This window comes from Streptomyces sp. NBC_01546 (assembly GCF_045208355.1).
Lineage (GTDB): Bacteria > Actinomycetota > Actinomycetes > Streptomycetales > Streptomycetaceae > Streptomyces.
The window spans coordinates 7,592,639-7,650,309 of record NZ_CP109379.1; the positions used below are offsets into that span (position 1 = coordinate 7,592,639).

47 protein-coding genes and 1 pseudogene (2 of these 48 running past the window's edge) are annotated in these 57,671 nt (G+C 72.3%); 24 read left to right on the plus strand and 24 right to left on the minus strand.

What is annotated here, in order from left to right; genetic code table 11:
* Nucleotides 1–150, plus strand: the end of a protein-coding gene (locus OHA89_RS34625) for a PadR family transcriptional regulator (protein ID WP_215150294.1). Its footprint begins 405 nt before the window's first position; only the last 150 of its 555 coding nucleotides appear in the window; its start codon lies beyond the left edge, outside the window; the stop codon is at nt 148–150.
* A gap of 74 nt (nt 151–224) precedes the next feature.
* Nucleotides 225–1,949 carry an acyl-CoA dehydrogenase family protein gene (locus tag OHA89_RS34630; protein ID WP_406367871.1) on the plus strand — a complete coding sequence of 575 codons (1,725 nt, stop codon included), beginning with the start codon at nt 225–227 and terminating at the stop codon, nt 1,947–1,949.
* A gap of 66 nt (nt 1,950–2,015) precedes the next feature.
* Here the strand turns inward: OHA89_RS34630 and OHA89_RS34635 are convergent, their stop codons facing one another.
* The 3 genes and pseudogenes from OHA89_RS34635 to OHA89_RS34645 all read right to left on the minus strand — a co-directional run bounded on the left by OHA89_RS34635 (nt 2,016) and on the right by OHA89_RS34645 (nt 5,065).
* Nucleotides 2,016–2,333, minus strand: coding sequence for an RICIN domain-containing protein (locus tag OHA89_RS34635; RefSeq protein WP_406368707.1), 318 nt, complete (start codon nt 2,331–2,333; stop codon nt 2,016–2,018).
* A 782-nt stretch (nt 2,334–3,115) separates the two neighbouring features.
* A pseudogene (locus OHA89_RS34640) lies at nt 3,116–3,778 on the minus strand (serine/threonine-protein kinase); the annotation flags it as partial.
* A gap of 186 nt (nt 3,779–3,964) precedes the next feature.
* The gene (locus OHA89_RS34645) at nt 3,965–5,065 is read right to left on the minus strand and encodes a M20 family metallopeptidase (RefSeq protein ID WP_266611808.1); all 1,101 of its coding nucleotides are present in this window, start codon (nt 5,063–5,065) and stop codon (nt 3,965–3,967) included.
* A gap of 115 nt (nt 5,066–5,180) precedes the next feature.
* Here OHA89_RS34645 and OHA89_RS34650 point away from each other — a divergent pair, with 115 nt between their 5' ends.
* Genes OHA89_RS34650 through OHA89_RS34660 form a run of 3 tightly spaced genes read left to right on the plus strand, consistent with a single transcriptional unit; the run spans nt 5,181 to nt 6,831 of the window.
* Nucleotides 5,181–5,609 (plus strand): hypothetical protein, encoded by a 429-nt coding sequence (locus OHA89_RS34650; RefSeq protein ID WP_266611809.1) that lies wholly within the window; start codon nt 5,181–5,183, stop codon nt 5,607–5,609.
* Nucleotides 5,603–5,863 carry a helix-turn-helix transcriptional regulator gene (locus OHA89_RS34655; RefSeq protein WP_215142745.1) on the plus strand — a complete coding sequence of 87 codons (261 nt, stop codon included), beginning with the start codon at nt 5,603–5,605 and terminating at the stop codon, nt 5,861–5,863. Before OHA89_RS34650 ends, OHA89_RS34655 begins: the two co-directional genes overlap by 7 nt.
* A complete protein-coding gene (locus tag OHA89_RS34660; protein ID WP_406367872.1) occupies nt 5,860–6,831 on the plus strand; it encodes an NAD(P)-dependent alcohol dehydrogenase in 972 nt (323 codons plus the stop codon). Before OHA89_RS34655 ends, OHA89_RS34660 begins: the two co-directional genes overlap by 4 nt.
* Here OHA89_RS34660 and OHA89_RS34665 read toward each other — a convergent pair.
* From OHA89_RS34665 to OHA89_RS34680, 4 genes are all read right to left on the minus strand, one after another.
* A complete protein-coding gene (locus OHA89_RS34665) occupies nt 6,821–8,152 on the minus strand; it encodes an LCP family protein (RefSeq protein ID WP_266611812.1) in 1,332 nt (443 codons plus the stop codon). The two genes, OHA89_RS34660 and OHA89_RS34665, sit on opposite strands and share 11 nt — an antisense overlap.
* A gap of 146 nt (nt 8,153–8,298) precedes the next feature.
* Entirely contained in the window at nt 8,299–9,702 is a 1,404-nt protein-coding gene (locus OHA89_RS34670) for a hypothetical protein (protein WP_266611814.1), read from the minus strand.
* Between the two features lie 168 nt (nt 9,703–9,870).
* Nucleotides 9,871–11,082 carry a Shedu anti-phage system protein SduA domain-containing protein gene (locus OHA89_RS34675; RefSeq protein ID WP_406367873.1) on the minus strand — a complete coding sequence of 404 codons (1,212 nt, stop codon included), beginning with the start codon at nt 11,080–11,082 and terminating at the stop codon, nt 9,871–9,873.
* Between the two features lie 78 nt (nt 11,083–11,160).
* Nucleotides 11,161–11,583: a YjbQ family protein gene (locus OHA89_RS34680; RefSeq protein ID WP_266611816.1), complete on the minus strand. Its 423-nt coding sequence runs from the start codon at nt 11,581–11,583 to the stop codon at nt 11,161–11,163.
* 193 nt (nt 11,584–11,776) lie between these two features.
* On the opposite strand from OHA89_RS34680, the gene OHA89_RS34685 reads away from it, so the two are divergent.
* A complete protein-coding gene (locus OHA89_RS34685; RefSeq protein WP_266612582.1) occupies nt 11,777–13,093 on the plus strand; it encodes an MFS transporter in 1,317 nt (438 codons plus the stop codon).
* On the plus strand, nt 13,090–14,340 hold the full coding sequence (locus tag OHA89_RS34690; RefSeq protein ID WP_266611818.1) for an anhydro-N-acetylmuramic acid kinase: 1,251 nt from the start codon (nt 13,090–13,092) through the stop codon (nt 14,338–14,340). Before OHA89_RS34685 ends, OHA89_RS34690 begins: the two co-directional genes overlap by 4 nt.
* Here OHA89_RS34690 and OHA89_RS34695 read toward each other — a convergent pair.
* On the minus strand, nt 14,294–16,780 hold the full coding sequence (locus OHA89_RS34695) for an MDR family MFS transporter (RefSeq protein ID WP_323186043.1): 2,487 nt from the start codon (nt 16,778–16,780) through the stop codon (nt 14,294–14,296). The genes OHA89_RS34690 and OHA89_RS34695 overlap by 47 nt on opposite strands.
* A gap of 98 nt (nt 16,781–16,878) precedes the next feature.
* Here OHA89_RS34695 and OHA89_RS34700 point away from each other — a divergent pair, with 98 nt between their 5' ends.
* On the plus strand, nt 16,879–17,244 hold the full coding sequence (locus OHA89_RS34700; RefSeq protein WP_215142759.1) for a hypothetical protein: 366 nt from the start codon (nt 16,879–16,881) through the stop codon (nt 17,242–17,244).
* Nucleotides 17,245–17,278: 34 nt separating this feature from the next.
* Entirely contained in the window at nt 17,279–18,469 is a 1,191-nt protein-coding gene (locus OHA89_RS34705; protein ID WP_266611821.1) for a winged helix DNA-binding domain-containing protein, read from the plus strand.
* Here the strand turns inward: OHA89_RS34705 and OHA89_RS34710 are convergent.
* Together OHA89_RS34710 and OHA89_RS34715 are read right to left on the minus strand one after the other, a co-directional pair.
* On the minus strand, nt 18,454–20,859 hold the full coding sequence (locus OHA89_RS34710) for an excinuclease ABC subunit UvrA (RefSeq protein ID WP_266611823.1): 2,406 nt from the start codon (nt 20,857–20,859) through the stop codon (nt 18,454–18,456). The two genes, OHA89_RS34705 and OHA89_RS34710, sit on opposite strands and share 16 nt — an antisense overlap.
* 136 nt (nt 20,860–20,995) lie before the next feature.
* Nucleotides 20,996–21,412 carry a VOC family protein gene (locus OHA89_RS34715; protein WP_215142765.1) on the minus strand — a complete coding sequence of 139 codons (417 nt, stop codon included), beginning with the start codon at nt 21,410–21,412 and terminating at the stop codon, nt 20,996–20,998.
* A 184-nt stretch (nt 21,413–21,596) separates the two neighbouring features.
* On the opposite strand from OHA89_RS34715, the gene OHA89_RS34720 reads away from it, so the two are divergent.
* The 4 genes from OHA89_RS34720 (at nt 21,597) to OHA89_RS34735 (ending at nt 28,177) form a co-directional block, all read left to right on the plus strand.
* A complete protein-coding gene (locus OHA89_RS34720; RefSeq protein ID WP_406367874.1) occupies nt 21,597–24,146 on the plus strand; it encodes a discoidin domain-containing protein in 2,550 nt (849 codons plus the stop codon).
* A gap of 84 nt (nt 24,147–24,230) precedes the next feature.
* Nucleotides 24,231–24,851 (plus strand): 2'-5' RNA ligase family protein, encoded by a 621-nt coding sequence (locus OHA89_RS34725; protein WP_257558558.1) that lies wholly within the window; start codon nt 24,231–24,233, stop codon nt 24,849–24,851.
* 108 nt (nt 24,852–24,959) lie between these two features.
* Nucleotides 24,960–26,189 (plus strand): PP2C family protein-serine/threonine phosphatase, encoded by a 1,230-nt coding sequence (locus OHA89_RS34730; protein ID WP_266612584.1) that lies wholly within the window; start codon nt 24,960–24,962, stop codon nt 26,187–26,189.
* A 110-nt stretch (nt 26,190–26,299) separates the two neighbouring features.
* Nucleotides 26,300–28,177, plus strand: coding sequence for a glycoside hydrolase family 15 protein (locus OHA89_RS34735; RefSeq protein WP_406367875.1), 1,878 nt, complete (start codon nt 26,300–26,302; stop codon nt 28,175–28,177).
* A 12-nt stretch (nt 28,178–28,189) separates the two neighbouring features.
* Here OHA89_RS34735 and OHA89_RS34740 read toward each other — a convergent pair whose 3' ends face one another.
* The 3 genes from OHA89_RS34740 to OHA89_RS34750 form a co-directional block, all read right to left on the minus strand.
* Complete coding sequence (locus OHA89_RS34740; RefSeq protein WP_266611831.1) at nt 28,190–30,232, minus strand: protein kinase domain-containing protein; 2,043 nt, start codon at nt 30,230–30,232, stop codon at nt 28,190–28,192.
* Between the two features lie 109 nt (nt 30,233–30,341).
* Nucleotides 30,342–30,662 (minus strand): hypothetical protein, encoded by a 321-nt coding sequence (locus OHA89_RS34745; RefSeq protein ID WP_266611832.1) that lies wholly within the window; start codon nt 30,660–30,662, stop codon nt 30,342–30,344.
* A 251-nt stretch (nt 30,663–30,913) separates the two neighbouring features.
* Nucleotides 30,914–31,408: a hypothetical protein gene (locus tag OHA89_RS34750; RefSeq protein ID WP_406367876.1), complete on the minus strand. Its 495-nt coding sequence runs from the start codon at nt 31,406–31,408 to the stop codon at nt 30,914–30,916.
* 422 nt (nt 31,409–31,830) lie between these two features.
* Here OHA89_RS34750 and OHA89_RS34755 point away from each other — a divergent pair, with 422 nt between their 5' ends.
* From OHA89_RS34755 to OHA89_RS34790, 8 genes are all read left to right on the plus strand, one after another.
* The gene (locus OHA89_RS34755; RefSeq protein ID WP_406367877.1) at nt 31,831–32,679 is read left to right on the plus strand and encodes a CAP domain-containing protein; all 849 of its coding nucleotides are present in this window, start codon (nt 31,831–31,833) and stop codon (nt 32,677–32,679) included.
* Between the two features lie 141 nt (nt 32,680–32,820).
* Nucleotides 32,821–33,384, plus strand: coding sequence for a hypothetical protein (locus OHA89_RS34760; protein WP_266611837.1), 564 nt, complete (start codon nt 32,821–32,823; stop codon nt 33,382–33,384).
* Between the two features lie 334 nt (nt 33,385–33,718).
* A complete protein-coding gene (locus OHA89_RS34765) occupies nt 33,719–34,483 on the plus strand; it encodes a thioredoxin family protein (protein ID WP_266611838.1) in 765 nt (254 codons plus the stop codon).
* A complete protein-coding gene (locus tag OHA89_RS34770) occupies nt 34,480–35,100 on the plus strand; it encodes a TlpA disulfide reductase family protein (protein WP_251064446.1) in 621 nt (206 codons plus the stop codon). Before OHA89_RS34765 ends, OHA89_RS34770 begins: the two co-directional genes overlap by 4 nt.
* Nucleotides 35,097–35,879 (plus strand): cytochrome c biogenesis CcdA family protein, encoded by a 783-nt coding sequence (locus OHA89_RS34775; protein WP_266611842.1) that lies wholly within the window; start codon nt 35,097–35,099, stop codon nt 35,877–35,879. The genes OHA89_RS34770 and OHA89_RS34775 overlap by 4 nt, the downstream gene beginning before the upstream one ends.
* A 65-nt stretch (nt 35,880–35,944) precedes the next feature.
* Nucleotides 35,945–36,511: a hypothetical protein gene (locus tag OHA89_RS34780; RefSeq protein WP_266611844.1), complete on the plus strand. Its 567-nt coding sequence runs from the start codon at nt 35,945–35,947 to the stop codon at nt 36,509–36,511.
* A 23-nt stretch (nt 36,512–36,534) separates the two neighbouring features.
* On the plus strand, nt 36,535–37,275 hold the full coding sequence (locus OHA89_RS34785; RefSeq protein WP_215142784.1) for a response regulator transcription factor: 741 nt from the start codon (nt 36,535–36,537) through the stop codon (nt 37,273–37,275).
* Nucleotides 37,272–38,675 (plus strand): ATP-binding protein, encoded by a 1,404-nt coding sequence (locus OHA89_RS34790; protein ID WP_406367878.1) that lies wholly within the window; start codon nt 37,272–37,274, stop codon nt 38,673–38,675. Before OHA89_RS34785 ends, OHA89_RS34790 begins: the two co-directional genes overlap by 4 nt.
* 47 nt (nt 38,676–38,722) lie before the next feature.
* On the opposite strand, the gene OHA89_RS34795 is transcribed toward OHA89_RS34790, so the two are convergent.
* Complete coding sequence (locus OHA89_RS34795) at nt 38,723–39,115, minus strand: hypothetical protein (RefSeq protein ID WP_257558569.1); 393 nt, start codon at nt 39,113–39,115, stop codon at nt 38,723–38,725.
* A gap of 71 nt (nt 39,116–39,186) precedes the next feature.
* On the opposite strand from OHA89_RS34795, the gene OHA89_RS34800 reads away from it, so the two are divergent.
* A complete protein-coding gene (locus tag OHA89_RS34800) occupies nt 39,187–39,921 on the plus strand; it encodes an SOS response-associated peptidase (RefSeq protein WP_215142789.1) in 735 nt (244 codons plus the stop codon).
* A 35-nt stretch (nt 39,922–39,956) separates the two neighbouring features.
* On the opposite strand, the gene OHA89_RS34805 is transcribed toward OHA89_RS34800, so the two are convergent.
* Nucleotides 39,957–41,495 (minus strand): carboxylesterase/lipase family protein, encoded by a 1,539-nt coding sequence (locus OHA89_RS34805; RefSeq protein WP_406368710.1) that lies wholly within the window; start codon nt 41,493–41,495, stop codon nt 39,957–39,959.
* Between the two features lie 206 nt (nt 41,496–41,701).
* Here OHA89_RS34805 and OHA89_RS34810 point away from each other — a divergent pair, with 206 nt between their 5' ends.
* Entirely contained in the window at nt 41,702–42,586 is an 885-nt protein-coding gene (locus OHA89_RS34810; protein WP_266611847.1) for a S41 family peptidase, read from the plus strand.
* A 4-nt stretch (nt 42,587–42,590) separates the two neighbouring features.
* Here the strand turns inward: OHA89_RS34810 and OHA89_RS34815 are convergent, their stop codons facing one another.
* The 5 genes from OHA89_RS34815 to OHA89_RS34835 all read right to left on the minus strand — a co-directional run bounded on the left by OHA89_RS34815 (nt 42,591) and on the right by OHA89_RS34835 (nt 50,354).
* Entirely contained in the window at nt 42,591–43,727 is a 1,137-nt protein-coding gene (locus tag OHA89_RS34815; protein ID WP_406367879.1) for a substrate-binding domain-containing protein, read from the minus strand.
* Nucleotides 43,728–43,781: 54 nt separating this feature from the next.
* Nucleotides 43,782–44,843, minus strand: a complete 1,062-nt coding sequence (locus OHA89_RS34820; protein WP_266611850.1) for an ABC transporter permease — start codon at nt 44,841–44,843, stop codon at nt 43,782–43,784.
* Nucleotides 44,840–46,390: a sugar ABC transporter ATP-binding protein gene (locus OHA89_RS34825; protein ID WP_266611851.1), complete on the minus strand. Its 1,551-nt coding sequence runs from the start codon at nt 46,388–46,390 to the stop codon at nt 44,840–44,842. Before OHA89_RS34825 ends, OHA89_RS34820 begins: the two co-directional genes overlap by 4 nt.
* A 115-nt stretch (nt 46,391–46,505) precedes the next feature.
* Nucleotides 46,506–49,283, minus strand: coding sequence for a SpoIIE family protein phosphatase (locus OHA89_RS34830; protein WP_406367880.1), 2,778 nt, complete (start codon nt 49,281–49,283; stop codon nt 46,506–46,508).
* A 102-nt stretch (nt 49,284–49,385) separates the two neighbouring features.
* Entirely contained in the window at nt 49,386–50,354 is a 969-nt protein-coding gene (locus OHA89_RS34835; RefSeq protein WP_406367881.1) for a cyclase family protein, read from the minus strand.
* A gap of 297 nt (nt 50,355–50,651) precedes the next feature.
* Here OHA89_RS34835 and OHA89_RS34840 point away from each other — a divergent pair, with 297 nt between their 5' ends.
* Nucleotides 50,652–51,992: a phytase gene (locus OHA89_RS34840; RefSeq protein WP_406367882.1), complete on the plus strand. Its 1,341-nt coding sequence runs from the start codon at nt 50,652–50,654 to the stop codon at nt 51,990–51,992.
* Between the two features lie 58 nt (nt 51,993–52,050).
* Here the strand turns inward: OHA89_RS34840 and OHA89_RS34845 are convergent, their stop codons facing one another.
* From OHA89_RS34845 to OHA89_RS34860, 4 genes are all read right to left on the minus strand, one after another.
* Complete coding sequence (locus OHA89_RS34845; RefSeq protein WP_406367883.1) at nt 52,051–53,514, minus strand: MFS transporter; 1,464 nt, start codon at nt 53,512–53,514, stop codon at nt 52,051–52,053.
* 59 nt (nt 53,515–53,573) lie between these two features.
* On the minus strand, nt 53,574–54,266 hold the full coding sequence (locus tag OHA89_RS34850) for a DUF2993 domain-containing protein (RefSeq protein ID WP_406367884.1): 693 nt from the start codon (nt 54,264–54,266) through the stop codon (nt 53,574–53,576).
* A complete protein-coding gene (locus tag OHA89_RS34855; RefSeq protein ID WP_406367885.1) occupies nt 54,263–56,506 on the minus strand; it encodes an MMPL family transporter in 2,244 nt (747 codons plus the stop codon). The genes OHA89_RS34850 and OHA89_RS34855 overlap by 4 nt, the downstream gene beginning before the upstream one ends.
* Nucleotides 56,507–56,586: 80 nt before the next feature.
* A protein-coding gene (locus OHA89_RS34860; protein ID WP_266611861.1) for a HAMP domain-containing sensor histidine kinase crosses the window boundary here: on the minus strand, nt 56,587–57,671 show its 3' portion. 313 nt of this gene lie beyond the right edge of the window; only the last 1,085 of its 1,398 coding nucleotides appear in the window; its start codon lies beyond the right edge, outside the window; it ends in the stop codon at nt 56,587–56,589.

Consider the following 57,671-nt stretch of genomic DNA (forward strand, 5'->3'; position numbering starts at 1 on the left):
GACTTCACCGGCCCGGACGCCCCCGCGCCGACCGACCCCGGGCGGGAGCTCCAGCACGTCGTGCTCCGCGGCGGCATCGCCTACGAGCGGATGACGATCGCCTGGCTCGAGGACGTGCTCGCCACGCTCCACCGGCTCGCCGAGCGCTGAACCCTGCATCTCGCCCCCTGAACCTCACCCCCTTGATCCCTCGACTGATCCCCCGACCCGAAAGGCGGACCTCCATGACCGACCCGCTGCTGTTCAACCCGCGCACCTACGACCCCGCGCACTTCGACCCCGAGACCCGCAGGCTGCTGCGCGCCACCGTCGACTGGTTCGAGGGCCGCGGCAAGCGCAGGCTCATCGAGGACTACCGCTCCCGCGCCTGGCTCGGCGACTTCCTGGCGTTCGCCGCCAAGGAGGACCTGTTCGCGACCTTCCTGACCCCGGCCTCCGCCGCCGGCCAGGACGAACCGGACAAGCGCTGGGACACGGCACGGATCGCCGCCCTCAACGAGATCTTCGGCTTCTACGGCCTGGACTACTGGTACGCGTGGCAGGTCACCATCCTGGGTCTCGGCCCGGTCTGGCAGAGCGACAACGCCGTCGCCCGCGGCCGCGCGGCGCAGCTCCTCGGCGAGGGCGAGGTGTTCGCCTTCGGCCTGTCCGAGAAGACCCACGGCGCCGACATCTACTCCACCGACATGCTGCTGGAGCCGGACGGCGAAGGCGGTTTCCGGGCCGGCGGATCCAAGTACTACATCGGCAACGGCAACGCCGCCGGTCTCGTCTCCGTCTTCGGCCGCCGCACCGACGTCGAGGGCCCCGACGGCTACGTCTTCTTCGCCGCCGACAGCCGCCACCCGGCGTACCAGCTCGTGAAGAACGTCGTCGACTCCTCCAAGTACGTCAGCGAGTTCCGTCTCGTCGACTACCCGGTCGGCGCCGACGACGTCCTGCACACCGGCCGCGCCGCCTTCGACGCCGCCCTCAACACCGTCAACGTCGGCAAGTTCAACCTCTGCACCGCCTCGATCGGCATCTGCGAGCACGCGATGTACGAGGCCGTCACCCACGCGCAGAACCGCATCCTCTACGGGCGCCCCGTCACCGCCTTCCCGCACGTGCGCCGCGAGCTGGCCGACGCCTACGTCCGCCTCGTCGGGATGAAGCTGTTCAGCGACCGCGCCGTCGACTACTTCCGCTCCGCCGGCCCCGACGACCGCCGCTACCTGCTGTTCAACCCGATGACCAAGATGAAGGTGACCACCGAGGGCGAGAAGGTCATCGACCTGATGTGGGACGTCATCGCGGCCAAGGGCTTCGAGAAGGACACCTACTTCGCCCAGGCGGCCGTCGAGATCCGCGGTCTGCCCAAGCTGGAGGGCACGGTCCACGTCAACCTGGCGCTGATCCTCAAGTTCATGCGCAACCACCTGCTGGAACCGGCCGAGTACGCACCCGTGCCGACCCGCCTCGACGCCGCCGACGACGCGTTCCTCTTCCGCCAGGGGCCGGCCCGCGGTCTGGGCTCCGTACGCTTCCACGACTGGCGCCCCGCCTACGACGCGTACGCCGCCGTGCCCAATGTCGCCCGCTTCCGTGAGCAGGCCGACGCCCTGTGCGCGTTCGTCACGACCGCCGCACCCGACGAGGAGCAGAGCCGCGACCTCGATCTCCTCCTGGCCGTGGGCCAGCTGTTCGCCCTGGTCGTGCACGGCCAGCTGATCCTGGAGCAGGCCCGCCTGACCGGTCTGGACGAGGACGTGCTCGACGAACTGTTCGGCGTCCTCGTGCGGGACTTCTCCGCGCACGCGGTCGAGCTGCACGGCAAGGACTCCGCCACCGCGGACCAGCAGGACTGGGCCCTCGGCGCCGTCCGGCGCCCGGTCGTCGACGCCGACCGCTCGGCGCGGGTCTGGGCGCGCGTGGAGGCGCTGGCCGGGGCGTACGAGATGGCGCCGTAACGAGGCGTGGCGCCCGTACGGACGGCTCCCGGCGACGGGAGCCGTCCGCGGTGACGGGCAGACGGGTCAGGGCTGCTTCGTCCAGCGCTGGGACGCCTGCCCACCGCAGGTGTTCGTCACCAGGCCGCTGGCCATGCCCAGGTCGAGGCAGCCGCCGCTGTAGTCGTTCCGCAGGCTGCCGTCCGACCCCGTACGCCACAGGAGGCTCGTGCCCGAGGAGCAGTCGCCGACGAAGACGGCCTGGCCGAGCATATTGGCGTACAGGCACCCGCCGGTCTGCTTGTTGACGAGCTTGAAACTGCCGTCGGACCTGCTCTGTACGGTCCACCGGGCGGTCGAGTCCGAGCAGTCACCGTGGTCCGAAGAGCCGTAGACCTGGGTGATGCACTCGCCGTTGTTGCCGTTGCGGTAGCGGTAGGTGCCGGAAGCGGGGGGCGCCGGCGCCGTGGGGGCCGTGGACGTCCCGCCTCCGGAGGGGCGCGGGCTGCCGGCGCCGCCCGCGTTGGCGGAGCTTCCGGGGCCTCCCGAGCCGGTCTGGGTACCGCCGCCGCTCCCGCCGCCGGGGCCGGGCCCGGCAGCAGCCCCCGCGCCCGCGGCCGGGGGCCGGCCGTCCCGCCCTGTCCCTGGTCCTTGCCGTCCCCCGCGGCCTGCTCCTGGCCCGGGGACGGTGCGGGTGACGCCGCGCCCGACGGGCTGCCGCCCGTCGTCGACGCCGTAGGGTCGGCGGGCGCCGAGACCGGCGCGCTCGGCGTTCCCTGTGCGCCGGTCCGCGGCGAGGACGCGTACGGGAGGTTCTGGATGGCGAGCGTCGTACCGCCCGCGACCACGACGACGGGGACGACGGCGAGCAGGACGCGGGTACGGCGGCGGCGTTCGGGCCGCTCACGCCGCTCGGGCCGTTCGGCCGGCTCGGGACGTTCCGGACGGGACTCGGCCGCGGGTTCCGGGCCGGGGTCCTCCTCCGGTTCCGGCTTCGTGCCCGTGAGCGGGAGTGTCGGCTCGTCGATCTCCTGCACGTCCGCGGCGAAGGCGGCCCGCTCGGTCAGGCGCTCGGTGACGGCCGCCGGCCACAGCGGTGTGCCGAACGGGCCGTGCCGGGCAGCGCGTTCGAGGAGTTCGGCGGCGGTGGGCCGGCCCTCGGGGTCCTTGTCGAGGCAGGCCGCGACGAGTTCGGCGAGTTCCGGTTCCAGCTCCCGCAACGGCCCCAGGTCGGGCTCTTCGTGGACGATGCGGTACAGCACGCCGTGCCCCGACTCGTCGCCGAAGGGCGGCTGGCCGCACGCCGCGTACGCGAGCACCGAGCCCAGCGCGAACACGTCGGTGGCGCCGCTCAACCGCCGTTTCCCCGAAGCCTGTTCGGGCGCCATGTAGGCGGGGGTGCCCACGACCATGCCGGTCCTGGTCAGCTGGCTCTGTTCGGCCGCCCGGGCGACACCGAAGTCGATGAGGGTGAGACCGTCGAGGGTCAGCATGACGTTGGACGGCTTGAGGTCCCGGTGCACCATGTCCAGCCCGTGCACCGCCGCCAGACCCGCCGCCGCCTCCCGCAGCAGCAACCACAGTGCGTGTGCGGGCAGCGGGCCGCCGTGCAGGCCGATGGCCTCCTTCAGGGTGAGGCCGGGGATGTACGCGGTGGCGAACCACGGGGGCCTTGCGGTCCGGTCGCTGGCGAGCAGCGGCGCGGTGGCCTCCGCGGGCAGCCGGGCGAGGTTGTCCAACTCGTGCCCGAAACGGCGCACGAAGTCCTCGTCCTCGCCGACGACGGAGGCGAGCAGTTGCTTGACGGCGACGTACCGGCCCTCCTGGACCCCGAGGTACACCCGCCCCATGCCGCCGGCCCCCAGCCGGCCCGCCAGCGCAATCGACCCGATCCGGGGCGGATCGCCCGCCTCCAGCGGCTCGGCTCCGCTCCCCCTCAGCTCTAACACGTCAGCCCCGCTAGAAATTGGAATCAGTTTCTAGAAATAAATCTACCTGATGAGCCACCTCGGCAACACGCCGAGGTGCAGGCGGACTTACCGGTGCCGGATCGCCTCCACCAGTCCCGCGACGAGGTTCGCCCGCTCGGTCATCGCCTCGACCACCAGGTACTCGTGGTCCGCGTGGGCGCCGCCCCCGACCGCTCCGAGGCCGTCGAGCGTGGGCACCCCCAGCGCGGCCGTGAAGTTGCCGTCGCTGCCGCCGCCGACCGCCTTGCCCTCGAGGCCGGGAAGCAGCTGCTGCGCCACGGCGAAGAGTTCGGCCGCCGCCGATTCGGGCATCGGGGGCCGGCTGACGGCTCCCTCCACCGCGATCCGCGCCTCGTCGAGATGCGGAGCCAGTGCGGCGAACGCGGATTCGATGCGTTCCGTCTCGTGGGCCGACTCGACCCGTACGTCGACGACGACGGTCGCCTCGGCGGGGACGACGTTGTCCAGGGTTCCCGCGGACGCGACGGTCGGGGTGACGGTCGTGCCGATTTCCGGTCGCCCGAGCGCCGCGATGTCCAATACCTGGTGCGCTGCTTCGATCAGGGCGTTGACCCCGGCCGTGGGCTCCAGGCCCGCGTGCGACGCCCGGCCCGCGATGGAAACCTGGAACGTGCCGCAGCCCTTGCGGCCGGTCTTCAGGGCTCCGCCGTCAGCGGCGCCCTCGAGCACGAGTACCGCGCCGCAGGCAAGGGCTCGTTCCTCGAGGAGAGCTCGGGAGGAGCGGGAGCCGACCTCCTCGTCGGCGGTCATCAGAATCTCGACGCCCGACCGGTCTTCGAGCGTCGCCAGGCCGTGAACGGCCTGGACCAGACCGCCGAGCATGTCGAAGACCCCGGGGCCGGTCGCGTGCCCGTCCTCGACCAGGAACGGGCGGCGTTCAAGGGTGCCGAGCGGGAAGACCGTGTCGTGGTGACCGAGGATCAGCACCTTGGGATCGCCGCCCCCCGACCAGTGCACGTGCGGCCCGGCTTCGCTCTCGACGAGGACGGCCTGCCCGCCGAGGCGGCTCTCGATGACCGCGGCGACCACCTTGGCCGATGCCGTCAAGGCGTCGAGATCGCGCGATGGGGACTCGGTCTCGACGAGTGTCCTGAGGTCCTCGATCATCGCGTCAACGCTCACGTGTGCGGTCTTGTGCATCGTCATGTCGCACAGGTTAGTGGTCGTCCGACTCCGAGGTAAAGAATCCTTGACACGATGTCGAGACTGCTTGACACTCCGAGTGTCTGGTTTTCTTGACATGGGGGAGTGGGAGCGGGAAGTGACAGTCGAGGAGAAACGTGCCTGGAGCATGCTGGTGGTCGCGGTCGCGTCGTACGCCGCGTATCTGTGGGTGGTACTGAGCCGCCCCGCGGCGGTGCCGCTGACCCGGGCGCCTTACGTGGAAGCCCTGTTGTGGAGCGTCGGCCTGGCGATCGCCGCCTCGATCTCCGCCCACATCGTGATCGCCGCGTTCTCGCCGCGGGAGGCGAACGTCAAGGACCAGCGTGACCGCGAGATCCACCGCTTCGGTGAGTACGTGGGACAGTCGCTGGTCGTGATCGGCGCGGTGGCCGGCCTGGTCCTGGCGATGGCCGAGGCCGCTCCGTTCTGGATCGCCAATTGCATCTACCTGGCCTTCGTCCTGTCGTCGGTGCTCGGCTCGGCGGTCAAGGTCATCTCCTACCGGTTCGGTTTCCACCCGTGGTGAAGGCGACGAGGGTCACCAACACCATCAGGGCCCAGCGCTTCGCCCACGGCGAGATGACCCAGGCCGAGCTCGCCCGCCGCATCGGAGTGAGCCGGCAGACCGTCATCGCCATCGAACAGGGCCGCTACTCGCCGTCGCTGGAGATGGCCTTCCAGATCGCCCGGGTGTTCGGCGTTCCCCTCGACAGCGTCTTCCAGTACTCGGCCCAACCGGGCAGCTCGGACCACACCGGCACAGAGGGAGACACCTCATGAGAGCCATCGTCCACGACGTCTACGGAACACCCGACGTCCTGCGCCTCGACGAGATCGACCAGCCCGTGCCCGGCCGGGGCGAGGTGCTGCTGCGCGTACGGGCGGCCGGCGTCGACCAGGGTGTCTGGCACCTGATGGCGGGCATGCCCTACGCGATCCGCGCGGCGGGCTTCGGCCTGCGGGCACCCAAGCAGCGCGTGAGGGGTCTGGACGTCGCGGGCCGTGTGGAGGCCGTCGGCCCGGACGTCACCCGCTTCCGGCCCGGCGACGAGGTGTACGGCACCTGCACCGGCTCCTTCGCGCAGTACGCGTGCGCCAAGGAGGAAGAGCTGGCTCCCCGTCCGGCCCGGCTCACGCCCGAACAGGCGGCGGTCGTCACGATCTCCGGGTGCACCGCCCTCCAGGCCCTGCGCGCCGGCCGGCTGAAGCCCGGGGGGCGGGTCCTGGTGATCGGGGCCTCGGGCGGGGTGGGCACCTACGCCGTACAACTGGCCAAGGCCCTGGGGGCCGCTCACGTCACCGGGGTGTGCAGCGCCTCCAAGGCGGACCTGGTCCGGTCCCTCGGCGCCGACGAGGTCGTCGACTACGCCCGCGAGGACCCCACCGACGGCGTCCACCGCTACGACCTCGTCCTCGACATCGCGGGCAACCGACCCCTGCACCGGCTCCGCCGGGCCCTGACCCCGCGCGGGACCCTGGTCATGGTCGGCGGCGAGACCGACGGCCGCTGGCTCGGCGGCTACCACCGCCAGTTGTGGGCCCTGCTGCTGTCGCCCTTCGTCCGCCAGCAGTTGCGGGGACTCGCCTCCACCCCGAACCCCGAGGACCTGCGCGCCCTCGGGGAGCTCATCGAGTCCGGCTCGCTGACCCCGGCCCTCGACCGTACGTACCCGCTGGCCGAAGTCCCCGACGCGGTACGCCGCCTGAGGTCCGGTCACGCACGGGGCAAGATCGCGATCAGCCTGTGACGGGCATGCGTGCGGGCGCTCCGGCGCAGCTGAGGCGGTCGGCGGTGACGGGGGCGCCGTCGACGGTGTTGCGGTCGTAGGTGACCGTCTTGACCAGGACGGGCCGGGTGGCGACGCTGACGCCGAAGACGTTGTCCAGCTTCGGGTCGGGCCGCAAGCGGGCGCCGGGCAGGGCGGCCGCGAGGGTTGCGGCGTCCTCCTCCCGCCCGGGGGGATGGCTGATGACCGGCGGACCGGCGGGACGTACCGGCGGTGCGGACTGCGTGGCGGTGACGGCGAAGCCGGTCGCGCGCAGGGCCGCGGCCACGGTGTCGTCGTCCACACGGACCGCGATGTTCGCCGGGTTGCTCGAGACCGGTGTTTCCGGGACGGGCTGGATGCGCGTGTCCCCGGTGATGGAGCGGTCCGCGCCGAGAGCGTCCCACAGCGCCGCGGATCGGGGCTCGTCCCACACCAGGGTGGAGCCCACGCCGGGTACCCGGTGGTCGAAGAGGCGGATAGGGACGGTCGCGAACTCGGTGCGGTCCGTGCGCAGACGGCCGAGTGCCCAGCCGATCCGGATCAGGTCGGACAGGCCGGTGCCCTCGCCGGTGCGTACGGACTTCAGCAAGGCCCGGGCGGTGCGCGCCGTGTTGACGGGTCCGTCCAGGGCGCCCTCGGCGGTGAGGCGGGCCAGGAGGTCGGTGACCACGCGCTGCTGGCGGCGGACGCGGCCGAGGTCTCCGGGCCGCTGGTTGACGTGCCGGGCCCGGACGTAGCGCAGCGTGCCGTTGCCGTCGGTGTGGTGGACACCCGAGGGGATGTCGAGGCCGGAGTTCTCGTCCTGGAGCGGCCTGTCCGTACACACGGTCGCGCCGCCGAGGTTGTCGACGGCCTGCTCGAAGCCGGTGAAGCCGGTCTCCAGGAAGTGGTCGACGTGCAGGCCGGTCGCCTTCTCGACGGTGCGCACCGTGAGCGGGCCGCCGCCGATCTTGTACGCGCCGTTGATCTTTCCCCACCGGGCGGGGCCGGTGTCGCCGGCGGGGCGTGCGTACTCGACGTAGGAGTCACGCGGGATGGACACGACACTCGCGCGGCGCTGGTCCTGCGACAGGTGCACGAGCATCATCACGTCGGTGCAGTTGCACCCCTCGCCGCCCACGTGGAGCCGGCGTTTCTCGGCGGCGGAGAGGCCGGCGCGGCTGTCGACGCCCACGACGAGGATGTTCGTACCCCGGCCCGGACCCTCCCGGTCGGCCGAGACGGCCTGCGGGCCCAGGAGGGTGCCGGAGCCGAGGGTTGCCAGCAGGGTGAGAGCAACAGTGAGACGACGCACGCACATCCCCAAAATCGTCCGAATCGCTAACGAAACGGACAGTAGTGGGTCGATGTGCGAGCGACGGGGCTACGCGCCGGGAGCCGCCGCCTCATTGGCGTAGTGGAAGCGGCGCCCGGCTGTTGGCCGACTGCTGGCCGGCTACTGGCTTGCTACTGCCCTGCGCGGCCGCTCGCGAGCGGCCACTCGCGGTTGAGGGTGCCCAGCGGGATGCGGTGCTGGAAGACCGGCGTGCCGAACAGGGACAGCTCGAAGTGGAGTTGTCCGCTCAGATCGAAGCCGCCGTACAGCGCCCAGGATCCGTTCACCGCGCTCTTGCCGTCGGTGGACGCGGTCGCCTTGACCTCGGCCTCGCCGCGCACGTAGGGGGCGAAGTCGGCGCTGACGCCGACGGCCCCGTACAGGCCGACGGAAGCCTCGGCGCCGAGAGCGCCCTTGACCCGCCCGGCGGCGGTGACGCCGGCCTTCACAGGGGAGCTCTGCACGGCCGAGGTGCTGACCGGAGTCCAGCCCTGCCCCGACGCGTAACTGCCGCCGACCCGGAAGTCGCCCTTGACGTCCTGCTGGACGTCGACGGTGACGCGGCCGTCCGCCTCCACCTGGACGTAACAGGTCAGGTCGAGGTTGACGACGACGGGCACGGGGCCCACCTGGATGACGGGGGTGCTGTGCAGCTTGGCGAACGGGATCCGCTTGGGCGCGTCGCCGGTGCTCGCGGCGGCGCGGCCCTTGAGCGCCCACTGCGAGGACCAGTCGCCGCTCATGCCGAGGAAGGCGGACTTCGGGCCGAAGGCGCCGCCCGAGCTGCCGTCGTACGAGAACTCCACCCGGGGGGCGAGCTGGACGAAGCCGGACACCGAGGCGCCGGCCGAGGCGGGGGCGTCCTTGGCGGTGTCCACCGCGGCGTTCACGTCCAGCCGCAGGGTGCCGAGGGGCAGCGTCGCGCCCTGGGGCCCGAACCGCGCGCCCTGGCTCTTCGCCCAGGAGAAGGTGACGCCCTTCATCAACGGCTCGACGGTGACCGAGGACGGGTCGACCGGGACCTTCCCGTCGGCCTTGTCGTCGTCGAGGACGGAGGCCAGCGTCGTGGCGGCGGTCTTCACCTCGGTGCCGCGGTCGGTCTTTCCGACGACCTCGGTGACCTTCGCGAGCAGGCCGTCGGGGGCGCCGGGCGCCGGTGCGCTGGCGATGACGTCGCCCACCGCCACGGGCTTGTCGGGTGCGGGGGAGTGGCTGGGCGAACCGGTCGGCTTCTGGGCTGCTGCCGTGGATATGACGGCCCGTCCGCTCGCCTTGTCGTACGAGGCGACCTGGAGCGAGGACTTCTCGGGCCGGCCCTTGCCGCCGCCGGTGCGGGCCACGGCCGTCGGCGCGGACGATCCCTGCGGCGCGGCGGTCACGTCGAGCTGCTGTGTGCCGTCGGCGGCCGGTGCGGTGGTGGCGGCGCTTCCCGGTGCGGCCGCGCCGGTGTTGTGTGCGGGCGAGGAGCAGCCGGTGGCGGCGAGCGCCAGGGTGGTCAGGCCGGGGAGCAGGAGGCGTCTGGCGAGCGTGCGCACGGAGATGTGACCTTCGTGTGGGGGAGGGGGGCGTTACCCGTAAGTAACGTGAAGGTTGATCATGCCATGGGCGCACTGTGGCAGTCATCTTGAGATCCGGCCAACTCGCCTGAGACACAAGATGGTTGAGGCTTCATTCACGTGGGGTGGCGGCGCGGCGGGGCCGGGCTACATCACGTCACCCGCCGCGAGGGCTCTTTCCGCACTGTCGATGAGCTCCTTGTAAGTGAGTACCTCGATCCGGTTCAGGTGCGACGTGTGAATGCGCAGGGCCTCGTTGATTTCCTTTTCGTCGACTTCCGGCTGACTCAGCGGATGCCCGATGAGAATGATCGCGCTTGCGCGACGGGTGTCGATGCCGAACTCCATCGATATGCGTTCTCGATTCTCATCCAAGCCGACAAGGTAGTTGATGGCTTGGCCCACGGCATCGTTCACCTCTCTCCTGGGCACCCAGGAGCCCCGGTGTTCCTTCACCAGCTTCACCGCCGCGGCTTGTTTCAGCTCGACTATCTGAAGCGAGCCGTCGCCACGGATCAACGGGATGTCGACTTCGTCCCCGGGTACCAGCCTCCGTTGCTGGGCCTCACCGATGAAGCGTCCGCCGAACACCCAGTACATCCCGTTCAACGCCCGCTGCAAAGCATGTTCGGACGCAGTGGCGTCTTCGGCCACCCGGCGCAGCTCGCGGAGATGGGCCGCTCGGCGCTGTAGTTCTGCTGCACGCAAGACCGTTCGTCCGTCTTCGTCCGCTGCAAGGACGGCGAGGGCCTCAGGAGACGACATGATGCGGTGGGCAGCTTCCGCCGGATCCGTGACTTCAACTCGGTTCTTCAGTACGCGCTCCGTCCACAGTGCACGCTCGGCGATCCCGCGCGGTATGTGGTAACGCGCCGGATCATCCACGGGGGCTTGCATGAACCGGGCGTCCTGGCCCAGCTTGCGCACGTGCTCCAGAACCTCCGCGAGAACAGCTCCAGGATGTTCACTCAGGTACTGCTCGGCTTCGCCGCACCAGAACTCGTTGGTCATGGCCACGGTCCTCGCGATGGAATCGAGCCCCAGCTTGTCTCGCGGGCCCTGATCCCGGTAGTGCAACCGGTACTTCTCCTCGTAATCGGGCCTGAGGAGTCGCCCTTCCGTGTAATGGAGGGCGTCTTGCAGGGATCTTACGATCTCCCATTCGTCTGCTGTTGCCGCCGAGGTCCGCGCCCGGGCGAGAAGTTCCGTCAGCCGCTTTCCTCCCCTTCGCTTTCCGCCGGCGGCGGACCGTACGTGACGCAGGGCAGCCATGACCGCGCTCTGCACGGTCTCCGCCGTTGCGGCAGAGAGGATCTTGCCGAGGTGGAGCTCGAGAGCCATGTCGGATCGTGTGGACATGAGCAGGATTCTGACTCAGGGGTCTGACAGGCCGGTCCAGCCGGGCCTCACCCCCGCAGTCGTCGCTCCACCGCGCCATCACCCCAGAAACGACAACCGGACCTGCCGCCGCGGGTTGTCCCGGTTGGTGTCGACCAGCACCACCGACTGCCAGGTCCCCAGCGCGAGCTCGCCGCCGAGCACCGGCAGCGTCATGTGCGGTGGCACGAACGCGGGCAGTACGTGGTCGCGGCCGTGCCCGGGGGAGCCGTGCCGGTGCCGCCAGCGGTCGTCCGCGGGCAGCAGCGTGCGGAGCGCCTCCAGCAGGTCCTCGTCGCTGCCGGCGCCCGTCTCGATGACGGCCAGCCCCGCCGTCGCGTGCGGGGTGAACACGTTGAGCAGGCCGTCCCGACCCCGGGCGGCCGCCCCCAGGAACTCCGTACAGGCGGCGGTCAGGTCGTGCACGGTCTCCGACGCGCCGGTGACGACCTCGATGGTGCGGCTGGTGAAGGTGTCTGCCATCCGTCCATCGTCTCGCGGCAACGGGTGCGCGCCGGGGCCGCCGCACCGGGCGAGGTGCGTCGCGGGCGGCTCCGGTGTGCGGCCGATCCGCTGAAATCCGGCCGCGCCGCGCATCGTCAGGCGTCCGTGCGGGCAGCCAGCCACTGTGGCTCGCCCCGTCCCCCGCCCGCAGAGCCGGCCCGCGACGTCCCCCGTGGCCGCCGTGGCTCCCGTGCCGGTCCGTCCGCCGTCCGCCCGGCACGCGCTCGTCGCCGGGTCCGTCGGCAACTTCGTGGAGTGGTACGAGTTCGGCGTCTACGGCTCCTTCGCCACCGTCATCGCCGCCCGCTTCTTCACCCCCGACGGTGGCGACCGTGCCGAGGCGCTCATCGCGACCTATGCCGCCTTCGCCATCGCCTTCTTCTTCCGCCCGCTGGGCGCCCTGATCTTCGGACGGCTCGCGGACCGGGCGGGCCGCCGGCCCGCGCTCGTCCTCGCCGTCGCCCTGATGACCGGCGCGACCACCCTGATCGGAGTACTGCCCGCGTACTCCACCGCCGGCGCCGTCGCACCGTGGCTGCTGACCCTGCTGCGCAGCGTCCAAGGACTGTCCGCCGGGGGCGAGTTCGGCGGAGCCGTGAGCCTCCTGACCGAGACCGCACCGCCTGGCCGGCGCGGCCGCCACGGTGCCTGGCAGTCGTTCACCGTCGCCCTCGGGCTCCTCACGGGCGCGGGCGTCGCCGTCGGCCTGGCGACCCTGCTCTCCGAGAGCGACCTGTACGCGTGGGGCTGGCGCATCCCCTTCCTGCTCGCCCTGCCGCTGGGCGCCGTCGCGCTGTGGTTGCGGCTGCGGCTGCCGGAGACCGCGGGGCCCCCGGGCCGGGCGGACGTCCCGGGCCGGGCGGACCTCACAGGCCGGGCAGACGCCCCAGGCCGCGCCGACACGGCGCGCGCCGTCGTCCTCGGCGTCGGCCGCATCATGGGCTGGTCCGCGGCCGGCTACACCTTCCTCGTCGTGCTGCCCTCCTACCTCCAGGCCACTCTCGGCACCACCTTCCAGCAGGCCCTGGCCGCCACCTTCGTCGCCAACCTCGGATTCGCCGTCGCGATCCTCCCCGCCGGAACACTCAGCGACCGGGTGGGCCGGCGTACCGTCATGCTCACCGGCAGCATCCTCGTCGTCCTGACCGCCGTACCGCTCCTGCACCTCCTGCGCGACCCGGGCACATCCGTCGCGGCGAAGGCAGCACTGCTGGCGGCGGCCGGCGCGATGATCGGACTCCTGGCCGGGCCGGGCCCCGCCCTGCTCGCGGAGATGTTCCCGACGCGCGTGCGCAGCACCGGGCTGGGCCTGGCCTACGCGCTCTCCAACGCCGTCTTCTCCGGATGCGCGGGCCTGATCGTCACCACGCTCGTACGGCACACCGGGAACCCGGACATTCCCGCGCTCTACGCGGCGGGCGCCTGCGCGCTGGCCGTCCCCGCCCTGCTCACCCTGCGCCCCGACGACCACCTGAGGCCCCTGCGATGACCCACCACGCCGCGCCGCCCGCACCGCAAGCCGCGCAGACCACCGTCATCGGCCTGATGTCCGGCACTTCCTGCGACGCAGTCGACGCCGCGGCCGCCCGCATCACGCGTGACGGCTCCGAACTGCGCCTCACCCCGCTCGGCATGGTCAGCGAGCCGTACGACGACGAGCTGCGCCACGCGCTCGCGGCAGCGCTCCCGCCCGGGCGCACCACCCTCGCCGACGTGTGCCGCCTCGACACCCGGATCGGGCAGTCGTTCGCCCGTCTCGCCGCCCGGGCCGATCGCGAACTCTGCGCGGGCCGGGCCGAACTGATCGCCTCCCACGGCCAGACCGTCTTCCACTGGTCGGACGGCGGTCTCGTCCACGGGACCCTGCAACTCGGCGAACCCGCGTGGATCGCGGAGGCGACCGGACTCCCCGTCGTCTCCGGCTTCCGGACCCGGGACATCGCCGCCGGCGGCCAGGGCGCACCTCTGGTCGGCCTGATCGACCGCATGCTGCTGCGCGGACACCCCGGCGTACCGGCCGCGCTGAACGTCGGCGGCATCGCCAACGCCACCGTGCTCACCCCGGACGGCACCCCGGCGGCCTTCGACTCCGGGCCCGGCAACGCCCTTCTCGACGCCGCCGCCCGCCACCTCACCGCCGGGCGCCTCGACCGCGACACCGACGGCCGCCTGGCGGCCCGCGGCACCGTCCACCGGCCGCTGCTCGACCGCCTGCTCGCCGAGCCGTACTACGTGCTGCCCGCGCCCAAGACCACCGGCCGGGAGCTGTTCCACTCCGGCTACCTGCGTACGGCCCTGGACGCGGTCGGGGCGCTCTCCACCCCCGACGTCCTCGCCACCCTCACCCGGCTCACCGCCCGCACCGTCGCCGACGCGCTGCGCCCGTTCGGGGTCACCGAGGTGCTGGCCTCCGGCGGCGGCACGCGCAACCCCGTCCTGATGGCCGCACTTCGCCAGGAACTCGGTGCCGCGGTACGGCTGCGCACCTCGGACGCGGTGGGGCTGCCCAGCGCCGCCAAGGAGGCGTACGCCTTCGCCGTACTGGGCTACCTCACCCTGCACGGCCTGCCGGGCACCGTGCCGCAGTGCACGGGCGCGGCGGGCCCCCGGGTCCTCGGCAGCCTCACGCCGGGCCGTACGCCGCTCCGTCTGCCCCCGCCGCTGACGCAGGCGCCCCGCACCCTGACGGTCACCCCGCCACCGGCCGCCTCGCCTGCTCAGGCGCCCTGGCGGTGACCATCACGCCGGCGATCAGGCCCGCGAGCAGGAGGGTGCCGACCTCCCACCAGAGGCCGTCGGCGTAGCCGCGCAGCAGCTCCTGGGCCTGATCATCCGGTGACGCATGGGCGAGGCGGGCGGTCATGAAGCTCGTGAGCAGCGCCGTGCCGATCGCCTCGCCCACCTGCTGGGCCGTGATGACGGTGGCCGAGGCTGCGCCGGAGTGCTGCGGGGCGATGGCGGCGGTCGCGGTGGCGAAGACCGGAGTGAAGGCCAGACCGGTGCCGAAGCCGGCGAGGAGCATGCCGGGCAGCACCTGGATCGGGTAGGCGCCGCCGGCCTCGAGTCCCGTCAGGAGCAGCAGCCCGACAGCCGTGATCACCAGGCCCGACACGATCAGGACCCGGGGCGCGGTGCGGTGCAGCAGGCGGGCGGAGACCTGGGTGGAGCCGATGACGGCAGCCGCGACCATGGGCAGGATCAGCACCCCGGCCATGGCCGGGGCGTAGCCGAGTACGTAGTGCAAATAGAAGGACAGGACGGGCAACAGGGAGAGGACGCCGATGCCGGCCAGGAGCACCACGAGGATGCAGCCGACGCGGTTGCGGTCCTGGAGGACGTACGGCGAAAGCAGGGGGCTGGACGTCCTGGTCTGCCACCACAGGAAGGCCACGAGCAGCAGGGTGCCCGCCGCGAGCAGGACCAGGGTCAGGGGGGTGGTCCAGCCGCGCTGCTGGGCATCGCCGAGGCCATAGACGAGGGCGGCGAGTCCCAGCGAGCCGAGCAGCACGCCGGGCCCGTCGAAGCGGGCGCCGGTGCGCCCCGGGCGGTCGGGCAGCAGGGCGTTGGCGAGGATCAGCGCGATCACGGCGAAGGGGATGCACGCGTACTGGGTCCAGCGCCAGCTCAGTGTCTCGGAGAGCCAGCCGCCGGTGAGCAGCCCGAGCGCCCCGCCGCCGGCGGTGATCGCGGCGTAGATCCCGAAGGCCCGGGCGCGTTCCTTCGGGTCGGTGAAGCCGGTGGCCACCAGGGACAGTGCGGACGGTGTGAGCAGGGCGGCAGAGGCGCCCTGCAGGGCGCGGGCCGCGATCAGCAGAGCGGGGTCGCCGGCCGAGCCGCCGAGCGCGGAGGCCACCGCGAAGCCGGCCAGGCCGATGACCAGGGTCCGTTTGGCCCCCACGAGGTCGGCGATGTGCCCGCCGAGCAGCAGCATCCCGGCGAAGGCAACCAGGTAGGCGCTGATCGCCGGGCTCAGGTCGTCGGCGTGGAGGTCGAGCTCGGCCTGGACGATCGGGATCGCCATGTTGAAGGTCGTCGCGTCGAGCAGCACCAGCAGCTGCGTCAGGGCGATCACCACCAGGCTCCCCCAGCGCCTGGGGTGCGGGGACGCCGGGTCCTGGAAGGTGGCCGGGGACGGGGGCGGCCCGAAGCCCTGCGCGGGCACGAAGTGCGCCGGGGCGGTCGGCGCGTACGCGGGCGGCGGGGGCAGCGGCTGGGCGGAGGGGGTGCGGGGGTCCGGGTGTGCGGCGGGGGCCCCGGCGAGGGCTTCAGCGGGTGCGGCGGGGGCGTAGTCCAGCAACTGGGCGGCATGGCGGCCGAGTTGCGCCAGCACCGCACCCGGCAGCCACTCCGAGGCCTGATCCGGTGCCGTGCGCGCGGCCACCTGCTGCGGGGTGGGCCGCTTGGCCGGGTCCTTGTCCAGACATGCGCGGACGAGATCGACCAGCGTCTCCGGTACACCGGTCAGGTCCGCCTCCTCCTCGGCGACCCGGAAGAGGTGGGCGTTCAGACCGGTGTCCGTGGCGCCGAACAGATGGCGTCCGGTGGCGGCGTAGACGAGGACGGCGCCCAGGCAGAAGACGTCGCTGGCGGGGGTGAGTTCAAGGCCGCGGACCTGTTCCGGCGACATGAAGCCGGGGGAGCCGATCAGCATGCCGGTGCGGGTGTGCAGGCTGTCCCCGGCGAGGCTGTCCATCGCCCGCGCGATGCCGAAGTCGATGACGCGGGGGCCGTCGACGGTGACGAGGACGTTGGACGGCTTCAGGTCGCGATGGATCAGGCCCGCGTCGTGTACGGCCTGCAGGGCGAGGGCGAGCCGGTTGGCGAGGGTGTGGACCGAGTGCTCGGGCAACGGCCCGAAGTCCTGGGCGACCACGGTGTGCAGGTCCGGCCCCGGGATGTACTGGGTGGCCACCCAGGGCACGGCCGCCTCGGGGTCGGCGTCGAGCACGTCCGCCGTCCAACTCCCGCCCACCCGCCGGGCGGCGGCCACTTCGCGGGCGAAGCGCCTGCGGAACTCCGGGTGCCCGGCGTGCTCGGCCTGCACGACCTTTACGGCCACGGTGCGTCCGCCCTCGGAACGACCCAGATAGACCAGGCCCATGCCGCCCGCGCCCAGCCGGGCGATCAGGCGGTACGGGCCGATGCGGGTCGGGTCTTCTGCGATCAACTGGTCCACGGGAAAAAGGTAGGCCAACTATCCGACAGGGGTGGGGTCATCACGCGAATCGTGTGCGCTCCACCTCCGCAAACGCGTGCCGGAGCTACTCTCCGGACATGGAACGCGCAGAGGTCATCAAGCGAGTCATCGGAATCCTCACCGAAGCCCAGGAGATCCGCCGAGCGGTGGTGGCAGGAGAGGACGACGACACCCCGGAAACGGAAGCAGGGGTGGTCACCCAGCTGCTGAACGAGATGCTGCCCTCGATCAGCGTGCCGGCCGAATCCTCCCCCCAGCAGGTGGCGCGCCTGGTCGCGGAGGCCCTCGGACCGGCCCTGCACACGATGGTCGCCGGGTTCAGCCTGGCCTTCACCAGCCTGGCCATGGCGCACGACAGCGGTCGTACGGACGTCTCCTCGCTCGAGGTCCTCCAGGAACTCGCCCTCGAGGTGGAGGCGGGGACCTACGACGAGGACTCCTAGGGCAAGGTCTGGCCGGTGAAGGGAGAATGCCGGCATGAAGATGACCGGACAGGCCCTCAACCGTGCGACTCTCGCCCGACAGTTGCTGCTCGGCCGCGAGTCCCTCGACGTCGCGGACGCGGTGCGCCGGGTGGTCGCCCTGCAGGCGCAGGAGCCCGCCTCACCGTACGTCGCGCTGTGGAACAGGCTGAGCGGCTTCGACCCGGCGGGCCTCGACGCGGCCCTGAGCGGTCACCGAACGGTCAAAGCGACCCTGATGCGGCTCACCCTGCACGCGGTCCACGCCGAGGACTACCGGCACTTCCGGGAGGCCATGGAACCGACCCTGCGCGGCTCCCGGCTCGGCGACTCCCGTTTCACGGCATCCGGGCTCAGCGCCGATGAGGCCGGAGTGCTGGTCGGCGATCTGCTGGGGTACGCGGACCAGCCCCGCACCGTCGCCGAGATCGGGGGCTGGCTCGGGGAACGACTCGGCGCACCGATGGAGTCGGCGGCCCAGCGGATGCTGCGGCAGTACGCGCCGCTGTGGCACGCGCCCACGGGAGGGTCCTGGTCGTTCGAGACCCGGCCCTCGTACGTCGCGGCGGGAGCGCGACCGGTCCTGGCCGATGCCGACGCCGCGGCCGGCGGCCTGCAGATCCTGATCCGCCGCTACCTGGAGGGCTTCGGGCCGGCGTCGGTGGCGGACATGGCGCAGTTCGCGCTGGTCCAGCGGGCCCGGGTCCGCGCGGCGGTGCACGCGCTCGGCGACGGACTCGAGCAGCTGGAAGGCCCGGACGGCACGGCGCTGTACGACCTCCCCGGCGCACCACGGCCGACGGAGGACACCCCCGCCCCACCCCGGCTGATGGCCATGTGGGACAGCATCCTGCTGGCCTACGCCGACCGCAGCCGCGTCATTCCGCCCGCCTACCGCAAGCACGTGATCCGCGTGAACGGCGACGTACTGCCCACCCTGCTGGTCGACGGCCACGTCGCCGGTGTGTGGCGCCCCGTCGGCGGCGGGATCGAGGCCGCTGCCTTTCACCCCCTGCCGGAGGACACCTGGGAGGTACTGGCCGCGGAGGCCGGAGCGCTCGTCTCGTTCCTCGCTTCCCGCGACCCCAGGGCCTACCGGCGCTACGACCACTGGTGGACCAAGGGCCTCCCGGCCGCGGAGACCCGGCTGCTCGGCGGCGACCGAGCCGCCGGGGTCCGCGGGGGTGCCGGTCAGGCGCCGACGTAGGCCGCGAGGTGCTCGCCGGTGAGGGTGGGGCGGGTGGCGACGAGGTCGGCGGGGGTGCCCTCGAAGACGATCAGGCCGCCGTCGTGGCCGGCGCCGGGGCCGAGGTCGATGATCCAGTCGGCGTGCGCCATGACCGCCTGGTGGTGCTCGATGACGACGACCGACTTGCCGGAGTCGACGAGCCGGTCGAGCAGGCCGAGCAGGTGTTCCACGTCGGCGAGGTGCAGGCCGGTGGTCGGTTCGTCGAGGACGTAGACCCCGCCCTTCTCCGACATGTGGGTGGCCAGCTTGAGCCGCTGCCGCTCGCCGCCGGACAGCGTGGTGAGCGGCTGGCCGAGGCTGAGGTAGCCGAGGCCCACATCGGCGAGGCGGTCGAGGATCTTGTGCGCGGCCGGCGTGTGCGCTTCGCCGCTGCCGAAGAACTCCTCGGCCTCCGTCACGGACATCGCGAGCACCTCGCTGATGTCGCGGCCGCCGAGGTGGTACTCCAGGACCGAGGCGTCGAACCGCTTCCCCTCGCAGTCCTCGCAGGTGGTGGCGACGCCCTGCATGATCGCCAGGTCGGTGTAGATGACGCCGGCGCCGTTGCAGGTCGGGCAGGCGCCCTCGGAGTTGGCGCTGAACAGCGCCGGCTTCACCCCGTTGGCCTTGGCGAACGCCTTGCGGATCGGGTCGAGCAGCCCGGTGTAGGTGGCCGGATTGCTGCGCCTGGAGCCGCGGATCGGGCTCTGGTCGATCGACACCACGCCCTCGCCGGGCGCCCCCGACCGGTGTGGCAGTGAGCCGTGCACGAGCGAGCTCTTGCCGGAGCCGGCGACCCCGGTGATGACGGTCAGCACCCCGAGCGGGATGTCGACGTCCACGTCGCGCAGGTTGTTCGCCGTCGCGCCGCGGATCTCCAGCGCGCCGGTGGACTTGCGCACCGTCTCCTTGAGGGAGGACCGGTCGTCGTAGTGGCGGCCGGTGGTGGTCCCGCTGGCCCGCAGTCCCTCGACGGTGCCCTCGAAGCAGACGGTGCCGCCCGTCGTTCCGGCGCCGGGGCCGAGGTCGACGACGTGGTCGGCGATCGCGATCGTCTCCGGCTTGTGCTCCACGACGAGCACGGTGTTGCCCTTGTCCCGCAGCCGCAGCAGCAGGTCGTTCATGCGCTGGATGTCATGGGGGTGCAGGCCGATGGTGGGCTCGTCGAAGACGTAGGTGATGTCGGTGAGGGCCGAGCCGAGGTGGCGGATCATCTTGACGCGCTGCGCCTCTCCGCCCGACAGCGTGCCCGCGGGCCGCTCCAGCGCGAGATAGCCGAGGCCGATCTCCACGAACGAGTCGAGGGTCTGCTGGAGCGCGGTGAGCAGCGGCGCCACCGTCGGCTCCTTGAGGCCGCGGACCCATTCGGCGAGGTCGCGGATCTCCATCGCGCAGGCGTCGGCGATGCTGATCTTCTTGATCTTCGACGTGCGGGCGCCCTCGCTGAGCCGGGTGCCGTCGCACTCGGGGCAGGTGGTGAAGGTGACGGCCCGCTCCACGAACGCCCTGATGTGCGGCTGCATCGCCTCCTTGTCCTTGGACAGGAACGACTTCTGGATCTTGGGGATCAGCCCTTCGTAGGTGAGGTTGATGCCGTTGACCTTGACCTTGGTCGGCTCGCCGTAGAGGAAGTCCTGCATCTCCTGCTTGGTGAACCGGCGGATCGGCTTGTTCGGGTCGAGGAAGCCCGACTGGGCGTAGAGCCCCACCGTCCACTGGCTGTCCGACTTCCAGCCGGGGATGGTGAACGCGCCTTCGGCGAGCGACTTGGAGTCGTCGTAGAGCTGGGTGAGGTCGATGTCGGAGACCTTGCCCCGGCCCTCGCAGTGCGTGCACATGCCGCCGGTGCGCTCGTAGGTCGCTCTCACCGCCTTCTTGTTGCCCTTCTCGACGGTGATCGCACCGGTCGCCCGGACCGAGGCGGTGTTGAAGGAGTACGCGCTGGGCGGGCCGATGTGCGGCTTGCCGAGCCGGCTGAAGAGGATGCGCAGCATCGCGTTGGCGTCGGTGGCGGTGCCGACCGTGGAGCGCGGGTCGGCACCCATCCGCTGCTGGTCGACGCTGATCACGGTCGTCAGTCCGTCGAGTACGTCGACCTCGGGCCGTGCCAGGTTCGGCATGAAGCCCTGCACGAAGGAGCTGTAGGTCTCGTTGATCAGCCGCTGCGACTCCGCGGCGATCGTGTCGAACACCAGCGAGCTCTTGCCCGAGCCCGACACGCCGGTGAACACCGTCAGCCGGCGCTTCGGGATCTCGATGCTGACGTCCTTGAGATTGTTCTCGCGCGCGCCGTGCACGCGGATCAGATCGTGGCTGTCGGCATCGTGCGGCGCAGGCGACTGCGTGTCCGACCTCGTGACCTTGCTCATCGTGTCTCCATCTGTCGGGAGGGGGCCGCTCGCGCGGCCCCCTTCGGTGTCGCCTGGCTCGATCCGGCCGGGTTCGAGCAGCACGTCCGGTTCTACTTCGTCGGCGCGATCATGGCAACGACGTAACGGGCAGCGGCTACCGCTTGCGGGGCTGGGCGAAGCGGATCATGTTGCCGGACGGGTCGCGGAAGGCGCAGTCGCGCACGCCGTAGTGCTGGTCGATCGGTTCCTGCAGGACCTCGCCGCCGGCGGCCCGCACCTTTTCGAAGGTGGCGTCGACGTCGTCGGTGGAGAAGATCACGCCGCGCAGCAGGCCCTTGGCCAGCAGGTCCGTCATGGCCTGGCGGTCGGCCGCCGAGGCGTTGGGGTCGGCGAGCGGCGGCTCGAGGACGATCTCCACGTCCGGCTGCGCGGGCGACCCGATGGTCACCCAGCGCATCCCCTCGTATCCGACGTCGTTGCGCACCTCGAGGCCGAGGGCGTCGCGGTAGAAGGCGAGGGCCTTGTCGTGGTCGTCGACTGCGATGAAGCACTGAGAGAGTGTGATGTCCATGCCGTCGACGCTACGAGGTGGCGGTGGAATGCGCTTCTCCGATCCTGACCGGTTCTCCCCGGGTGGGTACCAGGGCGCTCGACCCGTATCGTAGCTTCACGCCAACTATCCTTTATCTCAGGCGAGTTGCCGTTTCGCTGACCTATGTTCCCTGGGGCACGCCCATTCGCCCCAGGAGGTCAGATTGCAGTCCAGGCGCTTCCTCGCCTTATCCCGCCTGATACGCCGTTCCCACCTGCTCATAGCCTTCGGCCTCGGCTCGCTCCTGCTCGGTTCGACGCCGTGGCTCGGGGTCGCGAGCACGGCGGCCGGCCGCGCCCCGGAGCCCCGATCCGCCCCCGTACCTCTGGACCAGCAGACGGCGGCGCAGTCACCGCACCACGGCATCGCGCCGGCGAACGCCATGGAGCCCACAGCTCCGGTTCTCGACCGCACCGGCTGGACGGCCACGGCGAGCGACGAGGAGACCAGCGGCGAGAACGGGCGCGCGGCCAACGTGCTCGACGGCAACACCGGCACCATCTGGCACAGCAAGTGGACCGGTACTCCAGCCCCGCTGCCGCACAGCATCACCATCGACATGCAGCGCACGACCGTCATCTCCGCACTCGTCTACCACCCCCGCACCAACGGGCCCAACGGACGCGTCGGTGAGTACGGCATCAGCCTCAGTACGGACGGACGGAGCTGGGGAAGCCCGGTCGCCACCGGCACGCTCGCGGACGACGCCGCCGCCAAGACCCTCGGGTTCGCCCCGCAGGGAGCCCGGTTCGTACGGCTGACGGCGCTCACCGAGGCCGGCGGCCGCGGGCCCTGGACCTCCGCCGCCGAGATCAACCTGCTGGGCGACCCCGGCACCCCGGCCGCCACCGTCGACCTGTCCCGGGCCGGCTGGACGGCCACGGCGAGCGACGAGGAGACCAGCGGCGAGAGCGGGCGCGCGGCCAACGTGCTCGACGGCAACACCGGCACCATCTGGCACAGCAAGTGGACCGGTACTCCAGCCCCGCTGCCGCACAGCATCACCATCGACATGCAGCGCACGACCGTCGTCTCCGCGCTCGTCTACCACCCCCGCCCCGACGGGCCCAATGGCCGGGCAGGCGCGTACACCGTCACCACCAGCACCGACGGCACGGCCTTCGGCGCGCCCGTCGCGGCCGGCACCTGGCGGGACGACGACACCGTCAAGACCGCCACCTTCACCCGTGCGGAGAACGCCCGCTTCGTACGCCTGACCGTGACCACCGAGGCCGGCGGCCGCGGTCCGTGGACCTCGGCCGGTGAGATACGCCTGAGCGGACCGGCAAGCCCGGCCGTCCACGGGTCCTGGGACCGGATCATCGGCTTCCCCCTGGTGCCCGTGGCCACCGCCGCCCTGCCCGGCGACAAGCTGCTGGCCTGGTCGGCGTACGCGGTCGACCGCTTCGGCGGCAGCAGCGGCTACACGCAGACCGCGATCCTGGACCTGAAGACCGGCAAGGTCACCCAGCGCCGCATCGACAACACCGGCCACGACATGTTCTGTCCCGGCATCGCCATGCTGGCCGACGGCCGGGTGCTGGTCACCGGGGGCAGCAACGCGGAAAAGGCGAGCATCTACGACCCGGCCACCGACGCGTGGTCCGCCACGACCAGCATGAACATCGCGCGCGGCTACCAGGCCATGACCCTGCTCTCCACCGGTGAGGCCTTCGTCCTGGGCGGATCCTGGAGCGGACCCGCGGGCGACAAAGCCGGCGAGGTCTGGTCGCCGGACACCCGCACCTGGCGCAAGCTCCCGGGCGTCGCCGCCACGCCGGCGCTGACGGCCGACCCGGCCGGAGCCTACCGCGCCGACAACCACATGTGGCTGCACGCCACTTCGGGCGGCAAGGTACTGCAACTGGGCCCGAGCAAGCAGATGAACTGGATCTCGACCACCGGCCAGGGCAGCATCACCGCCGCCGGCACCCGGGCCGACAGCCAGGACGCCATGACCGGCAACGCCGTCGCCTACGACATCGGCAAACTGCTCACCCTGGGCGGCTCGCCCGCCTACGAGAAGACCCCTGCCACGCGGCGCGCCTACACCGTGAACGTCTCGGGCAGCCAGGTCCAGGCAGCCCGCACCGGGGACATGGAGTACGCCCGCGCCTTCGGCAACAGCGTCGTCCTGCCCGACGGCAAGGTTGCCGTCTTCGGCGGGCAGGCCTATCCGGTGCCGTTCAGCGACGCGACCTCGGTGCTGACCCCCGAGCTGTGGGACCCGTCGACCGGCAGCTTCACCCCGCTCGCCACCATGGCCATCCCGCGCAACTACCACAGCGTGGCCAACCTGCTGCCGGACGGGCGGATCTTCTCCGGCGGCGGGGGCCTGTGCGGTGACTGCGCGACCAACCACGCCGACGGGGCCGTCTTCACACCGCCGTACCTGCTCAACGCGGACGGATCGCCGAAGCCGCGTCCTGCCATCACCGGGGGCGTGCCCGCCACGGCAGCCCCCGGCGCGTCGCTCACGGTGACCACCCAGGCTCCGGTGGCGTCCTTCGTCCTGATGCGGGCCGCGGCCGCGACCCACTCCACCGACAACGACCAGCGGCGGGTCCCGCTGGTCTCGTCCGCCACGGGAACCGGCGCCTACACGGTGGCCATCCCCGCTGACACCGGCGTGGTCCTGCCGGGGACCTACATGCTCTTCGCCCTAGACGCCCAGGGAGTGCCGAGCACCGCCCGGTTCGTCACCATCTCCTGAACCCACGAGCGGTGTCCGGCCCTCGAGCCGGCCGGACACCGCAACGGATCGTGGGGATACACCGGTCAGGCGCATCATGGCCGTGTGAAGGTGCCCCCGACCGCCGGTGGCGCAGCCGGTGTCCCAGGATTCCTCCAGGTCGCTCCCACGCCCCGGACCGCCGTGGTCTGGCTCCCTCCGGCCGGGCTGTGGCCCGCGATCCAGAGCATTCGCGCCGAGCACGACCCCCAGATCCGCCGCTGGCCACCGCACGTGAACCTGATCTTCGGATTCGTCCCGGAGACCGACTTCGCGGCAGCGGTCCCGCTGCTGGCCGCCGCGGCCGCGCAGAGCGGGCCTTTCACCATCCGCCTCAGCGGAGTGCACGCCTTCCGCCACCGCGCGTACTCCACCGTGTGGCTGGACCCCGCCGCGGCCGGTCCTGCCCCCTGGACCACGCTCCAGGGCGCCCTGGCGGAGCCGTTCCCGCTGTGCCGCGGCCGGTTCCCGCGGTTCACGCCGCACCTGTCGCTCGGCCGCACCGACGACCCGCGGAACCTGGCCGCGGAGTGTGCCGCCCTCCTGGGCAGCACGGCGGCGCAGGTCCACGACATCGTGCTGCTCTCCCGTCGCGGCGAAGAGCCCATGCGACCCCGCCTCACGATCACCCTGGGCACGGGCGAAGTGCGCCGGCACCAGGACTGCGGCACCTCCCGTTCCGGGTGACGGGCGGCCGAACGGCCCAAGGGCGGAGGCTTGTGACAAGCCCGCCTGCGCGGTCGTACCTATCGTGGGAGCAACCTCATGACCAGGACGTAGCGCGCGGACAGGTGGATCGTGAACGGATCCGGGATCGACTACCAGGCGGTGTTCGACGCCCTGCCGGGCGCGGTCGCACTGCTGACCCCCGATCTCGTGTTCCTGGACGCCAACGAGGCGTACCTGTCGATGTCCGGCCGCACGCGCGAGCAGGTCGTCGGCGGCTATCTGTTCGACGTCTTCCCCGACAACCCCACCGATCCGGACGCGACCGGCATGTACAACCTGCGCACCTCCCTGGAACGGGTCGTGGCCACCGGGGAGCGCGACACCATGGCCCTGCAACGCTACGACGTGGAATACCACGATCGGCCCGGGGTGTGGCAGGAGCGGTACTGGAGCCCCGTCAACGTCCCCGTCCGCGCCCCCGACGGCAGCGTGGCGCTGCTGCTGCACCGCGTGGAGGAGGTCACCGAACTCATCCGGGCCCAGAGCGCACGCGGCGCCACGGACCGCGCCCAGGTGCTGGAGTCCGATCTGTACTCCCGCGCCCGGGAGCTTCAGGAGGTCAACGAACGCCTGCGCCGGGCCCACACCCGTGAACGCGAGGTGGCTCTCCATCTCCAGGAGGCGATGCTGCCCACGCCCCGCCCGCTCGGCCACCACCAGGCCGCCGTGCGCTACCTGCCGGCCGCCGGAGCCCTGAACGTGTGCGGCGACTGGTACGACCTCGTCGACCTGCCCGGCCGCACCGCCGTCGCCGTCGGTGACGTCGTCGGCCACGGACTGCGCGCGGCCGGCGTCATGGGCCAGCTGCGCAGCGCCCTGTCAGCCGCCTCCCGCGTCACCGAGGGCCCCGCCCAGGCCCTCGAGGGCCTCGGCCTGTACGCCCGCTCCATCGACGGCGCCGAGTCCACGACCGTGGTGTCGGTCTTCATCGACTGGAACAGCCGCACCCTCACCTACAGCTGCGCCGGCCACCCCCCGCCCGCGCTCTGCCACCACGACGGCACCGTCACCTTCCTCGACCAGGCCACCGACCCCCCGCTCGGCGCCCGGCCCGAACACGCTCGCCGCCCCCAGGCCCAGAGCGCCTTCACCGAAGGTTCCGTACTCGTCCTCTACACCGACGGACTCGTCGAACGCCGCCACGAGGACATCGACGCCGGTCTCCAAAGGCTCGCCGACGCCCTCGCACGACACCGCACCGCCGAACCCGAAGCGCTGGCCGACGCCCTGCTGACCGACCTCATCCCGTCGGCCGGAATCACCGACGACACGGCCCTGGTCGTCCTGCGCCTGTGACGGCGCCGCGGTGAGAGCGCGGCTCGCCCCGGCCTGCATGGCGATCACTGGCGCAGGGCCCGAGAATGAGACTGCCCGAACGAGAGCGCCCTGCAAGACGTGGAGGGCCGATGCTTCCCTATCCGCCGATTGCCGAGCACGGCCTGATCGGGGACCTGCAGACGTGTGCACTCGTCTCCTCCGAAGGCGTGCTGGACTGGTTCTGCTCGCCCCGCTTCGACTCGCCCAGCATCTTCGCCGGACTGCTCGACCACGACCGCGGCGGACACTTCGCCATCACCGCGGACGCGCCGGGTGTCGAAGGAGGCGGGCCGGGAGGCGAGGCCGGCGTCATCACCCGCCAGCTCTACCTGGCCGATACCGCTGTCCTGATCACCCGCTTCCTCACGCGCGAGGGCGTGGGGGAGGTGGTCGACTTCATGCCCGTCCACCATCCGACCACGGTCACCGACCGGCACCGGGTGGTGCGGGTGATGCGGACGGTACGGGGCTCCGTGCGCTTCGCCCTGGAGTGCCGGCCGCGCTTCGACTACGGCCGCGCGCACCACGACCTCGCCCTGGACGGCAGCACCGCGCGCTTCGAGGGTCCGGGCGTCACCGCACACCTGCAGGCCATCGGCCCTGTTCCGCTGGAGGCCGACGGGGGTGACGTACGAGCCGGGGTGACGCTGGCGGCCGGTGAGCGTGCGGCCGTCGTGCTGACGGTGTGCGACTCCGCGAGCCAGGCTCCACGGCCGCTGGACGCGGACGAGCTGGCGGAGGAATTCGCCGCCGTGCGCCGTTTCTGGCACGACTGGATCGGACGCTGCAGCTACCGGGGCCGCTGGCAGCAGATCGTCAACCGCTCCGCCATCACCCTCAAGCTCATGACGTACGCGCCCACCGGCGCGCCCATCGCCGCCGCGACCATGGGCCTGCCCGAGCAGGAGGGCGGCGAGCGGAACTGGGACTACCGCTACACCTGGATCCGCGACGCCTCCCTGGCCGTGCGGGCCATGCGCGACCTGGGCTTCACCGAGGAAGCGAACGCCTTCCGCGGCTGGCTCCAGCAGCGGCTGGAGGACGGGGGAGCACCCAACGGAGAGCCGCTGCAGATCATGTACCGCGTCGACGGGGACCCGTACCTGGCCGAGGAGGTCCTCGGCCATCTGGCGGGCTGGCGCGGCTCCGCCCCGGTGCGCGCGGGCAACGGCGCCGCCGGGCAGCTGCAGTTGGACATCTACGGCGAGGCCGTCTTCGCCCTCGCCCACGCGGGCCAGGCCGGCGACGTCATCGGCTACGACGGCTGGCGGCGCTCCGCCGCCGTGCTGGACTGGCTGTGCGACAACTGGGACCGCCCCGACGAGGGCATCTGGGAGACCCGGGGCGGCCAGAAGGACTTCACCTACAGCCGCCTCATGTGCTGGGTCGCTCTTGACCGTGGCGTCCGCCAGGCCTCCGCCCTCGCCCGCCCGGGCGACGTACCCCGCTGGACCGCCGCTCGCGACGCCGTCCTCCAGCAGATCATGACGCGCGGGTGGAGCGAGGAGCGTCAGGCGTTCGTCCAGCACTACGGCAGTACCGTCCTGGACGCCTCCCTGCTGATGATGCCGCTGGTCGGCTTCATCACCCCGAAGGACCCGCGCTGGCTGTCCACCCTGGAAGCCATGGACGGCGAACTCGTCTCCGACAGCCTCGTCTACCGCTACGACCCCGCCGCCTCTCCCGACGGCCTGCAGGGATCCGAGGGCACCTTCTCCCTGTGCAGCTTCCTCTACGTCTACGCCCTCGCGCGCGCCGGACGTCTCGAACAGGCCCGCTACGCCTTCGACAAGATGCTCACCCACGCGAACCACGTGGGGCTGTTCGCCGAGGAGATCGGCCCCAGCGGCGAGCAACTGGGCAACTTTCCCCAGGCCTTCACCCACCTCGCCCTCATCACAGCGGCCCACGCACTCGACACGGAACTCGACCGGTTCGCGAGCCGCGGCCAGAGCGTCGCTCCCTGACGGCTCCCGGGCTCAGCGCCAGGCGGGATGGCCTTCGCCGGAGGTGCCGGTGGTCAGGGTGCGCTCGCCCGTCTTGTCCGCGCGCACGGCCCAGATCACCGGCTTCTCGTACGGGCCGCGGACGAAGGCCACCCAGGTGCCGTCGACGGACCAGGCGGGGTCCATCTCATGGGCGCCGGTGGCGACCAGGTCGCGATCGTCCGTGCCGTCGACGGCCACGAGGCGGATGTCGCCCTGAGTACCCGCGCCGTAGGTCCCCGCGGTGTACGCGAAGGTCGCGCCGTCCGGGGACCACACCGGGTCGAGTGCCGGATGGGGCAGCCGGGTCACCTGCTGCGGGGCGCGGTCCGGGGCGGCGGGGTCGACCACGTGGATCTGCCAGTTCTCGGGCTCCGTCTGCAGACAGACCGCGATGCGCTTGCCGTCCGGCGACCACGCGGGGTCCTCGACCTGGCCCTTGCCCGAGGTGAGCTGGCGAGCGGAGCCGTCGGCGACGTCGACCACGAACAGCTGCTGTACGCCGTCCTTCTTGCGCAGTACGGCGAGCCGGCTGCCGTCCGGCGACCAGGACACCCTGCCACCGGCGATGGAGGCGACCCGCCGCGCGTTCGAACCGTCGGCGCCGGCGGTCCAGACGGCCGTGCCCTCGGGCGTGGTACGGGTGAACGCGAAGGACTTGCGGTCAGGGGACCACGTGGGCAGCGTGTCGCACGCGTCCCCTGCCACGAGCTGCACGGGTGCCTCCGTCGCCGCGTCCCGGCGGGCGATGACGCCGTGACACGTCCCCGGCCAGCCGGGGGCGGTGTCCTTGCGGATGAGCAGGGGCTCCGTCGGGAAAGGGGCGGCGGCAGGTGCGGGGGCGGAGCCGGTGGGTGTGACGGCGCCGGGCTTGGCATCGTCCTTGGTGGAGCCGGTCCAGGGCTGCCACAGCAGCAGGCCGACGGCCGTGAGCGAGGCCACGAGCACCGCCGCCGCCACGACCGCGCGTCGACGCCCGGGCTGCGCGCCCGCCGGCTGCCGCGCCTCTGGTGAGGGCGTGGGCGTGGGCGTGGGCGTTGGGGAGAGCGGTGCCGCCGGCCCCGTCACGGTCCGCGGCTGTTCCGTACGGGGCTCCGGCGCGACGACGGGCCGGGGGGCGTCCGCCGCCGGGGTGTCCTGCGGTGCATCCGGCGCGGTGGGCTGCGCCGCCGGTTCCTGCCGGGGGAGCAGGTGCGTTGCCGCGTCCGGCAGCCAGGAGTCACCGGCCGGGTGGCGGACGGTCAGGCTGCCCAGGAAGGCGGATGGGGTGGGCCGTGCCTCCGGGTCCTTGGACAGGCATGCGCCGATGGCTTCGCGGAGTTCGCCGGGGACGGCGGTCAGGTCCGGCTCCTCGTGGACGACCTTGTAGTGCCTGGCCGCGGACGGGCCTTCGCCGAAAGGGGAGCCGCCCGCGGCCTGGGTGAGCACCACCCCCAGGGCGAACATGTCGACCGCGGGGGTCAGGGCGCCACCCCCGCTGAGCTGCTCGGGTGCAAGGAATCCCGGCGTGCCGATCTGCAGTCCGGTCTGCGTCAGGGCCGTTCCGTCCAGGGCGCGCGCAATGCCGAAGTCGATGACGCGCGGCCCGTCCTCTGCGACGATGATGTTCGCGGGCTTGAGGTCGCGGTGGATGACCCCCACCCGGTGGATCGCCTCCAGCGCCTCGGCCAGTCCGGCCGCCAGGACGGTGAGCGTGTCCAGAGGCAGCGATCCGACGCGCGCGAGCACCGCTTGCAGGGTGGGGCCGGGCACGAAGGCCGTCACCAGCCAGGCCGGCTCCCCGTCCGGGTCGGCGTCGACGACCGGTGCGGTGTGGAAGCCGCCGACCCGCCGCGCGGCCGCCACCTCGTCGGCGAACCTCCGCTTGAACCCGGGCTCGGTGCTGAGCTCTGGACGTACCACCTTGACGGCGACCGCACGGCCGGACTGGGACCGGCCCAGGTAGACCACGCCCATGCCCCCCTGGCCGAGCCGTCCCACCAGCCGGTAGCGGCCCTCGCCGACCGAGGTGGGATCGCCCGTTTCGAGCGGCTTCATGGGTCCCCCGTTTCACACCGTGCGCGATGAACAGCCTCTCCTTACCCGTCGCGCGGCATACCAGTCAAGCCAGGCCCGGGGGAGGCCCGCGGGAGGGCCGTCGTACCGCTCAGGGTGTGCGCCACCGTGCGGCCGTCCGGCTGGTCGCCTTCCACAGCTCGGGACCTCCGGCCGGGGCGGGCCACACCTGGATCAGGTACTCCTCGACGGGATCACTCGCCACGCGCGGATCGCCGTCGTCGCGGTTCCTGCCGTGGACGCGGATCCGGTAGTCGCCGGGGCCGGGAAGCTCCAGCCGGCCGGCCGGGTCCACTTCGGTGCCGGTCGTGGCGAAGTCGATGAACGCGGAGTCCCACGAGACGGGCACCTCGGCGACCGTGCCGGCGTCGACGTGGACGGTGCTGGTGGTGGTGTGCTGCGGGGCGGGCATGTGGGGTCTTCCCCTCGGTCTCGAATCGGAACGGGGCCGCACCCATGGTGGGTGCGGCCCCTGCTCTCGGGGTACCGGTTCGGCAGAAGTGCCGGCGTACGGCTGGGTCGGTGGGTCAGTCCCTGCCGCAGCCCACCGGCCCCATCGCCTGAGGCGGCGCCACCGCACCCGCGGACTTGAGGACGCGGACGTAGAACGCGTCGCCCTCCAGGACCCGCTGACCGTTCAGCGACGCCTTGCGCAGGCTGCCCTCACGGGAGTTGTCGTCCCCCGTCGAGGAAGTGGCAGGAGTAGTCCGGGTTCCGGCTGGCCCCCTCCAGTGACTGGGCGAACGGGTACTCGTCACAAGCCAGCCCGCTGCCCGGCGGAGGCCGCGGCACGCCGCGGCCGCAGGCCACGTCACGGTTCGCGTCGATGACGGTCTCGTCGAACGTGCGGTGCAGCGGGTACCGGGTACCCGGCTTCCCCCACGGCTGGTCGAGGTTGCGCTGCGCCCAGTCGACGTGCCAGGCCACCGCGTCGACCCTCGGGTTGCCGGTGTCCAGCACCCACACGGCCGCGACCTGGGGGGTACACGCAGCCGCCCGGCCCGGCGAAGACACGGTGAACTCGTACGTCCGCGTCTGGTTCGGGAACAGGAACTGCTCACCGGACTCGTCCACGTCGCAGCGGTTGCACTCGAAGCCGACCCGGCCGTTGGTCAGCCAGCCCGCCCACGAGGACGGGTCCGTCAGCCGCAGCTCCACCTTGTACTTCGACTCGTACCGGTTGCGCGGGTCGAGCGTGGCCGTGACCTTGGAATGCAGGGTCGCCGTCCCGGCGGGTGTTCCGTTGCGCGTAACGATCCTTTACCCATGCGGGTCAGTCCTTCGGCAGTCGTCGAACGGATTGACCCGTGCATGCTGAAACGTTCACCGGCGGTCGGTCAACGGGCTGTTGAGATCTACCGGACGTCCTCACGCAAACCCCCCGAGGCGCACGCATATCGCTCACCACGGGAACCCGCACCTCCCTCGTTCCTGTGCCGACCCTGCGGGCTTCCTTAAGGGACCTTGAAGAACGCCTCCAGACCGCTCTTTTGGCTGGTCACGGCCCTAGGCTCGGTCCGAGCCTCCCCCAGCCCCCGCTGGGAGGTGCCCCACCCCTTCTCTCTGTGAGGTCTACAGGCATGAGCCGCAGCCAAACTCCCGGAACGCCGTCCCGCGTCGAGGCGCGACGGAAGAAGGCGGTGCGCACGCGCATCGTGCTGTCCCTCACCGCGGCGGCCGCGGCGGTGGCGGTCGGGGTCGCGGTGGCCGACTCCGACGGCGGAGCGCGCGGGGACAGGCGGGCCGATGGCGCCAGCGGACCGAAGTCCGGGGCGCCGGGCTCCGGTAGCGGGGAGGCGACGGCGACTCCCACGCCTCCCCTCCCCACGCTCACCGCCGACGCCGCGGCCGCGACGGGCGCGACGCCGTCAGGAACGCCCGGCGCCGACGCCACGGGATCCGCCGCTCCCACGAAGCCCGCGGCAGAGGAGAGCAGCCCGGACAAGTCGGCGTCGACCCCGGCCCGCAAGCCCGCGTCGCGTACGCCTGCCGCGACCACCGGCGGCGGTTCCGGGGGTTCGGGCGGCTCCTCCGGCAATGCCTCCGGGGACTCCGAGTCGGCGGTCCTCGCCCTGGTCAACAAGGAGCGGGCCGCGGCCGGGTGCGGCCCCTTGGCCACGAACGCCAAGCTGAGCGCCGCGGCGCGGGCGTACAGCGACACCATGGCCCGCAGTGGCGTCATGTCCCACACCGGACCCGACGGGTCCACCATGACCACCCGCGTGGAAGCGGCCGGATACGGATGGTCCCGCCTGGGCGAGAACATAGCCCGGGGCCAGTCGGACGCCGACGCCGTCATGAACGCGTGGATGAACAGCCCCGGCCACAAGGCCAACATCCTCAACTGCGCCTTCCGGGAGATCGGCATAGGCGTCCACAAGGGCGACGGCGGCCCGTGGTGGACGCAGGACTTCGGCACGCCGAAGTAGGAACCCTCCCGCCGGCCGCCGAGCGGCACACGTCCTCCGACCCGTACGCGGGCCAGGAGGACGTCGGCGTCTGCCCCGCGGACCCGCGCGACGGCGGACCCGCGGTGACGGGCGGCCCGGCGCGTCGGCCACTATGGGGCCGTGCCTCGAATTCCGCGCTACCTGCTCATATGGCTGTCGTGCACGGCCGCCAGCGTGACCGCCGTGCTCGTCACGGTCCAGTTCGTGGTCGGCTCGACCAGGCATACACCTCCGGTTGCGCGGTCCGCCCCGATGGTCTTCGATTCGCCGCCGGCGTGGCAGGCGGGGCAGGGCCAGTCCCCGAGCCCGCAGTCCCCGAGCCCGTCCGCCAGTGGCTCGCCCACCGCGACCGGGCAGCCGTCTCCCTCGGCCTCGACGCCCACACCCGCGAAGGCCTCGACGGGAACCCCCCGAACCACCGCGCCGAAACCCTCCGTCGACTGCGAGGAGGGCGGACCGGGCCTGCACACCGTCCCCTCGCAGGGCGGCAAGGTCACGGTGCGGTACGGGAGCCGCGGTGTGTGCCTGATCTCCGCGATACCCGGCCGCGGATTCAAGGCCACCACGTCACAGACCGCGGACGAGACCCTGACGGTCACCTTCACCAGCGCGGACCACCGCTCGGTCATCACGGCGACGATCGACCCGGTGGCGAAGGCCAGCGTCCGCGAAACCTCGTTCTGAGGGCCCGGCCGCCTCGGCCGCCTCGACCGCTTCGGCCGATCCGCACCACTCAACCCCCTGATCCCTTTTGCGTGTTTCGCCTTCTTGCGTGTGCTCATCACCCGAGTTCCGGCGAAGCGGAAGGTGAGCTGTTCCTTAGGGGAACCTCAAGATCGTGCTCACCCGGATCGGGCGGCCCGGAGCGGTCCTATGCTCGCGTCAGCCGAGCGGCCTTCGGCGCCCGGGCGTGATCGCCCCGGCGACCCGTCCAGCCGTCGCGCCGTCGGCTTCACCGAGCCGGGAGGCGTTCCTCGCCCTTCCCGCAGTCCGAACCGTGCCTTGGGGTGTCTTCGCCATGAGTTCTCGCATACTCCGACCCGTCCGTGCCGGCCGCCCCGCGCAGCCCCGCTCCGCCGCGCCCCTGGGGGTGCGACTGCCGCTGGTGGCCGCGGCCGTGGTCGCCGCCGGGCTGACCGCCGCCTGCGGTCCGTCCTCCCAGCCCGTCGGGTCCGCCTCGGTGTCCGCGGGCGGACCGTCGTCGCAGACCCTCGCCGCCGGGACGGAGTCCGCTTCCGCGTCCGCCTCCGCCGAGGCGTCCCCGACCGCCTCGGCCTCGCCGTCGGCGTCCGCCAGTACCGTTTCCGCCTCGCCGAGCCCCTCGCGCGCCCAGACCGCTTCGGCCGCGCCCAAGCCGTCCCGTACGTCCGCCGCCCCCGCACCGGCACGGATACCCGGGCCCGGCTACGACAGTTCGGCCGATGCGCAGAAGCTGATCGACGCGGCGCTGAGCGCGGCCAAGGCCGACGGCAGGATGGTGCTGCTCGACTTCGGCGCCAACTGGTGCGGCAACTGCAAGGCGGCCGACAAGGTGTTCGCCCAGCCGCAGACGGCCGCGATCCTCGGGGACTCGTACCACCTGGTCAAGGTCGACATCGGCGGCAACAGCTCCGCCAACTCCGCGCTCCTGCGCAAGTACAGCCCCTCGGGCGGCACTTACAAGATGCCCGTTCTGATCGTCGTCACGCCGTCCGGCACGGTGCGCACCGACACCCACGCCACGGGCAACCCCTCCCTGACCTCGGACGGGATCAACTCCTTCCTGCGCAAGTGGGCGTCATGAGACGACCGGTTCCGCGCCGCGCCGCCCTGATCGGCGCCGGTCTCGGGGCGGCGGCCTGCTGCGTCCTCGTCGCCATCGGCATGGCCGGCACCGACGCCGGCGGTGCCGGGGCGTCGGCCGGGCCGACCGGCGCCGCGGTCAGGGCCGCCGACGCGGCCACGGTCGTGGACTCCGGCGCCCGGCCGACCGCGCCCGTTCTGGCGGGCGAGGACCTGGACGGAAAGCCGGTCAGCCTCGCCGAGTTCCGGGGCCAGGTCGTCGTGCTCAACGTCTGGGGCTCGTGGTGCGGACCCTGCCGGGCGGAGGCCGACGACCTCGAGCGGCTCAGCGGGCAGACCCGGGCCGAGGGGGTCCGGTTCCTCGGGATCAACACCCGCGACCGGGACCGCGCGGCGGCGCAGTCCTTCGTACGCGCGCACGGCCTGGGCTTCCCCAGCCTCCACGACCCCGACGGCGAGCTCCTGCTCCGCTTCCCTCCCGCGCTCCTCAACCCGCAGGCGATCCCCTCGACCCTCGTGATCGACCGCCGCGGACGCATCGCCGTCAGCATCGGGGGCGCGATCACCGACGAGGAGCTGAGGCCGCTCCTCGCGCGCGTGGCGGAGGAAGCGGCATGACGACTCTCACGGGCCTGACGCTCGCCGCCGCGGACGCCCCCTCCCTCCTCCACGGGGCGCTGGCCGTCGCCGCTCCCGTGGCGTTCTGCGCGGGACTCGTCTCCTTCCTCTCGCCGTGCGTACTGCCCCTCGTGCCGGGCTACCTCAGCTACGTGACCAGCCTGTCGGTCTCCGACCTGGCGGACGCCCGCGGCGGGCAACGCCGCCGCATGGTGGCCGGCGCGCTGCTGTTCGTCCTGGGCTTCACGGCGGTCCTCGTCTCCGGAGGGGCCCTGTTCGGGTACTTCGGCCGGACCCTGCTGGCCCACCAGGAGGTGATCACCCAGGTGCTCGGCGTCTTCACCGTGCTGATGGGGCTGTCCTTCATGGGTCTCCTGCCGGGCTTCACGCAGCGGGAGTTCCGCAGCCACCGGCGGCCCGTGCTCGGACTGGCCGGCGCACCCGTGCTCGGGGCGGTGTTCGCGGTCGGGTGGACCCCCTGCATCGGCCCGACGCTGGCCGCCGTACAGGCGCTCGCCTGGAGCGAGGCGAGCGCGGCCCGCGGGGCCCTGCTGATGGCGGCCTACTGCCTCGGGCTGGGCTTGCCGTTCATCCTGGCCGCGCTGGCCTTCCGCCGGGCCCTGGGCGCCTTCGGCCTGGTCAAACGCCACTACCAGTGGGTCCTGCGGATCGGCGGCGGGATGCTCGTGCTCGTCGGCGTACTGCTGGCCACCGGCGTGTGGAACGACCTGGTGTACCGGCTGCAGTTGTGGAGCGCGGACTTCACCCCAGCCGTCTAGGGCCGCTGTTCGGCCCGTCCCCTTCCCTTCGCTGATACAGCTGACATAGAGGCATAGAGGCACAGATGAACGTTTCCCCGTATGTGAGGCATTCCCGGAAGGCCCGCATCGCGGCCGCCCTCCTCTCCCTGGCCGCCCTCGCGGCATGCGGCGAGCAGCCCGCCAAGGCCGGCGGCGCCGCGCCCACGACGCGCTTCACCGAGAACGGGGTCACCGTCACGCTCTCGGTGTCCGACTGGCATGCCCCGAACGGCACCCTGACCGCGGTCTTCACCCCCGAGGAGACGGGGTTCCACCTCTACAGCACCGATCTGCCGCCCTCCGGAATCGAGGGCGTGGGCAGACCGACCGCCATGGAAGTCGCCGGGGTCCTGCGGGCGGACGGGAAACTGACGGCCGCCGCGGAGGTACGGACGATCAGCGTGCCCGGTGTCGACGCCCCGGTCCCCGTCTACCCGGACGGCCCCGTCACCACCACGCTGCCCTTCCGCGCCGACGGCAACGGGGACGCGACGGTACTGCTCGGGTACGCGAGCTGCAGTTCGGAGGAAGGCTGCACCATTCCGGTCTCCGACCGCCCCGTGCACCTGCGCATCACCGACGAAGGCCCGGCCTTCGGCGCCCACCAGTAACGGGCGTTCACTAAGGTGTGCCCATGCCCAGCGTCCTGGTCGTGGAAGACGACCCCAGCATCCGCCAGTCACTGATCGAGGTCCTGGCGGAGCACGGGTATGCCGTGCGCAGCGCGGGTGACGGATTCGGCGCCTTGCGCGAGGTCACCCAGATGCCCGTCGACGCGGTGGTCCTCGACCTGGGCCTGCCCGATCTGGACGGAGGAGACGCACTGCGCATGATCCGGGGCATATCCTCCGTTCCCGTACTGGTGGCCACCGCCCGCGACGACGAGACGGAGATAATCAAGCTCCTCAACGCGGGCGCCGACGACTACCTGGTCAAACCCTTCTCCGGGGGACAGCTCATCGCACGACTCTCCGCCGTCCTCCGGCGCACCAGCCACCTTCCCTCCGCCCATGGCGCCCATGGCGGCCATGCCGCTCAGGGTTCGCGGCAGGCGCCGGCGGCCGAACCGCTGCGCGCCACCACCGTGGGCGAGCTGGCGGTGGACCCCGGCGCGCGCACCGCCTACCTGGCCGGCCAGGAGCTCCACCTCACCCGCCGGGAGTTCGACCTCCTGGCCTTCCTCGCCCACCACACCGGCCAGGTCGTCTCCAAACGGCGGCTGCTGACCGAGGTCTGGCGCGAGCCGTACGTGGACGACCAGACCGTCGACGTGCACCTGTCGTCCCTGCGCCGCAAGCTCGGCGAACGCGCGGCGGCCCCGCGCTACCTGCTGACCGTCCGCGGCGTCGGCATCAAACTGGTGGCGCCGCGTTGAGACGCTCACTGGCCGGAGTGGCGCTCGCCGTGACGTCGATGGTCGCCCTCTCCTTCCTCATACCGCTGGCCGCACTGGTGATGTCGCTGGTCAAGGAGCAGAGCGTCACCGCGGCCGAGCAGCGGGCCGCAGCCCTGGCCCCCGTACTGACGCTGACCACGGATCCGTCCGCCCTGCGGGAATCCGCCGCCAGTCTGGACGCGACCGAGCACCTGGTCGTGCACCTGCCGGACGCCCCTGCCCTCGGCAGCTCCCGAGCGCCCGCGGCCCTGCTCGAACGGGCCCAGAAGGGGCGCGAGTCCATCTCCCAGCAGATTCCCAGCGGCTGGATCTGTCTGCAGCCGGTGGTGCTGCCCGGCGACCGGGTCGCCGTCATCGAGAACTTCGTCCCCGAGGAGGAGCTGACCCGCGGGGTCAACACCTCCTGGGCGGTCATGCTCCTCCTCGCCGTGGGCCTGATCGGCGGTTCCGTGCTGGTCGCCGACCGCCTCGGCGCGAAGGTCGTCAGGTCCTCCAAGAGACTGGCCCACGCTTCCCAGGCGCTGGGCGAGGGCAACCTGGACGCCCGCGTGGACCCCATGGGCCCCAAGGAACTGCGCGACGCGGGCGTCGCCTTCAACGCCATGGCCCACCGGATGACCGAGCTGCTCGCCGTCGAACGCGAACTGGTGGCGGACCTGTCCCACCGGCTGCGCACCCCGCTGACCGCCCTGCACCTGGCATCGGAGCGGATGGCGGGATCACCGGAGTCGGCCAGGGTCGAGGCGGCGGTGAGCGAGCTGGAGACGGAACTCCAAGCCATCATCACCGCCGCGCGCACCCCGCTCGCCGTGGGCCCCATGGGCCAGGGCATGCTCGGCACGGAAGCGAGCACGGGCCACCACGCCACCGGCGCGGGAGCCGCCGGCCCCCGCTGCGAGGCAGCCGACGTCGTCCGCCGCCGGACCGCCTTCTGGGCGGTCCTGGCGGAGCAGCAGAGCCGGCCCTGCTCCCTCGAACTCACCCAGGAGCCCGCGGCCGTCAGCCTCTCCGACGACGACGTCGCCGCCGTGGTGGACGCGCTCATCGGCAACGTCTTCCGCCACACCCCGCCCGGCACCCCGTTCGGCGTGAGCGTCGTCCGCACCGCCCAGGCCGTGGAACTGGTCGTGGAGGACGCCGGACCGGGCATCCCGGAACCCGACCGGGCCCTCTCCCGCGGGAGCAGCACCGGCTCCTCGGGGCTCGGCCTCGACATCGCCCGCAGGGCCGCGGCCGTCACCGGCGGCTCGATGAACATCGCGCGCGGCCCCCGCGGAGGCGCGCACATCACCGTGGTCTTCGCCCTCGCCCCACCCCTGCTGTCCGGGCGCCGGACACGCATCTCCCGACGGCGTACGGGATGGCCGCGCGGCCGGTGACGGCGTCCGCCTCCGCCCCTCCGCCCCTCCGCCACCGGACCGGGACGTCAGGCGGCCGTGAAGACGTCCTCGTGTGCCTCGTCCAGGATGAACCCGTTGTCGAAGCGGACCCGGACCGTCACGCGGAGCCGCTGCTCCTGGTAGGCGATCCACTCCGGTTCCAGGGAGTCGACCTTCTCCTCGAGCTGCTTCCTGCTCTCCGTGGGCATCCCGTCGCCGTAGGCGTCGAGGAGCGACTTGAGCCGCTCGTACTCGCGGACCTCCTGGCTCTGATGCCGGTGCTCGACCACCCGCTCCACGGTGCCCTCGGTGCCCGCGGCCAGCAGCAGGAACCCGGCGACGGTCCCCGTCGGCGTCGAGGAGTCTTCCGTCATCGCCACCGAACCGGTCAGCCGGGTGTCCGCCGCCAGCTTCACCCGCTGGCCTTCTTTCAGCGTCATTGGTTCTTCGTCTCCCGGATCGGTGCGTGGAGGTGCCATTATCCGTGCCGGTGGAGTGGGAGAGTGGGGGCATGTGCGGTCGTTACGCTTCTTCCCGGGCTCCCGAGGACCTCGCGGGTCTCTTCGACGCCGAGCGGGATCCCGGCGCCGAGGCGCTGGGGCCGTCGTGGAACGTGGCCCCGACCGATGACGTGTGGGCGGTCCTGGAGCGCGCCGACCGCGACACCGGGGAGGTGCTGCGCCGGCTGCGGCCGGTGCGGTGGGGTCTGGTCCCGTCGTGGGCGAAGGACCCGGCAGTGGGTTCGCGCATGATCAACGCCCGGGTGGAGACCGTGCACGAGAAGCCGGCCTACCGGCGTGCGTTCACCCGCCGGCGGTGCCTGCTGCCCGCCGACGGCTTCTACGAATGGGTCGCCGTGCCCGCCACCGGCTCGGCGAAGGCGTACAAGCAGCCGTACTTCATCCGCCCCGAGGACGCGGGGGTGATGGCGATGGCCGGGCTGTACGAGTTCTGGCGCGACCCGGCCGTCAAGGACGACGACGACCCGTCGGCGTGGCTGACCACGGCCACGATCATCACCACCGAAGCCACCGATCAGGCCGGCCGTGTCCACCCCCGCATGCCGCTGGGCCTCGACCCCGGTGACTACGACACCTGGCTCGACCCCGCCCACCAGGACACCGCCGACCTCCGCGCCCTCCTGCACACCCCGGCCGACGGCCGCCTCGCGGTGACGGCGGTCTCGACGGCGGTCAACAGCGTCCGCAACAACGGCCCCCACCTCCTCGACCCCGCCGCCCCGTAGCCACAGGCCGCGCGGAGCATCCGGGCCGCTCGACGCTACCGGCCGAGCAGCGGCGCCACGGGAAAGGCGTGGTCCTGCCAGATCAGGCGGGAGGTCTCCTCCGGGTAGGCCGTGACCGCCGGCCGCGTGCCGAAGAGCCGCACGAGGCGCCGCTCGGTGTCGTACGCGATCCAGCCGGGGTCGCCGTGGGCGGCGAACGCCGTCCATGCGGCGCGCATGCCGGCGGACAGCGCTTCGGCCTCCGGGGACGGGCTCTCGCCGATCAGCACGGCGGGCTGGCCACGGTCCAGGTTGCCGAAGACGAGCGGTACGTCGAGGCCGTGGCAGGCGCCGAGCGCACCGCCCATGCCGGGGGCGGGCCAGGTCAGCTCGTAGACGTGGGCACGGCCGCCGGCGCCGGTCTGGGCCTCGGCGAGGTGGAGGGTCGGCATGCGGAACAGCCAGTCGGAGTTGACCAGTTCGTACAGCTCGTCCGGGCCCGCGGCCGGAAAGCCGTCGCGGTACCGGCGTGCGCCGTCCCGGCCGGGACCGAAGACGTGCAGGGCGGACTCCGCCTGCTCCTGCGTCACCTGGCCGAGCAGGCCGTCGAGCGCGGTGAGCAGCCGCTGTTCGTCGCGGGTGTGACCGACGAGGAGTTCGATGCCACGGCCGGCGCCGTCGGCCAGGGCCTGCCACGGAGTGACCGGCAGGGAGTCACCCTCGACGACCGGCGAGAAGGGGATCGACCGGTGCGCGACCTGACCCCAGCGTTCCGCCCACTGGGCCATCTTGGCGCCGACCGCGTCACCGGCGGCGGACAGCCGGGCCGGGGGCACCGCGGACAGGTCGGCCACCGTGGGCCGCAGCCCCAGCTGGGCGGCGCAGGAGGCGGCGATGTCGGCGGCGAGCTCCGGCGAGAAGAACGTGCCCTGCACGCTCTGCGCGACGGCCCGGCCGAAGAGACCGGCCGCACGCGGCATCGCCAGCAGCGCGGCGACAGATCCGCCGCCTGCCGACTGGCCGAACACCGTGACGCGGTCAGGGTCGCCACCGAAGGGCCGGATGTTGTCACGCACCCACTCCAGCGCGGTGACCTGGTCCAGCAGGCCCCGGTTGGCGGGGGCCCCGTCGATCTGCCCGAAACCCTCAAGGCCCACACGGTAGTTGAACGTCACGACGGCGACCCCGCCGTCACGTGCCAGGCGGCCGCCGTCGTACTCGGGAAGACCGGACATGCCGATCGTGTAGGCGCCGCCCTGGATCCACACCATCACCGGCAGCCCTGCGCCAGGGCCCGGCTCGGGCGACCAGACGTTGACCGTCAGCCAGTCGTCGCCCACCGCGTCCTTCGCCAGCGCGTCCATGCCGAAATGGCCGCCCTGAGGGGGAGGCGGCCCGTAGGACACCGCCGGCCGCACCCCGTCCCATCCCCGTACCGGCCGCGGCGCGGCGAAACGCAGCGAGCCGACCGGCGGCTCGGCGAAGGGGATGCCACGGAAGACCGCCACACCCGCCTCCCGGCTGCCGCGCACGGCTCCGGCGGCCGTGCGGACTTCGGGCTGGGACCTGGACGGTCCGGACGCGACAACGGACATCATCACTCCCTCGCTGGGCAGTTGGACCGCGATCGCAGGGGTGCGCGCCGGCCCGGACATGCCGGATCATCCCGCTGCGCCATGACGCGCGCCAGCCAATTACTCCGCCGACCGGACAGCCGACGACACGGGAGCGTTTTGCCCTCCATGCCGGCCCGGAGAAAACCCCTGGCCATCGGAGTGCCGGCCAACTAGCGTGATCCGTCATGCTTACCAACGAACAAGTGGTCGAACATGCCCTGGAGCGGATCACCGCCGGCTACGTCTTCCCCGAGAAGGCCGCTGTCGTCGACGCCGCGATTCGGGGCCGTCTCGCGGCGGGTGCGTACGAAGGCCTGGACGGACCGGCGCTCTGCGCGACGGTGACGGCACACCTCCAGGAGGCGTGCCCGGACAAGCACCTGCGGCTGCTCTGGACGGACGAGCCGCAGTCCCTGGAGCCGGTGGACGACGACGGCGGGGAGGCCGCGTTCCTCGCGCTGCTCAGGGCGGAGAACCAGGGGATCCGCCGCGTCGAGCACTTGGAGGGGAACGTCGGGCTCATCGACGTCCGGCGCATCGCGACGGCCGCCGAGGGCGCGAGCGCGATCGGCGCGGCCATGCAGCTCGTCGCGCACAGCTCCGCGCTCGTCCTGGACCTGCGAGCGTGCCTCGGCGGGTCACCGGAGGGGGCGGCGATGTGGTGCAGCTACTTCTTCCGCGACGACCAGGTGCACCTGAACGACATCTACGACCGGTCCACCGACACGACCCGCCAGTTCTGGACGGTCGCGCACCTCCCCGCGCCGCGTTACGCGGACCGCCCGGTCTACGTGCTCACGAGCGAGGTCACGTTCTCCGGGGGCGAGGACGTGGCGTACACCTTGCAGGCGCACGGCCGGGCCGTCGTCGTCGGCGGGACCACGCGGGGCGGCGCCCATCCGACGGCCCGCCACCCGGTCGCCGAGCACGTCCTCGTGACGGTTCCGACAGCACGGGCCGTCAACACCGTCACCGGTACCAACTGGGAGGGTGTGGGCGTCGTTCCCGACGTCCGGGTCCCGGCGGAGCGGGCACTCGAGGAGGCGCTCAAGGCCCTGCTGTCCGACTGAGGCCTCACTTGCCCCAGATCTTGCGGTACGCCTCGCGGTAGCCGGACGGATCCCAGGACGTGGCGCCGTGGCTGTTCTCGGCCGTGGCGATGTGGACGGGGGCGACGTAGCCGCTGGCGGGCCGGCCGGCGAAGGCGCGGTTGAACTCGTCGATGATCTGCCAGCCCTGCTGGGACAGCGGCTCGGGGACGGTGGCGGCCTGGAACTGCTTGCTGTTGATGCGCTGGAAGGCGGAGGGGTCGCCGTCGCCCGCGCCGATGTTGAAGGGCGGTCCGGAGCCCGGTTTGCCGGCTGCGCGGAGGGCCGGGGCGGCGTCGGCGAAGTAGAGGTCGTTGATGGCGACGGAGTAGGTCCACTTGTCCTGGAAGCGGGACAGGAGGGAGGAGACCGCCTGGGGGGTGCGGCTGCTCGCGTCCGGGATGGGGATGTTCTCGTACGACAGCAGCCGCACGCCGGAACAGGCGGCGAGTTCCCGCTGGATCAGGTCGGCCTTGTTCTTGGCGAACGGGATCGAGTCGTCGGTGAAGAGGACGACTCCGGCGTCGCCGCCGGACCGGGCGATGATCCAGTCCGCGCTGATCCTCGCCACGTCCTCCACCTTCGTGGTGATGTTGGTGAACAGCCTGGGGTTCTCGCTCGGGCCGGGGGAACCCACCGCGTGCCAGCCGATGACCGGGATGTGCGCCGCTTCGGCCCGCGCCATCTGCTGCGCGGTCAGCTGGGGATCGAAGCCGCCGATGACGATGCCTGCGGGCTTGAGGGTGATGGCCTGGCTGAGCGCCGCCTGGATGCCGGCCGGGGTGCCCTCCCCGTCGATCACCCGGACCTGCCAGCCGATGGCCTTCGCGGCCTCCTCGACGCCCTTCGCGACGCCTGCGACGCCGGGGTTGGTCATGGTCTGCGCAACGTAGACGATGGTTTTGCCGGACACCGCCGCCGGGCCGCTGGTGGGGCCGTGCCAGGCGGTGTCGGTGTTCTCGGCCTGCTGAACGGCCGCCTTGGCCTTCGCGAAGGTCGCGGGGCAACCGGCCTGCGAGGGACCGCTGCCGGTCGACGGGCCGCGCGAGCAGCCGGAGACGAGGGCGGCGGCCGCCGTCAGCAGGGCTGCGGCCGTGAGGGTGGTCTTGCGGTTCTGGTACACGGTGCTCCTGACGCGGGTGCGCGTACGACGTGCTCTGGCGTGTTCTGACGTGTTCTATGGGTGGCTGTCCTTCGCCGGTACGGCCGACGGCTCGTCGGGGGAGCGGCGGGTCGCGGTGGCGCCGGTACGCAGCCGGCGGCGGGCGGAGTAGCCGGCCAGGCCGACGGCGATGAGCAGGGTGGCGCCGTTGAACAGCGGCGTGGCCCAGAACTGCGCGCCGAGTTGCCCGATGCCGGCGAGGCCGACGGCGAGGACGGCGACGGCCACGAGGGTGCCGAGGGCGTTGGCGCGCCCGGGCCTGATCGTGGTGGACCCGAGCAGGGCGCCGACGAAGGCGGGCAGCAGGTAGTCCAGCCCGACGCTGGGGTTGCCGGTCTGCTGCTGAGCCGCGAGGAGGACACCGGCGAAGCCGACGACCAGGCCCGAACCGGCGAAGGCGTAGACGGAGTATCGGTGGGTGGGGATGCCGAGAATGCCGGCGGCGCGCGGGTTGGAGCCGATGACGTACAGGTACCGGCCGAGCGGCAGCCGCTCCAGGACCAGCCAGAGGACGGCCGTGACGGCGAGGACGTAGAAGGCGGGTACCGGCAGGCCCAGGAACCGGGAGTCGTAGAGGCCGGTGAAGGCGGCGGGCAGGCCGTTCGGGCCCGGGACGATCCGGCCGCCGTCGGTGATCCAGCCGGTGACGGCGTACATCATGCTGCCGGTGCCGAGCGTGGCGATGAAGGAATCGATCTGCCCGAACTCGACGATGACGCCGTTGAGGGCGCCGGCCACCGCCCCTCCGCACACCACCACGAGGCAGGCGAGGGGCCAGGGCCAGCCCGCGTTGACGATGAGCTGCATCACCATGACGTGCGCCAGGCCGAGACCGTAGCCGATGGACAGGTCGAACCGGCCGGTGGCGATGGGGATCGTCGCGCCGAGCGCCAGGAGGGCGGGGATCGACTGGTTGGAGAGGATCGAGGAGATGTTGTCCCGCGTGGGAAAGGTCTCCGGCAGGGCGAGGGAGAAGACCAGGAAGAGCAGGGCGGCGAGGACCAGGAGGCCGTAGGCGCCGATGTGGTGCCCGCGGAGGCGGTCCAGTACGGATCGGGGCGAGGGGGAGAGGGTCATCGGCTCGTCGCAGCTCCGGTGATGGGGGGCATGGCCGAGGCGGTCCGGGTGAGTTCGGCGACGGTGAGGGCCGTGCCGGTCAGCTCGGCGGCCACGCTCCCGCGGACGAACACCAGAGCGCGGTGGCACAGGCCCGCGACCTCTTCGAAATCGGTGGAGAGGAGCAGGACCGCCAGGCCGGAGGCGAGCGCGTTGTCGAGCAGCCGGTGGATCGTGGCCTTGGCGCCGACGTCCACGCTGGCGGTCGGCTCTTCGAGGACGAGCAGGCGCAGGTTCCCCCGGAGCCACCGGCCGACCATGACCTTCTGCTGGTTGCCGCCGGACAGGGTGGCGATCGGCACCTCGCTGTCGCGGGGGTGCACCGAGAACCGGTCGATCAGGGCGGTGGCCTCGGCCCGCTCGCGCCGGGGGGCGATCCAGTGCAAGGCCCGCACGCCGGCTGCCCGGGGGTTCGCCAGGAAGTTCTCCCGTACCGTCAGTTCGGCGGCGCAGCCTTCCTCCTGACGGTTGGCCGCCACGAAGCCGACGCCGGAGCCGAGGGCGGCGGAGACCGTGCGCGGGTGGTACGGGCGCCCGTCCAGCAGCGCCCGCCCGTCGAGGATCGGCCGGGCGCCGGCGATGGCGCGGCCCAGGTCCATGTGGCCGGCGCCGGTCAGACCCACCATGCCGAGGATCTCGCCCCTGCGCAGGTCCAGGCTGACCGGTCCGGCGGATGCGGTCCGTACCGCCTCGAGGCTCAGGAGGGGCGGGCCGGCGGCGGGGGCCGCGGCGGGCGTGTGGCCGGCCGGTTCGCCGCCCACGATGGCGTGCACCAGACGGGCAGGGCTGTGGCCGGCGAGCGGACCTCGGTCGACCAGGCGGCCGTCGCGCAGGACGGCGAACGTGTCGGCGACCTTGTACACCTCGTCGAGCCGGTGGCTGACGTAGAGGATGCCGTGACCTCGGTCGCGCAGGGCGTGCAGGACGTCGAACAGCCGGGCGCAGTCCGCAGCCGGGAGGGTGGCGGTCGGCTCGTCGAGGACCAGGAGTTCGGCCCGTGTCGCCAGGGCGCGGGCGATGGCGACCAGAGAGCGCTCGGCGGGGGCGAGGTCGGCGATCCGAGTACGGGCGTCCAGGTGCCCGGCGACGATCCGCAGGGCCTCGTCGCAGCGTTCGCGGGTCCGCCGCCAGGAGACCAGCCCGCAGCGGCGCGGGTAGCCGGTGCCCAGGGCGATGTTCTCGGCGACCGTCATCCACTCGACGAGACCGAGGTCCTGGTGGATGAAGGACATGTTCCGGGAGGCGGCGTGGGAGCCGAGCGGGTGCCCGGCCACCGTCACCTCGCCCTCGTCGGCGTGGTGGACCCCGGCGAGCACCTTGATGAGCGTGGACTTCCCGGCACCGTTGGGACCGAGCAGGGCGAGGACGCTGCCCCGGTGGATGTCGAGGTCGACCGCGGTCAGCGCGAGCGTGCCGCCGAATCGCTTGCCGAGACCGCGCACGCGGACGAGCGGCTCTCCACCGAAGGGCGACGGCGTGCCGGTCGAGGTGTCGGGAGCGTCATGCACAGACTTCTCCGGGGGTCGGCCTCCGAGTTCTTCCCGACTGCATGCGGGATTCTACGGCGACTTACAGTGACTTATGGCGCATTTCCGGCATATCGCCCGCAGGTGCCGTGGCAGGTCACACCGCGGCCAGGGCGCACTCGGCCCAGATGACCTTGCCCTCGGTGGTGTAGCGGGTGCCCCAGGCCTGGGCGAGCTGTGCGACGAGGAACAGGCCCCGGCCACCCTCGTCGGTGGTGGCCGCGTGGCGCATGCGCGGCGCGGTGCTGCTGGTGTCGTACACCTCGCAGATCAGCGTGCGGTCGTGGATGAGGCGTACCCGGATGGGCCCGGCGCCGTAGCGGACGGCGTTCGTGACCAGCTCGCTGAGCAGCAGTTCCGTGGCGAAGGCCGACTCGTCCAGGCCCCACCGGCTCAGCTGGCCCACGGCGGCGGTGCGGACGTCGGAGACGCGGGCCGGGTCGGCGGGCAGGTCCCAGGTGGCGATCCGGTCGGGGGGTACGGCGTTGGTGCGGGCGACGAGGAGCGCGATGTCGTCGCCGGGGTGGTCGGGTGCCACGGCGTCGAGGACCGCCTGGCAGGTGTCCTCGGGGGCCCGGTCCGGGTGGGCCAGCGCGCGGCGCAGCTCGTCGAGCGCCACGTCGATGTCGCGATGGCGGTCTTCGATGAGCCCGTCGGTGAAGAGGACCAGCTGGCTGTGTTCGGGGAGATGGAACTCGACGGATTCGAAGGGCAGGCCGCCGAGGCCCAAAGGGGGTCCGGCGGGCAGGTCCAGGAACGTCACGGTGCCGTCGGACCGGACCAGCGCGGGCGGAGGGTGGCCGGCGCGGGCGATGGTGCACACCTGCGAGGTGGGGTCGTAGATGGCGTACAGGAAGGTGGCGCCCACGATGCCGGTGCTGCCGACGGCGGGATTGTCCCCGCCCTCCTCCCGGTCGAGGCGCACCATCAGGTTGTCCAGATGGGTGAGGAGCTCGTCGGGGGCGAGTTCCAGTTCGGCGAAGTTGCGGGCGGCGGTGCGCAGCCGGCCCATGGTGGCGGCGGCGTGCAGTCCGTGGCCGACGACATCGCCGACGAGGAGGGCGACGCGGGTGCCGGAGAGGGGGATGACGTCGAACCAGTCGCCGCCCACTCCGTGCTCCGCGGGCAGATAACGGTGGGCGACTTCGACGGCGTCCTGCTCGGGGAGGCCGCGCGGGAGCAGGCTGCGCTGGAGGGACAGGGCCAGGGTGTGTTCGCGGGTGTAGCGGCGGGCGTTGTCGATGCAGAGGGAGGCGCGGGCGGCGAGTTCCTGGGCCAGCGAGCGGTCGTCGTCCCCGTAGGGGGCCGGGTCCTGCGAACGGTAGAAGCTGGCGATGCCCAGGAGGACGCCGCGGGCGAGCAGGGGGACGGTGATGAGGGAGTGGACGTTGTGGGCGAGGAGCAGCTCGGCGTGCTCGGGGTCTTGGGCGATCCAGCCGAAGGCGGCCTTCAGCTCGGGTTCCAGCACGGGCTGCCCCGTGGTCATACAACGCATGTGGGGCGTGGTCGGGCTCAGCGAGATCTGCTCGCCCACCGGGTAGAAGGGGCAGTCCTCGCGGATGCCGTGGACCACCGTGCGGTGCATCTCGGTGGTGGGGTTGGGGGACTCCTCGCCGCGCAGCACCGCCTCGGGCAGGTCGATGGTGACGAAGTCGGCCAGGCGCGGAACCGCGATCTCGGCGAGTTCCCACGCGGTGCGGCTCACGTCCAAGGTGGTGCCGATGCGGTTGCTGGCCTCCGCCAGCAGCTCCAGTCGGCGTCGTGCCGCGACGGCGTACTTTCCCACTTCCGGCTCGCCCACCAGCACGAGCCCTCTGACCGTGCCCCCGGCGGAGTCGTCGGCGCCACGGGAGACGGGTGCGCCCGGTGCGCCGGGCACGACGGCCGCCATCGTGGCCGGACTCGGTGCGGCGCGGGAAAGGGGCCCGGGCGGTGGGCCGGCGGGGGCGGGGGCGTGCCGCTCCGACTCCTCGGGGAGGAGCACCTCGATGACGACGCCCTCCACCCCGGAGGGGCTCGTCACCGGACGACTCACGAGGGTCACCCACCGGCCGCGGGACAGGGACACCTCGGCGGCAGCCCGCCGGTCCGCTGACATCAGCTCCGTGGCCTTCTGCTTGAGGGTCATCTGATCGCTCTGCTCCAGCTCGCTCTGGAGCAGCTCGTCCATTCCGATCGCGTGTCCGTTCCAGGCGTCCTCGCCGGTCCGGGCACGGCTCGCGGCATCGAGATAGGCGTGCAGCAGGCCGCGCTCGCGCGCCGAACTCTGCTCCATCAGCCGCCTTTCGATGGCTTCGGCCGCCTTGCGCACGACGGGGATCATCGCCGGGTCCGCATCGGTGTAGGGATAGCCGAGGCACAGGACACCCTCGATGTGCCCGCTGAGCTGGTCGCGAACGGGGATCGCGGTACAGGCACTTGACTGGGACCGCTCGGCGAAGTGCTCGGCGCCGTAGACCTCACAGAGTCGCCTTTCGGCGAGGGTGAGACCGATGCCGTTCGTCCCGGCGAACTGCTCGGCGAACACGAACCCGGGGACGCTCTGGATCGCGGAGAGATGCCTGAGCATGGACTTCTCTCCGAAGCGGCGTTCGAGCACCGTGCCGTGTCCATCGGCGAGACAGATGTTCATCAGGCTGCCCGAGAAGATGGACTGGAGCCGGTCCAGCACCGGCCGGGCGGCGCGGACGAGGCGGCCTTCCGGGTCGAAGTCCTGCTTGAAGGGAAGCTCGGACTGGTCCGGCGACAGCCCCAGCAGCCTGCTGCGCTGCCACGAGCTCAGGATCGGACTCCTCACGCTTCCCTCGACCGACTCGCCGTGCAGGAATCGGTCACGGGAACGCACGGGGCCGATGCGGTCGCCGACGACCCCCATCTGCACCACTCCCTCACGGAACGCTCTCGATCGCCCGGTTTGAGTATATTCCTCCCATTTTGCGGGCGGGTGGGGGAGCCGAATGGCCGGTGGGGCCGGCCCTCAAAGGATCGCGACCGGATTGACGGGAGAACCCGTACCGCCGGGGACGTTCAGCGGTGCCACGACGAGCACGAACTCGTACCGGCCCGCCTCGGCGCAGGCGGCGGAAAGCGCCTCGAGGTCGAGGTTGTCCAGCAGCGGGACCCCCATCGCGGTGATCGCGAGCGTGTGGACGGGGGAGTGCACGCCCTCGACGGGCGACGGCCGTACGTCGCTGTCCCCGTCGCCGCCGAGCAGGGCGATCGCCCGCTCGGCCAGCAGCGGCACGGCGTCCACGTGCCAGCCCGCGCTCGCCGCGCCGGGGTCCCAGGGGCCGGTCTCCCGGCGGCGGCGGAAGGCGCCCGAGCGCAGCAGCACCGCATCTCCGTCCCCGATCGTCACGCCGAGTGCCTTCTCCGCGGCGATGACGTCCCGCGCGTGCACCGCGTGCCCGGGTTCGAGCCACGTGACCCCGAGGGCGGCGGGCAGGTCGATGAGTACGCCCCTGGTGACCAGGGGGCCGAGCGCCGGCACCGCGCCGAAGCGGGCACCCGCGGCATCGACGACCTCGCGCGCCGCGCGGCCGTCGTAGAGTCGCCCTCGGTAGGCGACGTGTGACAGCGCGTCGAGGTGGCTCACGCCCTTGCCGTGGTACTCGACGGCGAGGAAGTCCTTGTAGACGGAGGGTTCCGGGGCCTCCACGTCACCGAGGTCGGACATGTAGTGCAACGCGGGCTTCGCGTTGTCCGGTCCGGGCCGGGTGTCCCAGGGCCTCCCCAGCGCGACGACCGTCCCGGACCTGATCAGGGCCGTGGCCCGCTGTACGTGGCCCGCCGTCACCCTGTTCCAGGCGCCGCGGTCGGCCGCGGCCCACCGGCCCCAGGTGCGGACCGACTCGAAGAGCGCGTCGAACTCCTCGCGGGAGACGGTGGCCCCGTGTCCGGGGCCGGCCGGCGGGGGAGTGGGGGCATCGGCGGGGTTGCTGCTCATGAGTACTCGGCGCTCCATGGTTCGTGCGGCTGCTGCCCGGGGCACCGGGCGGCGCGAGGGCCTCCCGGCGCAGCATCTTGCCGGGGTTCGGCCGCCCCGCCCGGCACGTCGGCGGTTCGGCGCGCCGGTCTTCCCACCGGGGTTCACCGTGTGCTCATACGCGCGCCACATCGCCTCCATGTCGGCTACCCGCGAGTAGACCAGGGTGGCGGCGGCCCGCTGCGGGGCAGCCGGGCTCCCGCCCCGGCCCGGTCCGCCGCGCGCCGACCTCAACCGACTCCGTGACCAGGAGGCACCATGAGCGTGACCGCAAGCAGGAGATCGCCGTTCATCGCCGCGGCGACGATCGCGGCCCTCGGACTGATCGCCGTACCGGCCCACGCCCACGCACACACGGACCGGGGCACGGCACCCTCGCTGCCCGAGGTGTCCGCCTCCGTCGAGACGCCGTCCCTGTTCGACGACGAAGCGGGTGGCAACGCGAACGCCGATGACCCGGCGATCTGGCGGAACGCCTCCGACCCCGACCGCAGCCTGGTGATCGCCACCGCCAAGGAAGGCGGCCTGCGCGTGTACGACCTGGACGGCCGTCAGGTCCAGACCCTGCCGGCGCCGCCGCCCCCGCGGGACGGCGACAAGCCCGGGCGCTTCAACAACGTCGACCTGATCACCGGGCTGCGCTTTCCCGACGGCCGGCACGACGTGGCGGTCGTCTCCGACCGGGGCCGCGACCAGCTGCGCTTCTACCGGATCGACCCCGAGCGCCCTGGCAGGCCACTCGTCGACGTCACCGACGAGGCAGCGGCCCCGCTGGTCTTCTCGTCCGGCCAGGACGAGGTCGACGACCAGCGCACCGCCTACGGCCTGGCCGCCTACACCGACCGCGGCCGCTCGTTCGCGGTGACCAGCCGGCGCCACGACACCAAGCTCGCGCTGGCCGAACTCACCCCGGATGCGCGGGGGAAGGTCGGATACCGCCTCGTCCGGACCCTCGCGCTGCCTTCCTCCTTCACCCTGCCCGACGGGACCGGCTGGACACCGTGCGCCGAGCCCGGCGAGCTTCCCCAGGTGGAGGGCATGGTCATCGACCCTGACAGCGGCGACCTGTACGCGGGCCAGGAGGACGTCGGCATCTGGAAGCTCGACGCCGACCTGCGCTCCCCGGCCCGCCTGATCGAGAAGGTCCGCTCCTACGGGGTGCCGGGCACCTGGAACCCGCAGACCGAGGAGTGCGACGCGGGGGCCGACCCGGGCTTCGGCGGCCGGCACATCAGCGCCGACGTGGAGGGCCTGACGATCTGGCGCGACCCCGAGGACCCCCGCGACGAGGGCTACCTGATCGCCTCCAGCCAGGGCGACAACACCTTCGCCGTCTTCGACCGCGACCACCGCAACGCCTTCGTCCGCAGCTTCCGGATCACCGCGGGCGGCAAGCCCGGCGCGCCCGACGGCTCGGAGGTCTGCGACGGTGCCGCCGTCACCAGCGCCCCGCTCGGTACGAGGTTCCCGCACGGCCTGCTGGTCGTCCAGGACGGCTCGAACACCCCGGAGACCGCCGGATCCGACGGGCAGGCCCGTACCGACACCGACTTCAAGTTCGTCGACTGGGCCAAGGTCGAACGCGCCGCGCGCCTCTGACCCGCTCGACACTGCCGAAGGCGTCCATGGCCTCGTCGTTCTGAGGTCATGGACGCTGTCAGCAGCGACGGGTCTGGTACGGCACGGGGACGGGGTGCGGCTCCGGAGGCGTCGGGCACCGGCGCAGGGCGACGAGGAACGTCAGCACGATTCCGCCCGCCACGAAGAAGAGCGCGGTGCTGATCCCCTCGGCGGTGGCGACGCGGAGCCGTTCACCGGAGAGGCCGTCGAGGCCGGCGGTCGCCACCAGGACGAGGACGGCGAGGCCGACGGCTGCGCCCACGCCCGACGCGGTGGAGGCAATGCCCGAGGCGATGCCTTGTTGCCGGTCGGGGATTCCGGTGGCGGCGGCGATGAACATGGCCGTGAAGACCACCCCGTCGCCGACGCTGAGCGCCACGAGGCCGGGGACGAGTTCGGCGTAGGTGCCGTCCGGCGAGATCGTGAGGGCGAGTGCGAGGGCACCGAGCGCACCGATGGCGAGGGCCGCGGCCAGCGTGCGCCTGAGGCCGAACCGCGTCACGAGCCGGCCCGCGGTTGTCGAACCGGCCACCACCACCGCCGTGGGGATGAGGAAGCCGGCGCCGGTCTCCAGGGCGTCGTAGCCCAGAACCTCCTGGAAGTAGACCGACAGGAAATAGAGCACGGAGCCGAAGGTCGCCATGAACATGAAGGCGATGACGACGCCGGTGACCAGGCTGGAATGGGAGAGCAGCCCCGGTGGCATGAGCGGGTCGCTGCTGCGCCGCTCGATGACGACGAAGGCTCCGATCAGCAGGGGGCCCGCCGTCGCGCTCACCAGAACGGCCGGCGACAGCCAGCCCAGTCCGGGGCCCTGCACGAGGGCGAACACGATGAGCGTGACGCCGAGAGTGACGCTGAGGGCACCGGGCAGGTCGAACGTACGGCCCTTTTCGCGTGCGCCGTCCCGAGGGATCAGTACGAAGGCGAGCAGCAGTGCCGGGCCGGCCAGGGCGACGTTGACGAGGAAGACCGCTTGCCAGCCGAAGGCCTGCGTCAGAACACCGCCGAGCAGCACACCGATGACGAGCCCTGCCGCGCCTGCCCCTCCCCAGATTCCCAGGGCGCGGTTGCGGGCGGGGCCTTCGGCGAACGTGGTGTTGATGAGTGCCAGGGTGGTGGGGAAGACGAGCGCTCCGCCGAGACCTTGGAACGCGCGGGCGGTGAGGAGCAGTCCGGGGCCGGTCGCGCATGCTCCCGCGAGCGATGCCCCGGCATAGAGTGCGAGGCCGGTGGCCAGGATGCGGCGCCGTCCGAGCAGGTCGGCGGCGCGCCCGCCGAACAGCAGGAAGCCGGCCGAGGCCACTGCGTAGGCGCTGATGACCGACTGGAGCGTCCGCGCGGAATAGCCGAGGTCACGTGCGATGTCGGGCAGCGCCACGACCACGATGTACTGGTCGAGCGAAACGATCAGCATGGCGAAGGACAGGAGCGCGAGCATCGCCGTCTCCCGGTTCCAGCCGAGGCCGCCGGGCACAGACGATGGTTCTGTGGGTCGCACGGCAGCACTCCTGATGATCGCCCAAGTCTGCGCTCACGACCCTAGCCAGATCGCGCGCATCATGTGCCGGTCAGGGGGCTGGGGCCGCCCGTCAGGGTGACGTGGAGGCCGTCCGGCTGAACCTCTGCGGACGTGGCCCTGAGCCCAAGCGGGTACTCCTTCGGCGCACCCGGCTCCGATCCCAGGCCGCCGCTGCCCAGCCCGAGCCGACTGGCGGGGACGGAGCGGCCGAACACGGTGAACCCGTCGACGGCGAGCGTGACCTTCCCGTCCGCGAGTACGGGACGCAGCGTCAGCTGCCCTGCGCCGCCCGGGCCGACGGCGGCGAGGACGGTCCCCTTCTCCGGGTCGGTGGTGACCGCGGTCACCGGGACGGACCCCGCGGCGGCCCGGATCGCGGTGCCGATGGACTGCGTGGGGACGGTCACCTCGGCGTGGGTGCTGCCGACGGTGGCCCTCCCGCCGAGACGGACGTCGTCGAGCCGCGCCCGGACGCGGACTTGGGCGAGGCGACCGAGGCGGGCGTCGTCGCTGCTGATGTCCAGGCGGGGGATGTTCTCGCGCGCCAGGTCCCACAGGGCCCAGTCGCCGGCCACGCCGACCGCCACGTCGTTGCCGAGGGCGGGTGCCGCCGCCGCGATGCGGTTCTCGATCACGTTGCGGGCCGTGAACTCGGCCGCGCCCGTGCCGAGGGCCGCTACCAGGGCCACGGCGGTCGTGACCGTGACGGTCTTCGTGAGGCGGCGCTTCATCGGCGCTCTCCCCGGGCGGGCGCAAGGGCGGGGGCGGGCAGGGAGGTGGGCGCGGAGGCGGGGTCGGAGGCGGGTCCTTCCGGGTCGAGATGCGGAAGGAATCGGTCCAGCCAGCCGGGGAGCCACCAGTTGGCGCGCCCGAAGAGGTACATGGACGCGGGCACCAGGAGCAGGCGGACCACGGTGGCGTCGATGATCACGCTCACGCCGAGGCCGAGGGCGAGCATCTTGACGGCGACGTTCGTGGAGAGCAGGAACGCCAGGAACACGCTGGTCATGATCAGTGCCGCGCAGGTGATGACGCGGGCCGTGGCGGCGAGGCCGGTGGCGACGGCCAGGTGGTTGTCCCTTCGGTGCAGCCATGTCTCGCGGATCCTAGAGAGCAGGAAGACCTCGTAGTCCATGGAGAGTCCGAAGACGATCGCGAACATCATCATCGGTACGTAGGACTCGACGGGCACCTTCTCGGTGACGCCGAACAGCGCGCCGCCCCAGCCCCATTGGAAGACCGCGACGACCACGCCGTAGGCGGCGGCGATGGAGAACAGGTTGAGCACGGCGGCCTTGAGCGCGATCAGCGGGCTGCGGAAGACGGTGAGCAGCAGCAGGAACGCGGCCGTGACCACCACACCGATGATCAGGGGCAGTTTGGCGGTGAGGGTGTCGGTGAAGGTCTGGGTGGCGGCGGCGGTACCGGTGACGTAGCCGGTGGCACCCGTTCCCGACAGTGCCTGCGGCACCGTTTCGTCCTGCAAGGTGTGGATCAGGTCGGCGGTGGCACTGTCCTGCGGGCCGGTGGCGGGGGTGACCGTGCTGATGAGCAGGACGTGGTCGGGGCTGGGCACCGGGATGGTCACGGAGGCGACGCCCGGTACGGCGGCCAGTTCGCGCTGGAGCGAGGCGGCGAGGTCCCGGCGCTGCGTCTCGTCGGCCACCTGCCGGCTGTCGAGGTGGGCCACGACGGTGAGCGGGCCGTTGGCGCCGGGGCCGAAGCCCTCGGTGATCAGGTCGTAGGCCCGTCGGTCGGTCCTGCTGGTGGACTGTGCTCCGGCGTCGACGTGGCCGAGCCGCATGGACGCGACCGGTATCGAGAGGACGCCGAGCAGGAGCAGGCCGCTGACCAGGAAGAGCCAGGGGCGCCGGCTGACCTTGACGGCCCAGCGGTGCCAGACGTCCGACGCGCCGGTGGGTTCGGCGACCGGTGTGCGCACATGGAGGCGGTCGATGCGGCGGCCGAGCAGACCCAGCAGCGCGGGAGTCAGCGTGACAGACGCGGCGGCGGCCACGACGACGCTGAGCCCGGCGGCGACGCCGAGGGTGCCGATGAAGTCCACGCCGCAGACGCAGAGCCCGCCCAGGGCCATGGCGACCGTGGCGGCGGCGACCAGGACGGCACGGCCACTGGTGGCGACCGTACGCCCGACCGCCTCGGCGGGCTCCGTCCCGGTGTGCAGCAGGGCCCGGAAGCGGGTGGCCAGGAAGAGCGCGTAGTCGATGCCGACACCGAGGCCCATCATCGCGGCCAGGGTCGGGGCCGCCTGGGCGAAGCCGAACTGTCCGGCGAGCAGTCCGAGACCGGCCAGGCTGACGGCCAGGCCGATCACCGCCGTCAGCAGCGGGAGCCCGGTGGCGGCGACGCTGCCGAAGCCGATCAGCAGGACGAGCACGGCGACGGCCAGACCGATGGCCTCCGAGGTGTGGTCGGCGGACTTGGGCGTGGCCAGCTGCCCGAGCGGGGCCCCGTACTCGACGGTGACGTGGTCGGAGCGCAGTGGCTGGACGGCGGTGTCGACCTCGGCGAGGTAGGAGGGGTCGAAGGTCGCCGGGTTGCCGTCGAAGCGGACGGTCACCTGGGCGATGTCGCCCTTCGCGGAGACCGCACCGGGCGTGGTGAGCGGGTCGGCCACCGACAGGACGTTCGGCAGGCGGCTCAGGTTGCCGACGGCCGCGTCGATCGCCGCCTGGTGACCGGCGAGCGAACCCTGGCCGGACTGGAGCACGATGGGTGCGGCCGTGCCCCCGGAAGCGCTCGTGTGCGCCGTGAGCAGGTCGGCACCGGTCTGGGTACGGGTACCGGGCAGGGAGAAGCTGTCCGCGAAGGTGCCGCCCCACGTGTGGTTGGCCAGCCCCAGGCCGACGAGGAGCAGGACCCACGCGGCGACGACCCGCCAGGCGTGCCGGGCACACCAGCGCCCGCTGCGGTGGAGGAGACCCGGCCCGTCGGCCGATCGAATGTTCATGGGCCTCACTGTGCGCGGCGCGTGTAAGGGGGCCGTTGGCGCATTGTTCGGGGAATGTACGGGCGGCGGCGCGCGCCCGCTCACGCGGCGTCGGGTACCGGCGGGAGGGCGACGGTGAAGCAGGCTCCGCCTTCCGGGCCGTGTCCTTCGACGCGGATGGTGCCCCCGAGGCGGCCGGTCAGGCGGCGGGCGATGGCCAGCCCCAGGCCGCTGCCGACCGGGCGGGTGTCCCGGTAGCGCTCGTGGAGGGCGCCGTGGTCGAAGGCGATGCGCACGTCGTCGTCGGTGAGGCCGGGCCCGCCGTCTCGGACCTGCAGTTCGGCGCCGCCGCCCGCGGCCGCGCGGACGGCGAGGACCAGGGGTGCGCCCTCGGGCGTGACCCGCAGGGCGTTCTGCACCAGGCCGTCGATCAGCTGCCGGACCCGGAAGGCGTCCGTGTCGACGATGACGGGCTGCGCGGGCGGCCCGGGCTGCTCGAGTCGCAGCTCGACGCCGTGCCGGGCGCAGGGGCCGGTCCAGAAGGCGGCGGCCTCGGCGACCACTGCGCGGAGGTCGGCCGGGGCCACATCGAGCCGGAAGTCGTCCGCCTCCAGTCGGGCCAGGTCCAGCAGGTCCCCCAGGAACCGGTCCAGGCGCCGGGTCTCGCCGGCCAGGATGCCGCCGACCTCGGGCAGCCGGTCCGGCTCGATCAGGCCGTCGGCGAGCGCCTCGGCGTATCCCTCCAGCGCGGTCAGGGGGGTGCGCAAGTCGTGGGAGACGGAGAGCAGGAACTCCCGCTGCCGGTTCTCGCTGCGCGCCAGCGCCTCGTCCAGGACGTTGAGGGCGCGCCCGATGTCCGCGGTCTCCCGGGGGCCGTCGACCGGGGCCGGTACGCCGCGTTCGCCGTCGGCGAGCCGGTGCGCGATCTGCGCGGCCTTCACGAGCGGACGGGCGATGCGGCGGGCCAGGAGTGCTCCGGCCAGTGCCGCGCCGAGCATGCCGACGATCAGCGGCGCCACCACGTTGCGGCGGATCTGGTTCGTGTTCTCGGTGACGACCGCGTACGGCTCGGTCAGCACGACCGCTCCGCCGCGCACGCCGGGCTGCCCCACCAGCAGCACGTCCCGGCCGCCCAGGATGCCGGTGGTGGAGACCGGCTTCCCGGCCAGCAGAGCCGACTTCGACG

Coding starts and splice junctions, on each gene's coding strand:
- OHA89_RS34660 (WP_406367872.1), top strand. CDS start 5,860: ATGAGAGCCATCGTCCACGACGTCTACGGAACACCCGACGTCCTGCGC.
- OHA89_RS34830 (WP_406367880.1), bottom strand. CDS start 49,283: ATGGGGGTCGTCGGCGACCGCATCGGCCCCGTGCGTTCCCGTGACCGA.
- OHA89_RS34835 (WP_406367881.1), bottom strand. CDS start 50,354: ATGAGCAGCAACCCCGCCGATGCCCCCACTCCCCCGCCGGCCGGCCCC.
- OHA89_RS34675 (WP_406367873.1), bottom strand. CDS start 11,082: ATGTCCACACGATCCGACATGGCTCTCGAGCTCCACCTCGGCAAGATC.
- OHA89_RS34795 (WP_257558569.1), bottom strand. CDS start 39,115: ATGACGCTGAAAGAAGGCCAGCGGGTGAAGCTGGCGGCGGACACCCGG.
- OHA89_RS34780 (WP_266611844.1), top strand. CDS start 35,945: ATGAACGTTTCCCCGTATGTGAGGCATTCCCGGAAGGCCCGCATCGCG.
- OHA89_RS34715 (WP_215142765.1), bottom strand. CDS start 21,412: ATGGACATCACACTCTCTCAGTGCTTCATCGCAGTCGACGACCACGAC.
- OHA89_RS34665 (WP_266611812.1), bottom strand. CDS start 8,152: ATGTGCGTGCGTCGTCTCACTGTTGCTCTCACCCTGCTGGCAACCCTC.
- OHA89_RS34810 (WP_266611847.1), top strand. CDS start 41,702: ATGCTTACCAACGAACAAGTGGTCGAACATGCCCTGGAGCGGATCACC.
- OHA89_RS34820 (WP_266611850.1), bottom strand. CDS start 44,843: ATGACCCTCTCCCCCTCGCCCCGATCCGTACTGGACCGCCTCCGCGGG.
- OHA89_RS34765 (WP_266611838.1), top strand. CDS start 33,719: ATGAGTTCTCGCATACTCCGACCCGTCCGTGCCGGCCGCCCCGCGCAG.
- OHA89_RS34800 (WP_215142789.1), top strand. CDS start 39,187: ATGTGCGGTCGTTACGCTTCTTCCCGGGCTCCCGAGGACCTCGCGGGT.
- OHA89_RS34805 (WP_406368710.1), bottom strand. CDS start 41,495: ATGTCCGTTGTCGCGTCCGGACCGTCCAGGTCCCAGCCCGAAGTCCGC.
- OHA89_RS34710 (WP_266611823.1), bottom strand. CDS start 20,859: ATGAGCAAGGTCACGAGGTCGGACACGCAGTCGCCTGCGCCGCACGAT.
- OHA89_RS34785 (WP_215142784.1), top strand. CDS start 36,535: ATGCCCAGCGTCCTGGTCGTGGAAGACGACCCCAGCATCCGCCAGTCA.
- OHA89_RS34680 (WP_266611816.1), bottom strand. CDS start 11,583: ATGGCAGACACCTTCACCAGCCGCACCATCGAGGTCGTCACCGGCGCG.
- OHA89_RS34740 (WP_266611831.1), bottom strand. CDS start 30,232: ATGAAGCCGCTCGAAACGGGCGATCCCACCTCGGTCGGCGAGGGCCGC.
- OHA89_RS34735 (WP_406367875.1), top strand. CDS start 26,300: ATGCTTCCCTATCCGCCGATTGCCGAGCACGGCCTGATCGGGGACCTG.
- OHA89_RS34700 (WP_215142759.1), top strand. CDS start 16,879: ATGGAACGCGCAGAGGTCATCAAGCGAGTCATCGGAATCCTCACCGAA.
- OHA89_RS34770 (WP_251064446.1), top strand. CDS start 34,480: ATGAGACGACCGGTTCCGCGCCGCGCCGCCCTGATCGGCGCCGGTCTC.
- OHA89_RS34645 (WP_266611808.1), bottom strand. CDS start 5,065: ATGACGATGCACAAGACCGCACACGTGAGCGTTGACGCGATGATCGAG.
- OHA89_RS34690 (WP_266611818.1), top strand. CDS start 13,090: ATGACCCACCACGCCGCGCCGCCCGCACCGCAAGCCGCGCAGACCACC.
- OHA89_RS34850 (WP_406367884.1), bottom strand. CDS start 54,266: ATGAAGCGCCGCCTCACGAAGACCGTCACGGTCACGACCGCCGTGGCC.
- OHA89_RS34630 (WP_406367871.1), top strand. CDS start 225: ATGACCGACCCGCTGCTGTTCAACCCGCGCACCTACGACCCCGCGCAC.
- OHA89_RS34855 (WP_406367885.1), bottom strand. CDS start 56,506: ATGAACATTCGATCGGCCGACGGGCCGGGTCTCCTCCACCGCAGCGGG.
- OHA89_RS34745 (WP_266611832.1), bottom strand. CDS start 30,662: ATGCCCGCCCCGCAGCACACCACCACCAGCACCGTCCACGTCGACGCC.
- OHA89_RS34705 (WP_266611821.1), top strand. CDS start 17,279: ATGAAGATGACCGGACAGGCCCTCAACCGTGCGACTCTCGCCCGACAG.
- OHA89_RS34755 (WP_406367877.1), top strand. CDS start 31,831: ATGAGCCGCAGCCAAACTCCCGGAACGCCGTCCCGCGTCGAGGCGCGA.
- OHA89_RS34775 (WP_266611842.1), top strand. CDS start 35,097: ATGACGACTCTCACGGGCCTGACGCTCGCCGCCGCGGACGCCCCCTCC.
- OHA89_RS34840 (WP_406367882.1), top strand. CDS start 50,652: ATGAGCGTGACCGCAAGCAGGAGATCGCCGTTCATCGCCGCGGCGACG.